The organism is Mesorhizobium sp. P2_E7, from assembly GCF_056403855.1.
Genome location: NZ_JBFUER010000002.1, coordinates 53,169 through 108,838, shown reverse-complemented (window position 1 = coordinate 108,838; position 55,670 = coordinate 53,169). Strand labels below are relative to the sequence as shown.

56 protein-coding genes, 1 tRNA gene and 3 pseudogenes (2 of these 60 cut by a window edge) are annotated in these 55,670 nt (G+C 62.1%); 19 read left to right on the top strand and 41 right to left on the bottom strand.

Annotated features, from left to right (window positions below):
• The 9 genes from AC1DYC_RS17655 to AC1DYC_RS17615 form a co-directional block, all read right to left on the bottom strand.
• Positions 1-2,363, bottom strand: partial view of a glycosyltransferase gene (locus AC1DYC_RS17655; protein WP_477408530.1) — the 5' portion only. 1,867 nt of this gene lie to the left of the window's left edge; only the first 2,363 of its 4,230 coding nucleotides appear in the window; its start codon is at positions 2,361-2,363; its stop codon lies beyond the left edge, outside the window.
• Positions 2,360-2,578, bottom strand: coding sequence for a hypothetical protein (locus tag AC1DYC_RS17650; RefSeq protein ID WP_477408528.1), 219 nt, complete (start codon positions 2,576-2,578; stop codon positions 2,360-2,362). The genes AC1DYC_RS17655 and AC1DYC_RS17650 overlap by 4 nt, the downstream gene beginning before the upstream one ends.
• Positions 2,578-3,303, bottom strand: coding sequence for an ABC transporter ATP-binding protein (locus AC1DYC_RS17645; RefSeq protein WP_477408526.1), 726 nt, complete (start codon positions 3,301-3,303; stop codon positions 2,578-2,580). The genes AC1DYC_RS17650 and AC1DYC_RS17645 overlap by 1 nt, the downstream gene beginning before the upstream one ends.
• Before the next feature lie 38 nt (positions 3,304-3,341).
• A complete protein-coding gene (locus tag AC1DYC_RS17640) occupies positions 3,342-4,076 on the bottom strand; it encodes an ABC transporter permease (protein ID WP_477408996.1) in 735 nt (244 codons plus the stop codon).
• A 123-nt stretch (positions 4,077-4,199) separates the two neighbouring features.
• Positions 4,200-5,129: a dTDP-4-dehydrorhamnose reductase gene (rfbD, locus tag AC1DYC_RS17635; RefSeq protein ID WP_477408524.1), complete on the bottom strand. Its 930-nt coding sequence runs from the start codon at positions 5,127-5,129 to the stop codon at positions 4,200-4,202.
• On the bottom strand, positions 5,126-6,220 hold the full coding sequence (gene rfbB, locus AC1DYC_RS17630) for a dTDP-glucose 4,6-dehydratase (protein ID WP_477408522.1): 1,095 nt from the start codon (positions 6,218-6,220) through the stop codon (positions 5,126-5,128). The genes rfbD and rfbB overlap by 4 nt, the downstream gene beginning before the upstream one ends.
• Positions 6,221-6,245: 25 nt before the next feature.
• Positions 6,246-6,797 (bottom strand): dTDP-4-dehydrorhamnose 3,5-epimerase, encoded by a 552-nt coding sequence (gene rfbC, locus AC1DYC_RS17625; RefSeq protein ID WP_477408520.1) that lies wholly within the window; start codon positions 6,795-6,797, stop codon positions 6,246-6,248.
• Between the two features lies 1 nt (position 6,798).
• Positions 6,799-7,680: a glucose-1-phosphate thymidylyltransferase RfbA gene (rfbA, locus tag AC1DYC_RS17620; RefSeq protein WP_477408518.1), complete on the bottom strand. Its 882-nt coding sequence runs from the start codon at positions 7,678-7,680 to the stop codon at positions 6,799-6,801.
• A 297-nt stretch (positions 7,681-7,977) separates the two neighbouring features.
• A complete protein-coding gene (locus tag AC1DYC_RS17615) occupies positions 7,978-8,571 on the bottom strand; it encodes a biotin transporter BioY (protein WP_477408516.1) in 594 nt (197 codons plus the stop codon).
• Between the two features lie 115 nt (positions 8,572-8,686).
• On the opposite strand from AC1DYC_RS17615, the gene AC1DYC_RS17610 reads away from it, so the two are divergent.
• Positions 8,687-9,595: an MBL fold metallo-hydrolase gene (locus tag AC1DYC_RS17610; protein ID WP_477408514.1), complete on the top strand. Its 909-nt coding sequence runs from the start codon at positions 8,687-8,689 to the stop codon at positions 9,593-9,595.
• Positions 9,596-9,632: 37 nt separating this feature from the next.
• On the opposite strand, the gene AC1DYC_RS17605 is transcribed toward AC1DYC_RS17610, so the two are convergent.
• The 5 genes from AC1DYC_RS17605 to AC1DYC_RS17585 form a co-directional block, all read right to left on the bottom strand.
• The gene (locus AC1DYC_RS17605) at positions 9,633-10,421 is read right to left on the bottom strand and encodes a phosphorylase family protein (RefSeq protein ID WP_477408994.1); all 789 of its coding nucleotides are present in this window, start codon (positions 10,419-10,421) and stop codon (positions 9,633-9,635) included.
• Between the two features lie 146 nt (positions 10,422-10,567).
• Positions 10,568-11,359, bottom strand: coding sequence for an ABC transporter permease (locus AC1DYC_RS17600; RefSeq protein ID WP_477408512.1), 792 nt, complete (start codon positions 11,357-11,359; stop codon positions 10,568-10,570).
• The gene (locus tag AC1DYC_RS17595) at positions 11,352-12,239 is read right to left on the bottom strand and encodes an ABC transporter permease (protein WP_477408510.1); all 888 of its coding nucleotides are present in this window, start codon (positions 12,237-12,239) and stop codon (positions 11,352-11,354) included. The genes AC1DYC_RS17600 and AC1DYC_RS17595 overlap by 8 nt, the downstream gene beginning before the upstream one ends.
• Positions 12,236-13,273, bottom strand: coding sequence for an ABC transporter ATP-binding protein (locus AC1DYC_RS17590; RefSeq protein WP_477408992.1), 1,038 nt, complete (start codon positions 13,271-13,273; stop codon positions 12,236-12,238). The genes AC1DYC_RS17595 and AC1DYC_RS17590 overlap by 4 nt, the downstream gene beginning before the upstream one ends.
• A gap of 36 nt (positions 13,274-13,309) precedes the next feature.
• A complete protein-coding gene (locus AC1DYC_RS17585; protein ID WP_477408508.1) occupies positions 13,310-14,353 on the bottom strand; it encodes an ABC transporter substrate-binding protein in 1,044 nt (347 codons plus the stop codon).
• A gap of 199 nt (positions 14,354-14,552) precedes the next feature.
• Between AC1DYC_RS17585 and AC1DYC_RS17580 the strand changes: the two genes are divergently transcribed.
• On the top strand, positions 14,553-15,566 hold the full coding sequence (locus AC1DYC_RS17580; RefSeq protein ID WP_477408506.1) for a LacI family DNA-binding transcriptional regulator: 1,014 nt from the start codon (positions 14,553-14,555) through the stop codon (positions 15,564-15,566).
• 71 nt (positions 15,567-15,637) lie between these two features.
• Here AC1DYC_RS17580 and AC1DYC_RS17575 read toward each other — a convergent pair.
• Positions 15,638-15,844 (bottom strand): annotated as a pseudogene (locus tag AC1DYC_RS17575) (DUF1499 domain-containing protein); the annotation flags it as partial.
• A 14-nt stretch (positions 15,845-15,858) separates the two neighbouring features.
• On the opposite strand from AC1DYC_RS17575, the pseudogene AC1DYC_RS17570 reads away from it, so the two are divergent.
• Positions 15,859-15,990: pseudogene (locus tag AC1DYC_RS17570) on the top strand (MBL fold metallo-hydrolase); the annotation flags it as partial.
• A gap of 15 nt (positions 15,991-16,005) precedes the next feature.
• Here AC1DYC_RS17570 and AC1DYC_RS17565 read toward each other — a convergent pair.
• From AC1DYC_RS17565 to AC1DYC_RS17555, 3 genes are all read right to left on the bottom strand, one after another.
• Positions 16,006-16,695 (bottom strand): hypothetical protein, encoded by a 690-nt coding sequence (locus AC1DYC_RS17565; protein ID WP_477408504.1) that lies wholly within the window; start codon positions 16,693-16,695, stop codon positions 16,006-16,008.
• A 322-nt stretch (positions 16,696-17,017) separates the two neighbouring features.
• The gene (locus AC1DYC_RS17560; protein WP_477408990.1) at positions 17,018-17,800 is read right to left on the bottom strand and encodes a DUF1499 domain-containing protein; all 783 of its coding nucleotides are present in this window, start codon (positions 17,798-17,800) and stop codon (positions 17,018-17,020) included.
• A 211-nt stretch (positions 17,801-18,011) separates the two neighbouring features.
• The gene (locus tag AC1DYC_RS17555; protein ID WP_477408502.1) at positions 18,012-19,640 is read right to left on the bottom strand and encodes a fatty-acid--CoA ligase; all 1,629 of its coding nucleotides are present in this window, start codon (positions 19,638-19,640) and stop codon (positions 18,012-18,014) included.
• Between the two features lie 210 nt (positions 19,641-19,850).
• On the opposite strand from AC1DYC_RS17555, the gene AC1DYC_RS17550 reads away from it, so the two are divergent.
• Positions 19,851-20,279, top strand: coding sequence for a hypothetical protein (locus AC1DYC_RS17550; protein WP_477408500.1), 429 nt, complete (start codon positions 19,851-19,853; stop codon positions 20,277-20,279).
• A gap of 144 nt (positions 20,280-20,423) precedes the next feature.
• Positions 20,424-20,813: a DUF427 domain-containing protein gene (locus tag AC1DYC_RS17545; protein WP_477408499.1), complete on the top strand. Its 390-nt coding sequence runs from the start codon at positions 20,424-20,426 to the stop codon at positions 20,811-20,813.
• Positions 20,814-20,932: 119 nt separating this feature from the next.
• Here AC1DYC_RS17545 and AC1DYC_RS17540 read toward each other — a convergent pair.
• Positions 20,933-21,013, bottom strand: a pseudogene (locus tag AC1DYC_RS17540) (polysaccharide deacetylase family protein); the annotation flags it as partial.
• A 100-nt stretch (positions 21,014-21,113) separates the two neighbouring features.
• Here AC1DYC_RS17540 and AC1DYC_RS17535 point away from each other — a divergent pair.
• Positions 21,114-22,850 carry an adenylate/guanylate cyclase domain-containing protein gene (locus AC1DYC_RS17535; RefSeq protein ID WP_477408988.1) on the top strand — a complete coding sequence of 579 codons (1,737 nt, stop codon included), beginning with the start codon at positions 21,114-21,116 and terminating at the stop codon, positions 22,848-22,850.
• A 26-nt stretch (positions 22,851-22,876) separates the two neighbouring features.
• Here AC1DYC_RS17535 and AC1DYC_RS17530 read toward each other — a convergent pair whose 3' ends face one another.
• The 3 genes from AC1DYC_RS17530 to ppdK form a co-directional block, all read right to left on the bottom strand.
• On the bottom strand, positions 22,877-23,644 hold the full coding sequence (locus tag AC1DYC_RS17530) for a polysaccharide deacetylase family protein (protein WP_477408497.1): 768 nt from the start codon (positions 23,642-23,644) through the stop codon (positions 22,877-22,879).
• A gap of 90 nt (positions 23,645-23,734) precedes the next feature.
• Positions 23,735-24,835, bottom strand: coding sequence for a glycosyltransferase family 9 protein (locus AC1DYC_RS17525; protein ID WP_477408495.1), 1,101 nt, complete (start codon positions 24,833-24,835; stop codon positions 23,735-23,737).
• A 176-nt stretch (positions 24,836-25,011) separates the two neighbouring features.
• Positions 25,012-27,717, bottom strand: coding sequence for a pyruvate, phosphate dikinase (ppdK, locus tag AC1DYC_RS17520; protein WP_477408493.1), 2,706 nt, complete (start codon positions 27,715-27,717; stop codon positions 25,012-25,014).
• Positions 27,718-27,935: 218 nt separating this feature from the next.
• Between ppdK and AC1DYC_RS17515 the strand changes: the two genes are divergently transcribed.
• From AC1DYC_RS17515 to AC1DYC_RS17505, 3 genes are all read left to right on the top strand, one after another.
• On the top strand, positions 27,936-28,280 hold the full coding sequence (locus tag AC1DYC_RS17515; protein ID WP_477408491.1) for a VOC family protein: 345 nt from the start codon (positions 27,936-27,938) through the stop codon (positions 28,278-28,280).
• A gap of 110 nt (positions 28,281-28,390) precedes the next feature.
• Positions 28,391-28,465: transfer RNA gene (locus tag AC1DYC_RS17510), tRNA-Gln, on the top strand.
• 150 nt (positions 28,466-28,615) lie between these two features.
• Entirely contained in the window at positions 28,616-28,984 is a 369-nt protein-coding gene (locus tag AC1DYC_RS17505; RefSeq protein WP_477408489.1) for a hypothetical protein, read from the top strand.
• A 288-nt stretch (positions 28,985-29,272) separates the two neighbouring features.
• On the opposite strand, the gene AC1DYC_RS17500 is transcribed toward AC1DYC_RS17505, so the two are convergent.
• The 6 genes from AC1DYC_RS17500 to AC1DYC_RS17475 form a co-directional block, all read right to left on the bottom strand.
• Positions 29,273-29,506 carry a hypothetical protein gene (locus AC1DYC_RS17500; RefSeq protein WP_477408487.1) on the bottom strand — a complete coding sequence of 78 codons (234 nt, stop codon included), beginning with the start codon at positions 29,504-29,506 and terminating at the stop codon, positions 29,273-29,275.
• Positions 29,507-30,042: 536 nt separating this feature from the next.
• Complete coding sequence (locus AC1DYC_RS17495; RefSeq protein ID WP_477408485.1) at positions 30,043-30,654, bottom strand: hypothetical protein; 612 nt, start codon at positions 30,652-30,654, stop codon at positions 30,043-30,045.
• A gap of 136 nt (positions 30,655-30,790) precedes the next feature.
• The gene (locus tag AC1DYC_RS17490; RefSeq protein ID WP_477408483.1) at positions 30,791-31,777 is read right to left on the bottom strand and encodes an NAD-dependent epimerase/dehydratase family protein; all 987 of its coding nucleotides are present in this window, start codon (positions 31,775-31,777) and stop codon (positions 30,791-30,793) included.
• 104 nt (positions 31,778-31,881) lie between these two features.
• Positions 31,882-35,340, bottom strand: coding sequence for a chromosome segregation protein SMC (smc, locus tag AC1DYC_RS17485; protein WP_477408481.1), 3,459 nt, complete (start codon positions 35,338-35,340; stop codon positions 31,882-31,884).
• Between the two features lie 69 nt (positions 35,341-35,409).
• Entirely contained in the window at positions 35,410-36,141 is a 732-nt protein-coding gene (locus AC1DYC_RS17480; RefSeq protein WP_477302741.1) for a DsbA family protein, read from the bottom strand.
• Positions 36,142-36,308: 167 nt separating this feature from the next.
• A complete protein-coding gene (locus AC1DYC_RS17475; RefSeq protein ID WP_477408479.1) occupies positions 36,309-36,815 on the bottom strand; it encodes a DUF721 domain-containing protein in 507 nt (168 codons plus the stop codon).
• A gap of 50 nt (positions 36,816-36,865) precedes the next feature.
• Between AC1DYC_RS17475 and mutY the strand changes: the two genes are divergently transcribed.
• Together mutY and AC1DYC_RS17465 are read left to right on the top strand one after the other, a co-directional pair.
• Entirely contained in the window at positions 36,866-37,966 is a 1,101-nt protein-coding gene (gene mutY / locus AC1DYC_RS17470; RefSeq protein WP_477408477.1) for an A/G-specific adenine glycosylase, read from the top strand.
• Between the two features lie 118 nt (positions 37,967-38,084).
• Positions 38,085-38,696 carry an HAD family hydrolase gene (locus AC1DYC_RS17465; RefSeq protein WP_477408475.1) on the top strand — a complete coding sequence of 204 codons (612 nt, stop codon included), beginning with the start codon at positions 38,085-38,087 and terminating at the stop codon, positions 38,694-38,696.
• A 20-nt stretch (positions 38,697-38,716) separates the two neighbouring features.
• Here the strand turns inward: AC1DYC_RS17465 and AC1DYC_RS17460 are convergent, their stop codons facing one another.
• Positions 38,717-39,850, bottom strand: a complete 1,134-nt coding sequence (locus AC1DYC_RS17460) for a DNA methyltransferase (RefSeq protein ID WP_477408473.1) — start codon at positions 39,848-39,850, stop codon at positions 38,717-38,719.
• A gap of 190 nt (positions 39,851-40,040) precedes the next feature.
• Here AC1DYC_RS17460 and AC1DYC_RS17455 point away from each other — a divergent pair, with 190 nt between their 5' ends.
• On the top strand, positions 40,041-40,727 hold the full coding sequence (locus AC1DYC_RS17455; RefSeq protein ID WP_477408471.1) for an HAD family hydrolase: 687 nt from the start codon (positions 40,041-40,043) through the stop codon (positions 40,725-40,727).
• A gap of 108 nt (positions 40,728-40,835) precedes the next feature.
• Here AC1DYC_RS17455 and AC1DYC_RS17450 read toward each other — a convergent pair whose 3' ends face one another.
• From AC1DYC_RS17450 to AC1DYC_RS17420, 7 genes are all read right to left on the bottom strand, one after another.
• A complete protein-coding gene (locus AC1DYC_RS17450) occupies positions 40,836-41,273 on the bottom strand; it encodes a DUF1801 domain-containing protein (protein WP_477408469.1) in 438 nt (145 codons plus the stop codon).
• 12 nt (positions 41,274-41,285) lie between these two features.
• On the bottom strand, positions 41,286-41,750 hold the full coding sequence (locus AC1DYC_RS17445) for a DUF1801 domain-containing protein (protein WP_477408467.1): 465 nt from the start codon (positions 41,748-41,750) through the stop codon (positions 41,286-41,288).
• Between the two features lie 5 nt (positions 41,751-41,755).
• A complete protein-coding gene (locus tag AC1DYC_RS17440) occupies positions 41,756-41,977 on the bottom strand; it encodes a hypothetical protein (protein ID WP_477408465.1) in 222 nt (73 codons plus the stop codon).
• A gap of 26 nt (positions 41,978-42,003) precedes the next feature.
• The gene (locus tag AC1DYC_RS17435) at positions 42,004-42,396 is read right to left on the bottom strand and encodes a VOC family protein (protein ID WP_477408463.1); all 393 of its coding nucleotides are present in this window, start codon (positions 42,394-42,396) and stop codon (positions 42,004-42,006) included.
• A gap of 70 nt (positions 42,397-42,466) precedes the next feature.
• A complete protein-coding gene (locus tag AC1DYC_RS17430; protein WP_477408462.1) occupies positions 42,467-42,892 on the bottom strand; it encodes an SRPBCC family protein in 426 nt (141 codons plus the stop codon).
• Positions 42,889-43,212 carry an ArsR/SmtB family transcription factor gene (locus AC1DYC_RS17425; RefSeq protein ID WP_477408460.1) on the bottom strand — a complete coding sequence of 108 codons (324 nt, stop codon included), beginning with the start codon at positions 43,210-43,212 and terminating at the stop codon, positions 42,889-42,891. The genes AC1DYC_RS17430 and AC1DYC_RS17425 overlap by 4 nt, the downstream gene beginning before the upstream one ends.
• Before the next feature lie 205 nt (positions 43,213-43,417).
• Positions 43,418-44,149: a hypothetical protein gene (locus AC1DYC_RS17420; protein ID WP_477408458.1), complete on the bottom strand. Its 732-nt coding sequence runs from the start codon at positions 44,147-44,149 to the stop codon at positions 43,418-43,420.
• A 128-nt stretch (positions 44,150-44,277) separates the two neighbouring features.
• Here AC1DYC_RS17420 and thrC point away from each other — a divergent pair, with 128 nt between their 5' ends.
• Genes thrC through AC1DYC_RS17400 form a run of 4 tightly spaced genes read left to right on the top strand, consistent with a single transcriptional unit; the run spans position 44,278 to position 50,491 of the window.
• Positions 44,278-45,675 carry a threonine synthase gene (gene thrC / locus AC1DYC_RS17415; protein ID WP_477408456.1) on the top strand — a complete coding sequence of 466 codons (1,398 nt, stop codon included), beginning with the start codon at positions 44,278-44,280 and terminating at the stop codon, positions 45,673-45,675.
• 14 nt (positions 45,676-45,689) lie between these two features.
• Positions 45,690-46,982 (top strand): M16 family metallopeptidase, encoded by a 1,293-nt coding sequence (locus tag AC1DYC_RS17410; RefSeq protein WP_454573809.1) that lies wholly within the window; start codon positions 45,690-45,692, stop codon positions 46,980-46,982.
• A gap of 20 nt (positions 46,983-47,002) precedes the next feature.
• Positions 47,003-47,599 carry a GNAT family N-acetyltransferase gene (locus AC1DYC_RS17405; protein ID WP_192256360.1) on the top strand — a complete coding sequence of 199 codons (597 nt, stop codon included), beginning with the start codon at positions 47,003-47,005 and terminating at the stop codon, positions 47,597-47,599.
• Positions 47,600-47,602: 3 nt separating this feature from the next.
• A complete protein-coding gene (locus tag AC1DYC_RS17400) occupies positions 47,603-50,491 on the top strand; it encodes an EAL domain-containing protein (protein WP_477408454.1) in 2,889 nt (962 codons plus the stop codon).
• Between the two features lie 300 nt (positions 50,492-50,791).
• On the opposite strand, the gene AC1DYC_RS17395 is transcribed toward AC1DYC_RS17400, so the two are convergent.
• The gene (locus AC1DYC_RS17395) at positions 50,792-51,400 is read right to left on the bottom strand and encodes a YqgE/AlgH family protein (protein ID WP_023668405.1); all 609 of its coding nucleotides are present in this window, start codon (positions 51,398-51,400) and stop codon (positions 50,792-50,794) included.
• 214 nt (positions 51,401-51,614) lie between these two features.
• Here AC1DYC_RS17395 and AC1DYC_RS17390 point away from each other — a divergent pair, with 214 nt between their 5' ends.
• From AC1DYC_RS17390 to AC1DYC_RS17380, 3 genes are all read left to right on the top strand, one after another.
• On the top strand, positions 51,615-52,421 hold the full coding sequence (locus tag AC1DYC_RS17390; RefSeq protein WP_477408452.1) for a protein-disulfide reductase DsbD domain-containing protein: 807 nt from the start codon (positions 51,615-51,617) through the stop codon (positions 52,419-52,421).
• A gap of 110 nt (positions 52,422-52,531) precedes the next feature.
• Entirely contained in the window at positions 52,532-53,014 is a 483-nt protein-coding gene (locus tag AC1DYC_RS17385; RefSeq protein WP_477408450.1) for a redoxin family protein, read from the top strand.
• Positions 53,015-53,082: 68 nt separating this feature from the next.
• Positions 53,083-53,562: a DUF2938 domain-containing protein gene (locus AC1DYC_RS17380; protein ID WP_477408448.1), complete on the top strand. Its 480-nt coding sequence runs from the start codon at positions 53,083-53,085 to the stop codon at positions 53,560-53,562.
• A 5-nt stretch (positions 53,563-53,567) separates the two neighbouring features.
• Here the strand turns inward: AC1DYC_RS17380 and AC1DYC_RS17375 are convergent, their stop codons facing one another.
• The 4 genes from AC1DYC_RS17375 to AC1DYC_RS17360 all read right to left on the bottom strand — a co-directional run.
• A complete protein-coding gene (locus AC1DYC_RS17375) occupies positions 53,568-54,227 on the bottom strand; it encodes a hypothetical protein (RefSeq protein WP_477408446.1) in 660 nt (219 codons plus the stop codon).
• A gap of 95 nt (positions 54,228-54,322) precedes the next feature.
• Positions 54,323-54,910, bottom strand: a complete 588-nt coding sequence (locus AC1DYC_RS17370) for a histidine phosphatase family protein (RefSeq protein ID WP_477408444.1) — start codon at positions 54,908-54,910, stop codon at positions 54,323-54,325.
• A gap of 29 nt (positions 54,911-54,939) precedes the next feature.
• Positions 54,940-55,485, bottom strand: coding sequence for a ribonuclease HI (gene rnhA, locus AC1DYC_RS17365; RefSeq protein ID WP_477408442.1), 546 nt, complete (start codon positions 55,483-55,485; stop codon positions 54,940-54,942).
• Positions 55,482-55,670, bottom strand: partial view of a homoserine kinase gene (locus AC1DYC_RS17360; protein WP_477408440.1) — the end only. Its footprint extends 774 nt past the window's final position; the window shows 189 of its 963 coding nt (coding positions 775-963); the start codon falls outside the window, past its right edge — the gene reads right to left on this strand; its stop codon occupies positions 55,482-55,484. Before AC1DYC_RS17360 ends, rnhA begins: the two co-directional genes overlap by 4 nt.

The window sequence follows — 55,670 nt, the reverse complement described above, 5'->3', positions numbered from 1 at the left end:
TCCGTGTTGTCCAGTATCGTCGCAATAGACGATTTGATATTTTCTATATTGTCAGAGGGGACGACGATCGACACAAGATTTTCAGAGACAAGATCCGGAGCTCGATAGACTCTGTTGGCATAAGGCGTTGCCAGCGCCTGACCGCCGTAATTTCGGCGCTGAATCGCATCTTCGAGCGCGTTGATGTTTGAGATTCGAGCATAATCCTTGCCGCCTACGGATGCAGATCCCTCAGTCATTCGCCAGCCGTAGAGCACATGCTCGATATGCACGACTCTCTTGCAGCACTCTGAAGCCCTTAACGCCAGATCATAATCCTGCGAAAAATCATACTCGCTGCGAAACCCGCCAATCTGGTCGACAAGGCTCTTTCGATATGCGGTCAAATGCGCGGTATACATGCAGTTGAACAGGAGATGAGGGCTCCAATCCGGCTTGCTGAAGATTTCTACGGGGTAGTCATTCGCATCGACCTTGCATTCATCCGAATAGACAAAATCAACCAGGGGATCCTCAACCACGACCTCGGCAATTCGAAGAAGCGCATCCTTCGTAAGGATATCGTCATGGTCCAGAAGGGCGATGTACCCGCCAGACGATTGGTTCAGGGCATGATTGGTGGCCCTGGATATTCCCCCATTCTTCAAAAGACTGCTGATTTTCACCCGCTTGTCGAGAGAGGCATACCTCTCCAGAAGGGTCGAGATTTCATCGCTCTGCGAATAGTCATCGACAATCACGAGTTCCCAATTTTGGTATTCTTGAGCGATCACAGACAGGATCGCCCGCTCAAGAAAATGGAGCGGCGGCTTATAGACCGGCATCAGCACGGATATGGTCGGACCGAAAAAACTGGACGCAGAAAATGTGGACAAGGCAAGGCGAGCTGACACCTCTTCCTTCTCCCGGAACAGGTTTTCCGCGATGCGCGCATCCGGAACCCGAAGAAGGGAAACCGCGTCGAGCGTCGTTTGCCTCACCCCTTGCAAGGCAACGCGGCCATAGATGGCTTTTGCCACTTCTAGCCAACTACCTCTGTGGACACGGGCCTGCCGAAGGCGTTGAACAAGTCCGATAGCATTCAATCGTCGGACCAAGGCTGTGCGCGCGGGTTTCCGCTCTAATCTGGCCTTCTCCAACATCTCCGACAATCTCGTAGTGTTTTCGACAGCAGTCGATAATTGGGAATTAATTTTCTTTTTTTCGTCAATATGGCTGCTGATAATTTTATAGCTGCTTATAACTTTTTCTGTATTGGCACGCTCTTCTTCAAGACTAAGATGGTAGCTCGCTATTTCTGTATCTTGCAGCTGAACCTTACTTTCTAGCTGGCTCGCCCTGACCGTTTTCTCCTCAGCGACGCGCTGCAAGTTCTCTCTCGCTTCGGAAAAAATGTGCTCCCGAGCTCGAAACTCCGGAAAAATGGCTTCACCAAAGACCGGCGAAACAGCGTCGAACTCGGCCTTGACGCGATCGAGAACCGCCATGACCTCTGCGTCATTGGCGTTTTCCTGCAGAGACTTGAGTGCCGCGTAGGCATCTTTCACCCAGCCGGCAATACGCTCGTCCGCGAAGAGCGTACTGTCACTCGCGGCATGGTGCTGATGATCTTCCGAGAAGTGGCTCGAGAGCATCGCATGCCACTCCAAATCTGGCAGCGGCCAGTCAATCTTAAGGGCACTCGTGATCCGTTCGATCCCTTTTCGCCAATCGTCAAGCATGCCCTCGTAGGATAAGAAGACGCGTGGTCGACCTCGGGTCGCGTGTTCGGCCTCCAATTCGTGGCGCAGCCAGAGAAGGGAGCTGAAACCCGTCGTCATTCCGTTCCGCTTGGCCAGTGATCCAATCACGGCCAACGGATTGCGCTCGATCAGAACGTAACGAACGTCGATGTGCATTCGCTCAAGAATTTCCGCATAGAGCGGCACGAAGCGCGAAATGCGCGGTTCCTTGAGGACAAAAAGCGGCGCGCTGCCATATTCCTCATCGATCAATCTAGCGATCTCGGCATGATAGAATTGCAGGCGTGCGGTCGCGATATTGTTCGGATCAAACGACCGCCAATCGTCCCAGCGACTTCCACCTTCCGCCAGCATGTTTTCATGGAGTGCCATCAATGGGGCCGACTCCCAAAAACCCTTCTCATTGTCCGGATCCGGCGGCAACATATTCTTCGGCAGCGCCGCACCAAGCAGACTGATCGCCCTGGTCAGCGCACTGGTTCCCGAACGGTGCATGCCGAGAACCATGATGCAGGTGCGCCTGGCGGCCGGCTTGGCCCTGGTACGCTTTTTGGGTGCCGTTTCAACGGCAGTCCGTCGCGTCGCACTATGCATGGTTTCGGATGATGTGCGCTTGTTCATACGGCCAACGCTCGTCTCGTTTTAGCAATCAGGAGAGGATGCACGACGAATTCTGCCGACGACAGAAGCGCATTTGCCGGACAATGCGCCTTGATCGGGTCGTTGTTCATCGCGCTATCCCGTATCAATTCATGCTGTTCCTCTTGCGACAGGCAAGGCTGCCCGCGCAATCGAACACCTAAGCCGGCAAGTGTTGCAATCGGCTGACGACGCATTAGCCAAAAGTCTCCTCGCTCACGATGCGACCTTTTTCAAGCAGCACCACGGAACTGCACATGGACCGGATGAGAGTTTCGGAATGCGATGCGAGGACCACTATGGCAGCATTGTTGAGCCACTGCGCCAATCTCTCCTTGGCCTTCTTTTGAAAGGACGCATCTCCGGTGCCCAGCCCCTCGTCGAGGATGACGATATCGGTCGGATATGCGGTGACAACGGAGAATGAAAGCCGCGTTTGCATGCCCGACGAGTAGGTGCGAACGGGCAGGTCTATGAAATCGCCCAGTTCCGAGAACTCGATGATCGAGTCAGTCTGACGTTCGATTTCTCGGGGGGCTATACCGGTCATGAGACTCTGTAGCCGGATGAACTCCCGGCCCGTGAGTTCTGCAGACAAACCCATGGAGGGCATTATCAGAACGGCCGAATCCCCATTGATGACAGCCGTCCCGCTGGTGGGTTTGAGAATGCCTGCCAAGACGCGCAACAGTGTCGTCTTGCCAGCTCCGTTGTGCCCGCTCAGTCCCAGCCGGGTGCCGGGTTTGAGATCAAGCGACACACCATCGAGAGCCGCGACTTCGAAACGACCAGAGTCGCCGGCCAGCAAACGCCCGCCCGTGGTGAATCGGAGCGCGGCTTGCTTGAGAGAACGATTTGCCGGAGCGGACCAGACCGGAATTCGAACGGTAACGTCCCTGAGATGAATGGATGGCGGTGACATGGGGATTCCAATACGATTGTGTGACGGGGCACCGGAACTCAAAGCCAGTACGGAATTCGATGCTCAGTCCTTCGATAGAGAAGATAGGCAGCGATGCTCCCCGCGCCGGCAATGATGGCGGACACGAGCACGCTCATGTAGTTGGTGCCGTCGCTCATCAGCGGAGTCCGCGCTGCATCGATGATGTAGGCGACAGGATTGTATACCAGGAACGGAGAGCTGGTAGGGAGAACCTTTGCCGTCCAGATAATCGGCGAAAGCATGAACAGAAGCTGCATAACGGCAGCGGTGATCAGCGGAACGTCTCTGTATCGCACAGAAACAATCGCTACGATCGTCGATATCCAGGCGGCATGGGCAGCCAACAGCGCGGTTCCGACGATGAACATCGGTATGTTCAAACCGGAGTTCGGGTAGGCAATAATTAGAGTTATGAATATAATCAACACATTGTGCATCAATATTATTACGTTCTTGGAAACGCATCGAAATATACATGATGCCGGTGATATCTTCGTATTCAAAAGAAGGTCATGAGATCCAATTAAGGTTTCAGACCCCTCAATTATCGTTCCAGATAGAAATTGCCACAAAACTACACTTGTTGCCAAGTGATGTAGGTACTCTCTTATTGGTTGCTTGAACAAAACAGCGTATAGAATCCCGACCGAAAGCGCGAATATCGCCGTGTTCAGTGTAATCCAGAAAGGTCCGAAAGTCGAATTTCGGTAACGAAGCCGTATGTCGAACTGCGCGAGTCGAAGCCAAACCATTGATACACCCGACATCATGATATTTCCTTCAGTGTAACTTGCTCAGGCCTGGTAATTTCGCGACAGGCATCAAGGCGCCGCGATGCGGCGACTCGGCCGGCGTAAAGATAACGACAAGCTGTTTCATCGCTTAGCAGACACAATCGCTACGTCTTTCCATGCAGCCGGCTGGGCTTGCAAAATGCGGCGCACCACAAGCCCGGTCGATTGCCGCCACTCCGGCGCCTCCCATCCGAATGCCGCCGCGAATTTCACGCTCGACAGCCGCGAATTAGCCGGGCGGCGCGCTTTGGTCGGGTAGTCGCGCGCCGCAATATCCCGTACCGCAGCATACGGCCCGCCATGTGACAGGCTTGTCTCCAGAATGTGGCGTGCAAAGCCGCTCCAGTTGACGTCTCCAGCTCCGGCGAGATGGTAGATCCCATAGCCGTCGAAGCTGTCGTCGTCGCGCAACATCGCCGCCGCATGCAGGATCGCATCGGCAATATCAAGCGCAGAAGTCGGATTTCCCCATTGGTCGGCGACGACAGCGATCTCGTCACGGTCGCCCGCCAGCCGCAGCATGGTTTTCACGAAATTCTTGCCGAACGGGCTGTAGACCCAGGCCGTGCGCAGGATCAGGTGGCGCGGATTGAGCGCTGCCACCGCCTGTTCGCCGGCAAGCTTGGAGGCGCCGTAGACGCCGAGCGGCGCGGTGGTGTCGGTCTCGACATAGGCGCCGTCCTTCGAACCGTCGAAGACGTAGTCGGTCGACAAATGGATGACGGGGACGCCGAGCCGAGCCGCTGCCTCGGCGACCTTGCCGGCGCCAACGGCGTTCACCGCAAAGGCCAGTTCGGGCTGATCCTCGGCCTGGTCCACCGCAGTGTAGGCGGCGGCCGATACCACGACATCCGGCCGCGCTGCTGCGATGGCGTCGAACACCGTGTCGGGCTGCGTGAGGTCGAGCGTCGGCCGGCCGACGGCGGCAACTTCGATGCCGTCGCGCGCCATCCCGGCCTCCAGCAGGCTGCTGGCGACCTGACCGTCGCGTCCGGTGACAACCAGCCTCACGCCGCGCCCTTCCTGCCTTCGACATGACCCCGGGACTGGACTTGCCCCAGCCGCTCGCCGGCATAGCGCTGCTCGCGGATCGGCCCCCACCACCATTTGTTGTCGAGGAACCAGTCGACCGTCCTTGCCAGACCACTGTCGAAACTCTCCGCCGGCGCCCAGCCGAGATCCCGGTTGATCTTGGAGGCGTCGATGGCATAGCGGCGGTCATGGCCGGGCCGATCGGTGACGAAGCTGATCAAATCGCGGTAGCTGCGGCCGCCGCTGCGCGGACGCCTGACGTCGAGCAGGTCGCAGATCGTCTCGACGACGCCAAGGTTGGTGCGTTCGGAATTGCCGCCGACATTGTAGCTCTCACCCGGCTGACCCTTGGTGGCGACCAGCTCCAGGGCGCGGGCATGATCCTCAACGAACAGCCAGTCGCGCACATTGGCGCCGGCGCCATAGACCGGCAGCGGCTTCTCGTCGAGTGCGTTGAGAATCACCAGCGGGATCAGCTTTTCGGGAAAGTGATACGGCCCGTAATTGTTCGAGCAGTTGGAGAGCACGACCGGCAGGCCGTACGTCTCGTGCCAGGCCCGCACCAGATGGTCGGACGCCGCCTTCGAGGCGGAATAGGGCGAGGACGGCGCGTAAGGCGTTTCCTCGACGAACATGCCGCCGTCGAAGGGCAGATCGCCGAACACTTCATCGGTCGAGACATGATGGAAGCGGAAACGGGCTTTCCTGTCCTCGCCAAGGCCGCGCCAATATTCGAGCGCCGAATTCAGCACCCGGTAGGTGCCGACGATGTTGGTCTCGATAAAGGCGCCGGGTCCGTCGATCGATCGGTCGACGTGGCTTTCGGCGGCGAGATTCATGACGACGTCGATCTCGTCGCGGTGGAGGATGTCGAGGACCGCCCGCTCGTCACAGATGTCGGCCTGCGCAAATTTGTAGTTGTGCGCATTCTCGATCGTGCGCAGCGAGGCGAGATTGCCGGCATAGGTGAGCTTGTCGAGATTGGTCACATGGTAGGCCGGATTGGCGCACAAATGCCGGCACACCGCCGAGCCGATGAAGCCGGCACCGCCTGTCACCAGAAAATTCATGGCGCTCTCCTCACATCGTCGCGCGTCATGCGAACACCTCGGCATTGGCGAGCGTCGGCGCCTTGAGGTCCTTGGCTGAGAGCTCGAAGGCGCCGGCTGGCGAGGGCCAATCGATGCCGATGTCGGGATCGTCGAAACGGATCGATCGGTCGTGCGCCGGCGAATAGGTGTCGGTGACCTTATACAGAACCTCGGTGTCCGGCACGAGCGTGACGAAGCCGTGCGCGAAACCCTTTGGCACCAGGATCTGGTTGCCTTTCTCGGCCGATATTTCGAGCGCGACCCATTTGCCGAAGCTTTTCGAGCTGCGGCGAATGTCGACCGCGACGTCGAGGATCTTGCCTCGGATCACACGCAGCAACTTGTCCTGCGCGCGTGGGGGCAGCTGATAGTGAAGCCCCCGCACGACACCCACGGCGGCCGAATAGGAGTGATTGTCCTGGACAAAACGCAGGTCGATGCCGGCCTCGGCAAAGCGCTCGGCATTCCAGGTCTCGATGAAATAGCCGCGCGCATCGCCGTGCCGCTTTGGCACGATCTCCAGCACGCCGTCGAGACCGAGCTGCCTGACGTCCACTCTAATTCTCCGTCAGCTCGGTGACACGCCGGCGCAGATAGGCGGCGTATTCGTTCTTGCCCAGGCGCGTGGCGCGCTCAAGCACCTTGTCGGCGGTCAGCCAGCCCTGCTCGAAGGCGATTTCTTCGGGACAGGCGACCTTGATACCCTGGCGGTGCTCAATGGTGCGAACAAAGGAAGAGGCTTCATGCAGGCTGTCATGCGTGCCGGTGTCGAGCCAGGCATAGCCGCGGCCGAGCTGATGCACATGCAGCTGCCCACGCTCGAGGTAGACGTTGTTGACCGCCGTGATCTCGAGCTCGCCGCGCGCCGAGGGCTTGATCGTCGAAGCGATGTCGACGACCTCGTTGTCGTAGAAATAGAGGCCGGTAACCGCCCAGTTGGATTTCGGCTTCTCTGGCTTTTCCTCGATCGTCAAAGCGGTGCCGCTGAGCTTGTCGAACGACACCACGCCATAGCGCTCCGGATCCTCGACATGGTAGGCGAACACCGACGCGCCGCTTTCCCGCTGCGCAGCTGCGCGGCAGAGCTGCGACAGGCCCTCGCCAAAATAGATGTTGTCGCCGAGGATCATCGACACATTGTCCTTGCCGATGAAGTCGCGGCCGATGATGAAGGCTTCGGCAAGCCCGTTGGGCTGCGGCTGTTCGGCATAGGAAAATTCGACCCCGAATTCCGAACCGTCACCTAGCAACTCCCGAAAGATCGGCAAGTCGCGCGGTGTCGAAATGATCAGAATCTCTCGGATCCCCGCGAGCATCAAGACGCTCAGCGGGTAAAAAATCATCGGCTTGTCGTATATCGGCAGGATTTGCTTAGAGATCGCTAATGTTAGGGGATAAAGACGTGTCCCGCTGCCTCCTGCAAGGATGATTCCTTTCAACAAGCTCTCCTTGAATTGCCGAGGCCCCCGCCCTGAAATCAAGTTGCCCGTGCTTAGGTATCGCGCAATGTCTTGTCAATTCAATCTCGGCGCTGGATCTGCACCAGAATTGCTCTGCATCTGCCATCTCGCGGCAGTTTTGACCAACCGACCACAAGCTGTTGCCCGACTGGTCACAAGCTGGCGTTGCAATCGGCGCGGCGATTCGGCAAACCGGCTTCCCGCCATTGTGGTGAACGCGTGACAACAAAAAGCCGGCGGGCTCGCACCCGCCGGCTCATTTGCGTTCAAACGATTTCAGGGCTGCTTGGGCAGCAGCGACCATACCGCCGGCACCAGGCTGGCGGCCAGCGCCACCTTGATCAGATCGCCGACGATGAACGGCAGGACGCCGAACTGCCACGACTTTTCCATCCCGATCAGGGTGGCCAGCCAGGCAAAGCCCATGGCCATCATGACGATTTCGGCGACCAGCATGGCATTGAACAGCTTGATCGGGTGGCGGTCCCAGCCACGATCGGCGGCCCAGCCGACAATGGCCGCCATGACGACGAAGCCGGCGAGATACCCACCGGTGCCGCCGATCATGTAGGCGATGCCGATGCCCTTTTCAGGCGTGCTCTGGAAGACCGGGAAGCCCATGGCGCCTTCGGCCATGTAAAGAAGCAAGGTAGCGACGCCAAGCCGCAGGCCGAATGCAGTGGCGATCAGCAGGACCGCCAGCGTCTGCATCGAGATATCGACCGGCCCGAGCACGACTTTCGTCTTGGCCGACAGGGTCAAAAGCAGCGTTCCGGCGATCGCCAGCAGAAGCTGGGTTGCCAGGCGCAGCGCACCCTCCTGAGGCAAAGCGAGAGAAACAAGCGGACGCATCGTCGTTGCAAGTGCCATGGTCTTCCCCAATCCGGATTGCCGCAGATGGCGGCCTCGCTTTTTCCTATATTGGCTTCCGTGCTATGCGGCAATCGCTTTTGCCGTCCCTCGATCGGAGCTCAACGACACCGCCATGGCGCTCAAATTCGACACCAGCTTCGATCCGGCCTATGGCCAGGGCGTCACCGTTGCGCCGGACGTGCAGCGCGTCACAGCCAAAAACCCCAGCCCGTTCACCTTTCACGGCACAAACAGCTACATTGTCGGGCGCGACACGCTGGCGGTGATCGACCCCGGTCCCGACGACGATGCGCATTTCCAGACATTGCTAAGGGTGATCGCAGACCGGCCGGTCAGCCACATTTTCGTCAGCCACACGCATCGCGACCATTCTCCGCTGGCCGTGCGGCTGAAAGCGCACACTGGGGCCGACGTGCTGGCCGAAGGCCCGCACCGGCCGGCGCGGCCCTTGCGCATCGGCGAGCTCAATCCGCTCGATGCCAGCGCCGACACGGCCTTCGTCCCGGACATCGCGCTGCCCGACGATGCGCTGATCGAGGGCGACGGCTGGGCGATCCGGACCGTGCTGACGCCGGGCCACACCGCCAATCACGCGGCGTTTGCGCTGGAAAACACCGGCATCCTGTTTCCAGCCGACCATGTGATGGCGTGGGCGACATCGATCGTGGCGCCGCCCGACGGGGCGATGGCCGACTACATGGCCTCGCTCGACAGATTGATCGCGCGCGGCGATCGCCTGCTGCTGCCCGGCCATGGCGGCCCGGTGAGCGCGCCGCGCAGCTTCATGCGCGGGCTGAAGACTCACCGCAAGATGCGCGAACGGGCGATCCTGGAGCGGATCCGGGGCGGCGACCGGACGATCCCGGACATGGTCAAGGCGATCTACAGGGACACCGACCCGCGCCTGCACGGCGCCGCCGGCCTGTCGGTGCTTGCCCATCTCGAGGATCTGGTGGCGCGCGGCCTGGTCAGCACCGACGGCGACCCGGCCATCGACGGCATTTTTGTGCCGGTGGGTTAAGACCGCAGCACCTGTTCGCACGACACTGCTGACAAACTCAGAACCGGCTGGAACGTTCTTCCGGTTGAGGCGACTTCAAACCGTGGCAGGAGCATTCCGGATTGACCGGAAGTCGTGCCGCGGTCTCCAGCGCGACCCGCGAGGCTGTCATGGAGAGGCTCGGCAACACGTCCTCCTGCAGCAATTTCTGGCGATTGCGGTCCATATAGTCGTTGAAGCCGGCGGTGACGAACGCCAAGGGCACGAAACATGCGCCGATCTCGCGCGACAAGGTCGCCTCCGGGGCGATCGAATGGTTGAGCACATCCGCCCCCATGCTGCGAAACGCCAGAGCTTCGGCGGGAGTTGTCAGTCGCGGCCCGTAGCAGTGGCCAGCGACCAACTGCTGCTCGATGCCATGGACCCGGCATTCGGCAGGCCAATGGCGCCGGGCCGTCTCGGCCAGCAATGCCGCACATCTTGGACATACGATCTGCTTGCCCGAGCAGTCGAAGCTCTGGCGGCCAGGCAGCAGTGAAAACGGGGTCTGCGACAGTTCGATGATATCGGCGCTCACCACCATGTCTCCGGGCTGGATCGCCTTGTTGACGGCGCCGATGGTCGAGCAGGCGAGCACTTGTCGTACACCCGCCTGCATCAAGACCCAGAACGCGCGGCGATGGCAGGAATGGTCGATATGGTCGCGCGGATTGCCGTGCGAATACATGCACAAGGCACGTTTCGCTTTGCCTTCGGCGGTAATCGACGCATCGAACTCAAGCAGCTTCCAGTTGTCGGAACGACCGAAAGGCGTTTCAAAACTCATGTCGCGCCGCAAGGTGCGCACGCCCTCGAATTCGACATCTTCCGGGAAGGCAAGCCCCCAGTTTGCCGAGCCGGTGATGATCGCCAGCCCGACCTGAGGAATGTCGGATGATTGATCCGCCGGAGCACCGGCTGCGTGATGATTTGTGGGCATGTTTCCAGTCTCGGTCAGGATTTTTGGCGAAGGGTCACAATCAGGACGACGGCCACGACGATGACGGTCCATAATGTCGAGATCGCCGCAATGGTCGGATCGATCTGATCGCGCAGCGACAGGAACATGAGCTTCGGCAGCGTGCTGTTTTGACCGCTGGCGACGAAGATCGAAATCACGGACTCGTCGAGCGACGTCAGGAAGGCCATCAGCGTGGCCGACAGCAGGCTGATCTTAAGTTGCGGGACAATTATGCCGCCAATGGCTCTCGCCCAGTTTGCGCCGAGGCTGCGCGCCGCCTGAACCTGGTTCCAGTCAAAGCGGGCCAGAGCGGGCAACAACACAATGCACGCGACCGGAATGGCCAGCACCGCATGTCCGACCAGCACACCGAACAGCGTTCCGACCAGGCGTTGCGCCGCCAGAACAAAGAACAGACCGATCGCAAGCAGGATGCCCGGCACAATGGACGGGGTGAGCAGAACGCCCTGAATGGCTACGGCGGCCTTTCCGCCGAGCCTGTTCATCGAGATGCAGGCCAGCAGCCCCAGGGGCACTGCGATCATCGCCGTCAATGTCCCGAGGATCAGGCTCGTCCTGAGTGCGGCCATCCAGGTCGCCGAGCCGAAGAAGGCCTCGTACCAGCGCAACGAGTATGCGCGCGGCGGGAACTCGAGAAGATTGGACGCTGAAAAGGAGAGCGGGACGACCACCAGCGTCGGCAGAATCAGGAACGCCATTACGAGCGCGCAAAAGCTCCACAGGAGGATGCGGGCCAGCCTGTTGTCTGGATAGGCTTCAAGCATGGGCTGTACCGACTTTGTGCCCGGCAATCAGCCGCCGTGCAGCCAGGAACATCACACCCACCAACGCCATAAGAACGAGGAGCAGAATACCTAGGACGCTCGCCGATCCCCAATCCTGAAAGGTCGACAGCGTGCGCTCGATCCGGATAGAGAGAGGATTTACCTTGCCGCCGCCAAGCACCGCCGGCGTGATAAAAAATCCGATGGTGTAGATGAAGACGATGATCGAACCCGAGAAGATGCCGCCGGCCGAAAGTGGCAGAATGACGGTGCGGATCGTTTGCCCGAGCGTGGCGCCCATGCTCGCCGACGCGCGGACGAGGTTTGCGTCGATATCGCGCATCGCGGCATAAACGGGCAGCAGGAAGAGCGGCAGCATGTAGTGAACCATGCCGATGAGCGTTCCGGTGAAGTTGTAGACCAGCGGCACTGGCTCGGCTGTCAGGCCTGAACCGGTCAAAGCCGCGTTGATCAGGCCATCGCGCCGCAAGAGCACGAGCCAGCCATAGGTGCGAACCAGAATGGAGGTCCACAAGGGCAGCATGACGAAGGCCATTAGCAAATTGGCCACCCTCGGCCTGGCGCTGGCCAGGGCGAGCGCCAGGGGCGTGCCGAGAAGAATGCAGATCGCCAACGTGCCCAGGGACAGTTCAACCGTCGTGACGAGCGCCGACCATGTCAGTCCGCTCGACAGCACCTTCTCGTAATTGCCGACGGTGTATTCGCCCCCTGTGGTCAGGAAGGATTGCCGGATGATCCAGACGATGGGCAATATCGCCGCCAGCCCGACGATGACAAGCGCGGGCAGTGAAAGCGAGAGGAAGAACCGCCTCTCGCTTCGAGCGTCTGCCGCGAGCGCGGGATCGGCGATGACGGTCACGCTCTCGCTCCCGGTATCGTGTGAACCTTCGCAGCTGGTGCATAGGCGATCACCCGCTGACCGGTGGCAAGCTCGGCGCAGCCACTGGCCAGCGCCGCCGGAATGCAGACAAGAATCTCCTGTCCACCGTCAAGCGCCAGCGTCAAAAGCCAGTTCTCGCCGCGAAACGCCTTGGCGCGCAGCGTTCCCTCAAGCGCCACCCCGTCTCGCCCGACGAGCTTCGCATCGAGATGGAAGCTTTCCGCGCGGATCATCAGAGCTTCGCGTGATGCATCGGCGCCGTCTATTCTGCGCACCGCGCCCGGGGCCACAATGTTGGCCTCACCCATGAACTCCGCGACGAAGCGGGTCGATGGACGATCATAAATCTGCTGTGGCGTATCGATCTGCTGGATGCGGCCGGAATTCATCACCGCAACCCGGTCTGACATAATCAGCGCTTCGCGCTGGTCATGCGTCACATAGATCGTGGTGATCCCCAGATCATCGTGCAGACGCCGGATCTCGTACTGCATGGTTTCGCGCAGATTCCTGTCGAGCGCCGACAGCGGCTCGTCCATCAGCATCACGCGTGGCTCGAAGACGATTGCGCGTGCCAGCGCCACCCGCTGGCGCTGACCGCCGGACAAGGCGGCAATGTTGCGCTCCGCCAAACCTTCGAGCTTCACGCGGGCCAAGGTGTCGAGCGCCCGCTGGCGGGCCTCGCCTTTCCGCGTCTTGCGCAGCACCAACGGATACTCGACATTTGCCAGAACGTTCATGTGGGGAAACAAGGCGTAGTTCTGGAACACTATGCCGATGTCGCGCTTGTTGGGGGCCAGGCGCGTAATATCGCAATCGTCCAACAGGAGCCTGCCGGAATCGGGCCGGACAAACCCGGCCAGAGCCATGAGCAGCGTGGTCTTGCCCGATCCGGATGGCCCGAGCAGCGTGAGGAATTCGCCAGCCCGAATGTCGAGCGAGACATCGTCCAGCGCGACGTACGACCCATAGGTCTTGCGCACGCTGTCGATGGTGATCGGGAGCGACTTCATCATGTGCTGCAGCCTTGGAGCTGATGAATTCGAGACTCAGCGGTTCATCATTTCATCGAAGGCCTTTTGAGCGGCCTCGCCATTCTTGACCCACCAGTCGGCATTCGAGAACACCGAAGTGCCGGCATTTTCAGGAGCGGTCGCCAGGGTCTTCAGACGATCCTCGGGAATAAGGCCACCTTCATAGCCGGCAGGATTGACCGGACCATAGGCGATGAAGTCGGTCAGCTTCGCCACGCGCGCGGGCTGCGTCATCGCCGCGATGAGCTTCATGGCTGCTTCCTTGTTCGGCGCGCCTTTCGGCACCGCAAGGCAGTCGGTGCCAATGACCGAACCCTTGAACGTGTAGTCAACCGTGCCGCCATCGGCTTTCACTGTCTGCGCCCGGCCGTTCCAGGTAACGACCAGATCCGCCTCGCCGTCCTTCAGCAACTGCGCGGACTGCGCTCCCGAGGTCCACCAGACCGAGACATTCGGCTTGATCGCCTCAAGCCGCTTGATTGCGCGCTCCAAACCCTCCGGCGTGCTGAGCACAGGATAGACGTCGGCTGGCGCTACGCCATCGGAGAGCAGTGCGATCTCGATCAAGTCCTGCGCATTGGCGCGCAGGGCGCGACGGCCCGGGAATTTGGCAACATCCCAGAACTCGGCCCAGGTCTTGGGCGACTTCTCGCCATAGGTCTTGGTGTTCCACGACATGACGGTGCCATAGGAGTCGAACGGATAGCAGTAGTCGGACTTCGCGCCGGCGGGCACGGAATTGGGATCGATGATCTTGTAGTCGAGCGGCTCCAGCAGCGACTGTGCAGCGGCCTGCGCGCCTTCCGGCGAGCCGAGATGGATGATGTCGGTGGTGATCGCACCCGAAGTGACCTGCATCTTCAGGGCGGCGAGGCCGTCGCTTTGCGTCTCCTCACGGACATCAAAGCCGAGCTCTTTTGCAGCGGGGGCCCACATGGCCTCCTTTATGGCGTTGCCATAGTCGCCGCCCGCGGTGGTGATGGTGACTGTCTGGGCATAGACGGGCAAGGCAACCGAGACCGCGATCGCTGCCAGGGAAATGCGTAGTAAACGGGACATAGGTTCTCCTCCTCCGGATTCATAAAATGCCGATAAGCACGGCTTTTTTGTTAATCGTAACGTTACGATTGCTGAAAACGACATCAGAGTCAAGCTAGTGCCAGGCAGGCCCGCTCAGGTTCGCCGAGCCTGAATTTGACCCTCAGGTCGAATCCGGTAACGTTGCGACGCCCAGCAAGATCAGCCGGCGCTTTCGCAAATGAAGTCGGGCGATATGGCCAATCTAAAACAGATCGCGGCGGAACTTTCCCTTTCGGTGACCACGGTGTCCCGCGCTCTGAAGGATGGGCCGGAAGTGCTGCCCTCGACCATAGCCAGGGTCAAGGAGGCGGCGAAGCGGCTCGGCTATGTTCCCAATCATCATGGTCGCGCGCTGAAAACCGGACGAACCCTGACGCTGACGGCAGTTCTGCCGATGGAGACACGCGACTACCTGTCGGATCTGTTGAAGCTTCCCTTGATCGAAGGCATGACGCTGGCGGCGCGGCAAGCGGGTTATAGTCTGTCCATCTATTCCACCACGCCCGACGACGATCCCGTCGAGAGTGTGCAGCGGCAGCTTCAGGCGCGCAGCTCAGACGGACTGATCATCACCCGCATGGTGTCGGGTGATCCGCGCGTCAAGCTGCTGCTGGATGAACGCATGCCGTTCGTGGCGTTTGGAAGAACCGACCTGGATACCGCGTATCCTTATGTCGATGTCGACAATGAGCAGATTGCCTACGAGGCGACCCGACGGCTCATGGACAAGGGCTGTCGACGCATTGCCCTGCAACTTCTCGTTCCGGAGGATCAGGCGAGCGCCATGCGTCTTTCCGGATATGGAAGGGCAATGGCCGAGGCCGGTATTGCAATCGACCAATCGCTGATCGGTCATGGCATGTTCACCATGGAATCGAGTGCGGCATGGTTCGATCGCCTGCTGGCGTCGTCAGATCCGCCGACGGGCCTGGCATGTGCCAACGAACTGGGCCTTCTGGGAGCGTTACACGCTCTCGGCAAGCGGGGTCTCGAGCCTGGCCGTGACGTCCACGTCGTCACGCGTGACAGCACGCGGCTTGCACGCTTCCTGCCGGCAAAGATTGAAGTTCATTTTGTGGACATGGCCGGTGTCGGACGCAAACTTATCGAGATTCTGGAGCGCAGGATCATCAATCCGCTCGGGCCGGTGGAGACATTCTTGTTAAAGGGTGAATTCGACCCCGGCGAATAGTCTGTGCGCAGACTCGAGCCGCATTGTTGCGGCGCCAAGCGATTCCGATTGGCCGTCCGGTGCTCTGGATGTCACTCCGCCGGCGCGGCGCCCACCTGCCCCGCGACCTCCTGGTCCAATTCGGCGAGGAACCCAACGATGCGCGCGGCGTTGTCGCCGAGGTCGTAGCGGCCGTAGCGGGAGGCCGAGCGCATGTCGACGACGACCGTGTCGCCATCATTGCTCACCCGGATCGCGACATCGGCGGGCAGGCCAACCACGAAGCTCCGGGCCACGGCAAGGCGATCTACCGGACACCGATCCACGCCTGCATGGCGCCGTCGGCCTGTCGGTGCTTGCCCATCTCGAGGATCTGGTCGCGCGCGGCCTGGTCAGCACCGAGGGAGATCCGGCCATCGACGGCGTTTTTGCGCCGGTGGTGTAGCTTGTTCCAAAAAGTTCAGTCGACTACTTCGCGCACGTCGTCGACGCTCGAAGTGTATTTCTTCAGAAAGGTGATGACCGCGTCACATGCCTTCTGATAATCTGAAAAATACATCGACTTCGGCATCTTTAACTGAACGCCCCAGCCATCAAAATGCATGTATACGTCACATCTTCTCTCGACACTGTCATCCTTGCTACATACACGGATACTCGACTTTTCTTCGCCTAAAAATGCCTCCACATCATCATCACGCAAACACTGATCCGTCGAAGAAAACTTTCTTCGCACCGGTCCATTGTTTAAGGAAATGAAGAAGCCACGGGCAGAACTGTCTTTGGTGCTTGAAAAGATAGAAGGCGAGAAATCGCCATTGCTGGGGTCGATTACCGCGGCTATGTCAACGGAGTGATAGCGATGATTGGGACCTCCCCCCACGCTGCTATTGCCGCCAAGCTCGTTCCAGACAAAAGCCCTTGGCAACTTGAGGTGCCACTCCGCCAGCGAGGCGTTGCCACCTTGCGCTCCAGATACATCGAATTTGAAAGCCAATTCGTAGGGCTCCATACTTCCCGATGCTGAGTTGGGCATCCCAGGGAAGATAGACCTGGACAGTTGGGCGACGCCCCCTGCCAGCCAATAGCCAAGGCCAAGCAACACGGCCAAGCCAAGCGTAGAGGCCAGCAAAGTGGCGGATTTCTTCATGGATAGTTCGCCCCAAGCCCGAACGTGCAAAACCGCAAGGTTACCAAACCGGAGACGCTCCGGCTTTAGTATTCAGCCGTTCATATTAGATATCTCTTACGTATTTCACTCTGCCGATAGTCTATCATTGCTTTTTTATTGCAAACGGCAATAGTCATATTATGGACACTATAAAATATTCCGCCTACCAGCTCTTACATTTTTAGACTTGTTTGCGACCCCCGCTTCGCGGGAATGGACGGTGGCACTGTTGGCTGCCCGCCGGCGCGGTTAGCGCAAGCGGCATCAAGGTTCGTCCCTTAACCAGCGCCTGGCTCCGACCTCATTCAGCCGGCGCAGCACCCACCTGGCCCGCCACTTCCTGATCCAGTTCTGCCAGAAACTCCACAATACGAGCGGCGTTGTCGCCGAGGTCGTAGCGGCCGTAGCGGGAGGCTGAGCGCATGTCGACGACGACCGTGTCGCCGTCGTTGCTGACCCGGATCGCGACGTCGGCGGGCAGGCCGACCACGAAGCTCCTGGCCACGGCCGATATCGTCACCTCGTCCTGACCGTCCGTCACCGGGTACGGCGCGGTAAGCTGCCAGTCGCGACGGTCGAGCACGGTTTCGACGGCGTCGACGACGGTTTCGAACGGCAGATTGTAGCTGTGCCCGGTGACCAACGGATAGGCATCCTGCTGCAGGCGCGCCTCGCCCGGCGTCGGCGGCGCGAGCACGTTCATATCCCTGGTGCGGTCGCTGGTATCGAGAACAGGCGGATTGTCGAGATCCGTCGAGATGTCCCGGAGCGGCGGCGTGGTCGCCGCCCAATAGGCGGCGATGCCGTAGGGCGTCAGCGCCAGCAGCGCCAGCAAGGCGCCGACCGAGAGGTCGCGGCCGCCGCGGTCGCCGAAATGCCACAACCTGGACAGAGCGAGGCCGGCAAACAGCAAAGCGAACGCGGCAAGCAGGGCGACGATCGCCAGCACCCACAGGAAGGCCGGCGTTTCGACCAGTTCGAAATGATGGCCGGCCAGCACGGTCAACAGCAGCACCAGGGCAAAAGCGCCCGTGCGCCGCGACCAGCCGGCCGCCTTCGATGTCTGCCGCTCGTTAACGTCCATTGTCTTCGGCACTGCCCCAACCCGCACAGAGGCTTAGAACGGTTCAACGGTTGATGGAACCGTTGAACCGTTCCAGCTCTTCTTTTTGCGCGCAATTCCGGACGGAAAACCGCTGCGCACTTTTCCTGGAACTGCTCTAGAGCAAAGGATGCCCAAATTGAACATCCCCTGCTCCAACGTTTTTAAAGGTCAAGGATACGCACGGTTCCGATCAATCCGTCGGCAGGCGGTAGTCGCTGAACTGCTTGCGCAAGGTGATCTTCTGGATCTTGCCGGTGGCGGTGTGCGGGATTTCGCCGACAAAGGCAACGTCGTCGGGCATCCACCACTTCGCCACCTTGCCGTCCATGAACGCCAGTATGTCGGCCTTGCTCGGTTCCTTGCCCGGCTTGGCGACCACGATCAGCAAGGGCCGTTCGCCCCATTTCGAATGATGGACGCCGATAGCGGCTGCCTCGGCGACATCGGGATGGCCGACAGCGAGGTTTTCCAGGTCGATGGTCGAGATCCACTCGCCGCCCGACTTGATCACATCCTTGGCCCGATCGGTGATCTGCATATAGCCGCCGGGATCGATATGGGCGACGTCGCCGGTATCGAACCAGCCGTCCTTGTCGAACTGCTCGGGGCCGACGCCGCCATAATAGGCACGGGCGATGGCCGGACCGCGCACCTTCAGCCGGCCGAAGGTCTTGCCGTCCCAGGGCAGTTCCTTGTCGTCGTCATCCGTCACCTTCATTTCGACGCCGAAGGGCGGGTAGCCCTGCTTGCCCTGGACATCGAGCCGGGCCTCGCCCTCGAGCCCCAGATATTGCGGCTTCATGGTGCACAGTGTGCCGAGCGGCGACATTTCGGTCATGCCCCAGGCATGGATGACCTCGACGCCGTAATTGTCCTGGAATTTCCTGGTGATGGCGCGCGGACAGGACGAGCCGCCGATGACGACCTTCTTGAGATGGGGAAGTTTCTTGCCGGTCTCCTCCAGATGCTGCAGCAGCATCATCCACACGGTCGGCACGGCGGCGCTGAAGGTCACCTTCTCGGTGTCGAGCAGTTCGCAGATCGAGGCGCCGTCCATCTTGCAGCCGGGCATGACCAGCTTGGCGCCGATCATCGGCGCGCTTTGGCCAAGGCCCCAGGCATTGGCATGGAACATCGGCACGACGGGGAGGATCGTGTCTCGCGCGGAGATTCCCATGGCGTCGGGCATGGCGGCGATCATGGCATGCAGCACGTTCGAACGATGGCTGTAGAGCACGCCCTTGGGATCGCCCGTCGTGCCGGAGGTGTAGCACATGCCGGCGGCGGTGTTTTCAGGGAACGTCTTCCAGGCGAAGTCGCCATCGGCCTCGTTCAGCCAGTCCTCATAGGCGACCACATTGGGCAGCGTCGTCTCAGGCAGATGCGCTTTTTCGGTCAGCACGATCACCTTTTTCAGTGATTTGACGGCGCCGGCGATCTTTTCCAAGAGCGGCATGAAGGTGAGGTCGACGAAGATCGCCTTGTCCTCGGCATTGTTCATGATCCAGACGATCTGCTCGGGAAACAGCCGCGGGTTCAGTGTGTGATAGATGGCGCCGATGCCCATGATGCCGTACCAGGCCTCGATGTGGCGCGCCGTGTTCCAGGCCAGGGTCGCGATGCGGTCGCCGAGCACAAAGCCGTCGCGTTCGAGCCTTTGGGCAACCTTGAGGGCGCGGCGATGGATCTCGGCGTAGGTGGTGCGAACGATCGGACCTTCGATCGAGCGTGACACGATCTCGCGTGTCCCGTGCTGCCGCTCGGCATTGTCGATCAGCTTGTGGCAGAGCAGCGGCCATTCCTGCATCAGTCCGAGCATCTGGTTCCTCCCATTGGTTCCTCGTTCTCCCGCTTTTTTGTTCCATTGTGAGACGAACGGACAGATTGTCCAGTCATCAAGTCTCCAACCGTTAACGGCTGAAGCAAGCAGTGATCGAATCACTAGGAAAACCGCCACAATCCGGCCATCCTCGGCGTTAACGTTCGTTAACGGGGCAAGGGGTGCGATAGGCGACTGAAAGAGGTTCGCATGGACGCGCAGCTCGACACGCAGGTGGAAGACAGGCCGTTGGACGACAACCAGGCCGAAGACGTGCTGCTGGACGATATCCAACTCGACGACAAAGAGCTGGAAGACACGTTGGCCGCAAGCCTGGCCGATCTGGTGCCGGAGGCCAAAAAGGTTTCCGAAGACGAATTTGTCGAGGTGGTCGGCGGCGCCCTCGAGGCGGTCGGCGGCACGCTGCTGTTCAAAATGTGCGTCCAGAACGAAGGCGAAGGCCAGCATGTCGCGGCCGCATCGATCGGCGATGGCGGCAATCGCCAGTTCCTGCTGCTCACCTTGCCGACAGGCGGCGGCGCGCTGAAGGTCGAGACCACGTCAAGAAGCACCAATCCGGTGGCCGGCATTGCCGCTGCCTATGCCGGCCTGATGGACGTCTTCAAGACCGCGGCCTGACGTTCGCATATTTGTGATCGTTTCGACGACCGACCAGGCACACTTGCCTGTCACGATGGCCTTGCGCGACAGGTTCTCCGAACACACTTGAGGGATATGGGAAGCAATCCCCCGTGCTCCCAACCGGACAAGGAGAACCCCCGCATGGACCAGATCGCCAACCCCGCACCCGGCTTCCAGAGCAATCCAGCCAAGGTCATCACCGTCGAGCCCTATCGCGGTACCGTCGTCGTGCGTGCCGGCGATACGGTTATCGCCTCATCGACGCGGGCGAAGCTTCTGTCCGAACCGCCCTACCCCCAGCATTTCTACATCCCCTTCGAAGATATCGATTTCACCCAGCTCGGCAAAACCGCTCTGTCGACGCACTGCCCCTACAAGGGCGACGCCAGCTACTGGAGCGCGCTGCCGGCCGGCGAGACCGGCAAGGACGCGATGTGGGCCTATGAGCGGCCTTTCGACGAAATGGCCGAGATCCGCGATCACGGCGCGTTCTACGCCAACAGGGTGACGATCGAAGCCACGCCTGCCTGACAGGCCGGACGCGGCTTGGTATGGACGAACGGCTCTGTTCGCATCGCTGAAGGGCAGCCAAACGCCCATCGCGATGCGCAGCCAGGCGACGATGGGCACCGGCCTGCGCAGCAGCCCATCGTACCCTTGTTGCCGACACCATCGGCATCATCAAGTCTGACGAAGGTAAGGCCCTTGGCCTTGAGCGCCAGTATACCTTGCGTGGGCACGCCCGGCGGCGTCTGCTATCAAACTCTCAGCGGGTTCCGTGGTGGTCTTCAGCGTAGGAACAAAGCACTAGAGTTGCCCATCATGAATCACATGGCCTCCCTGTCACGCGCACGTCTGCAGAAGACGGCGCGCGGCGTCGGGCTGCGCCAGATCCGCCTGATCTCGGGCACGATCATGTTCGCCTATCTGATCAGCCATTTCCTCAACCACGCGCTCGGCAACATCTCGATGGAGGCGCTGGCGACCGGCATCCACTACCACACAATGCTCTGGCATTTTCTGCCGGTCGCGATCCTGTTCTACAGCGCCTGTCTGGTGCATACCGCGCTCGGCGTCTGGGCGCTGTACCAGCGTCGGGAATTCAGCTGGAAGGCGATCGAGCCGCTGCAGCTGGTGCTTGGCCTCAGCATCCCTATGCTGATCGTCGCCCATGTCGTCGGCGTCAGGCTCGGCCAATCCTTATACGGGCATGAGAAGTACTACCCGCAGGAGTTCTATCTGTTCTTCATTGCCTCGCAGTACCGCATCTGGGTCATGCTCACGGTGCTGGTGGTGGCGTGGGTGCACGGCTGTATCGGCCTGTATTTCTGGCTGCGGCTGCGGCCTTTCTTCAAACGCGCCTCGCCGTTCCTGCTTGCCGCAGCCGTACTGGTCCCGACGCTGGCGATGCTCGGCATCTACCAGGGCGGCCGTACCACGGTGTCCAATTACCGGGATCCCAACTGGCGCCGTCAGGAATTGTCGACGCAGAAGCTCGGCACGGAGGCGCAGGGAAACATGCTCGACCGTGTCACCAGCGGCCTGATGATCGGCTATCTCGGCCTGCTCGGCCTTGTCCTGGTCGCACGCGGCGCGCGCGCCCTGCTGGAGGTTCGCGGCGGCATGATCACATTGTCCTATGGCAACGGCCGCACCGTCCGGGTGCCGAGGGGATTGAGCGTGCTGGAGGCCAGCCTGCGCAACAACGTGCCGCACGCCAGCGTCTGCGGCGGCCGCGCGCGCTGCTCGACCTGCCGCATCCGCATCATCGGCGACCACACCGCCCTGCCTGACCCGTCGCCGCGCGAGACTTTCGTGCTGCGCCGGCTCGGCAGCGCCGATCCGTCGATCCGACTGGCCTGCCAGTTGCGGCCGGCCACCGATCTGACCTTCTTTCAGTTGTTCCTGCCGCACATGATGTCAGCGCATGCGTCCGGCAAGGCGCCTGCGCGAATAGGCGAGGAGCGTTATCTGGTCAGTCTGTTCGTCGACATGCGCGGCTCGACCCGGCTTGCAGAGAAACGGTTGCCGTTCGATACCGTGTTCATCGTCAATCGCTTCCTCGGCGCGGTCTCCCAGGCGGTGCTGGAATCCGGCGGACGGCCGAACCAGTTCCTCGGCGACGGCATGCTGGCATTGTTCGGGCTCACCACCGGCCGGACGGAGGCTTGCCGGCAGGCGCTGCGGGCGGCGGCTCTGATTGCAGCCAATGTCGATGAGCTGAACCGGTTCCTCGGCCACGATCTGCACGAGCCGATCCGCTTCGGCATCGGCATCCATGGCGGCGAGGTGATCGTCGGCGAGATCGGCTATTCCGACCACATGGTGTTCACCGCGCTCGGCGATGCCGTGAACGTTGCGGCCAGGCTGCAAGACATGACGAAGAGCCTCGAATGCGAAGCCGTGATCTCGGACGAGGTACGCGCGACCGCTGAAGTGGCCGAGGATGCCCTGCCGGCGCAGGAGGTCGCGATCCGCGGCCGCAACGAGCCGATGACGGTGCGCACCGTCATGTCGACGCGCGTGTTGTCGGCACTCGTCAACAACAAGCGTGCCGTCGTGGCCTGACCGGCCCAACGCCGCTTCTGGAAGCGTTAATCTGTAGTTCCGTCATTGCCGACGCCATCGGCGTCGTCGAGGCGCACGAAGGTGAGGCCCTTGGCCTTGAGCGCCAGCAGACCTTGCACGACGCCCTCGCCGGCGGCGTGGGTCGGCTGGTTGATGTGGGCGATGATGACATCGCCGTCCTTGGCGGCGCCAATGCGACGGGCGGTTTCCTTGGCGCCGAGCAACGAGCCGCCATCGCCGTTTATCGAAAACCCGGCGATCTTGAAGCCGAGCTTGCGGATCATGGCGATGGCCGACGGGCTGTATTCGGCGGTGGCGCCGCGGAACCATTTCGGCGCCGGCTCGCCGGTCCGCGCAAGAGCAGCCGCGCCCGACTCGACTTCGGCCTGCACCGCTTCAGGGCTGCCGGCGCTGCGGATGCCGTAGATTTTCCGCGGCGTGTCGACGGCCGGGATGTGGTGGCCGCCATGATTTTCCAGTTCGAACAGATCAGGATGCGCGCGCATGATCTCGACGGCAGCGGCGTTGCGCTTCAGCCAGATGCCGGTGACGAAGATCGTCGCCGGAATCCGGTTCTCCACCAGAGCCGAGAGTATCCGCGTATCGGTCTGCCCGCCGCAGGCGTCGAGTGTGAGCGCAACGCGGCCCACATTGCCGCCATCAGCCTTGAGGCGCAGCGTCGGCTCGACAAGCGGCGCGGCATGGGCAGAAGACACGGCCCAGACCGACAGAGCGATGGCGCAAAGCAGCTTTTGCAAGGGATGCCTGTTTTGGTTCAGAATCGGCGCTGTCATAGCCGCATCCCAAGACTCGCAACAAGGCGGAAATCGGGATATCGGCCATGCAAAAAGCTGATATCCCGACAATGTGACCGCCGCGCACCATCAGACGGCGTGTTCCAGCTCCACTTGCGTCCGCGACAGGACTTCGCGCACGGCGGCGACGACCGGTTCGACCTCGAGGCGCCAGACGCAGCAGGCCTTGCTGGGATCGAGCGGATTGCACAGGCTGCCCGCCACGCAGTTGCACGGCATGGACGGCTGCAAAGCGAGGCTGGGCACGCCCACCGGCCCCCAGATGGCCGGGCTGGTCAGGCCATATAGGCCGACAACCGGCGTTCCGGCAGCGGCTGCCATGTGCATGGGGCCGCTCTCATTGCCGACAAACATGCGCGCCTGCTGCAACACCGCCAGCAGCGTTTCCAGCGACAGCGCGCCGACGAGATTGACGATCGGCGCGCCACTGGCGAGGATCTGCTCGGCCGGCTTGCGCTCGTCCGGACCGCCGACGAGCACAAAATCCAGTCCGGTTTCGCGCGCAATCGTGTCGATCACAGCGGCAAAGCGTTCATGCTGCCAGCGCCGGCCGTGAAAGCTCGCACCGGCATGCACGGCGATGAAACCATTCGGCCGCAAGCGGTGTTTGTCCAGCAATGCCTGGGCCCTCGCCGTCTCCAGCGGCAAGGGCCGGATCGATGGCGTGCGCACGCGCAGACCGACGCCAAGCGGCTCGAGCGGCGAAAGATAGCGATAGAGATAGTGCTGCTCGCCAAATCCGAACGGCCGGGCAAACAGGTTGGCCGGCTGACGCTCATGCCAGCGCAGCGGCCTTTCCGGTGGATTGTAGCCGACACGGGTCCTGGCATTGAGGAACCTGACGATGATGCGCGAGGTCTTTGAATCGGTGAGGTCGATGGTCAGGTCGAAGCGAAACCGGCCCAGCTTGCTGATCATCGAATAGAGTTCGCGCCCACGCTCCAGCGGGGTGCCGCGCATGGCCGCGCGGCGGAAGGTCACGACCTCCGAGGCGATGCCGTGCGCGGTCACGAAACTGGCGAGGCGGGCCTCGCAGAGGAAGACGATCCTGACGCCGGGATATTCGAGCTGCAGGTTCCTGGCGAGCGTGGAGGATAAAACAATATCGCCGATGAACTTGGTCTGGATAATCAGGATCGAGCGGAAGGGTCTGGGCGAAATCTGCAACATCTGTTTCTCGGCACCGGGCGGGTTGGGGGACCGTGAAATTGGGCAGAAACGATGTCGGGATTGCGTGCTGAGACGCGCACATCAGCGTGAATTTGCTTACAAAATCGTAAGCTTAGCGCCAAACGGCCACCCCCAGGGGTGGCCGTTTGCGCGACGCGGAAACAACTATGTCGAAATCAGGATGCCGCGGCGCTCTTTTTGGGGCGCGGCGCCGCCATCTTGGCAATCTGCACCGCGGCCTGCGCGGCAGCCAATCTTGCGATCGGCACGCGATAGGGCGAGCACGAGACATAGTCGAGCCCGATCTCTTCGCAAAAGCGGATCGAGGCCGGATCGCCGCCATGCTCGCCGCAAATGCCAAGCTTGATGTCGGGCCGCGTCGCCCTGCCCTTTTCAGCCGCCATGCGCACCAGTTCGCCGACGCCCTCAATGTCGAGCGAGACGAACGGATCCTGCTCGATGATGCCCTTCTGACGGTAGGTCTCCAGGAACGAGGCCGCGTCGTCGCGCGAGATGCCGAAGGTGGTCTGGGTGAGGTCGTTGGTGCCGAAGGAGAAGAATTCGGCCGACTCGGCAATGACGTGCGCCCGGATCGCCGCGCGGGGCAGTTCGATCATCGTGCCGGTCAAATATTCGATCTTGACGCCGGTCTCCTCCATCACGCTCTTGGCGACGGCATCGATGCGCGCCTTGACGTAATCGAGCTCCTTCACCAGGCCGACCAGCGGCACCATGATTTCGGGAACCACCAGCGCGCCGGCCTTCTTGCCGGCCTCGACGGCGGCCTCGAAAATGGCGCGCGCCTGCATCTCGGCGATCTCGGGATAGGAGACGGCGAGACGGCAGCCGCGATGGCCGAGCATCGGATTGAACTCGTGCAAGGCCTCGGTGCGCTGCCTGAGTTTTTCCGGCGAGACATTCATGGCGGCGGCGACTTCCGCCACTTCCGCTTCGGTCTTGGGCAGGAATTCGTGCAACGGCGGATCGAGCAGGCGGATCGTCACCGGCAGGCCGGCCATGATCTCGAACAGTTCGAGGAAATCCGAGCGCTGCATCGGCAACAGTTTGGCCAGCGCCGTGCGGCGGTCCTTCTCTGTATCGGCCAGGATCATCTCGCGCATGGCGACGATGCGCTCGCCGTCAAAGAACATGTGCTCGGTACGGCACAGACCAATGCCTTCGGCGCCGAAGGAGCGCGCCATGCGCGCATCGAGCGGCGTCTCGGCGTTGGTGCGCACCTTCATGCGGCGCGCCGCATCGGCCCATTCCATGATGGCGGCGAAATCGCCGGAGAGTTCGGGCTGCAGCATCGACACGGCGCCCTTCAGCACCTGGCCGTTGCTGCCGTCGATGGTGATGATGTCGCCTTTGCGGAAGGTCTGGCCCATCGACATCAAGGTGCCGGCCTTGTAGTCGACGCGCAGCGAGCCTGCGCCCGACACGCAAGGCTTGCCCATGCCGCGCGCCACCACGGCGGCGTGGCTGGTCATGCCGCCGCGCGTCGTCAGAATGCCTTCCGAAGCGTGCATGCCGTGAATGTCTTCAGGGCTGGTTTCGATGCGCACCAGGATCGCCTTGCGCCCTTGCGTATTCAGTTCTTCCGCATCGGCGGAGGAGAAAACAATCTCGCCGGTCGCAGCACCCGGAGAAGCCGGCAGGCCGACGCCGATGACGTCGCGCGGCGCCTTCGGATCGATGGTCGGATGCAACAACTGGTCGAGCGAGGCCGGATCGATGCGAGCGACCGCCTCTTCGGTGGTGATCAGCTTGTCACGCGCCATTTCGACAGCAATCTTGAGCGCCGCCTTGGCGGTGCGTTTGCCGGAACGCGTCTGCAGCATCCACAATTTGCCGCGCTCGATGGTGAATTCGAGGTCCTGCATGTCGCGGTAGTGCTGCTCCAGGCGGTCGGAGATGTCGACGAAGGAGCGGAACGCGTCCGGCATCAGCTTCTGCAGCGACGGCTTGTCGGAGCCGGCGGCGATGCGCGCCGCCTCGGTGATGTTCTGCGGTGTGCGGATGCCGGCCACGACATCCTCACCCTGCGCGTTCACCAGGAACTCGCCATAGAGCATCTTTTCGCCGGTCGAGGGATTGCGAGTGAAGGCGACGCCGGTGGCCGAGGTGTCGCCCATATTGCCGAACACCATGGCCTGGACATTGACCGCCGTGCCCCAGCTTTCGGGAATGTCGTGCAGGCGCCGGTAGGTGATGGCGCGGTTGTTCATCCAGCTGGAGAAGACGGCGCCGATCGCGCCCCAGAGCTGCTCGTGCGGGTCCTGCGGGAACGGCTTGTCGAGTTCCTCCTCGACCTTGGCCTTGTAGAGCGCAATGACGCCCTGCCATTCCTCAGCCGTCAGTTCGGTGTCGAGTTCGTAGCCGAGGCTCGCCTTCTGGTCCTCGAGGATTTCCTCGAACACTTCGTGGTCGAGGCCCATGACGACATCGGAATACATCTGGATGAAGCGGCGGTAGCTGTCATAGGCAAAGCGGGCATCGCCGGAATCGGTGGCCAGCGCTTCCACCGTCTCGTCGTTGAGGCCGAGATTGAGTACGGTGTCCATCATGCCCGGCATCGAGGCTCGGGCGCCTGAGCGGACCGAGACCAGCAGCAATTTCGACGGATCGCCGAAGCGGCGCCCGGTAAGCCGGCCGATATGGTCGAGCGCTTCGGTGACGTCGGCCTTCAACGCGGCCGGATAGCTGTTGCCGTTGGCGTAATAGGCGTTGCAGACTTCGGTGGTGAGGGTGAAGCCCGGCGGCACCGGCAGGCCAAGACTGCACATCTCGGCCAGATTGGCGCCCTTGCCGCCGAGAAGATTGCGGTCGCCCGCGCGTCCCTCCGCGGCGCCATCGCCGAAGGTGTAGACCCATTTGGTCATGCTCGCCCTCCAAGTCCTGGAAGATAGACAACACCGGAGCCAAAAGCCCGGTTCCCCCGCGTTACGACCCGAGCGTTATTATGCTGCAGTGCGAAAGGCAAGGCGTGGTCAGCCAAGCCCGGCCACTACAATCGATTAAGCAAAAGCTGCGTCAAAAAGACTTGCCGACCAGTCGCCCACGATATAGAACATATCGAGAACAAGTTGGGAGTAGCGTGATGAAACTCAACGGAAAACTCGACTATCTCGAATTGCCTGCGACCGGCGGGACGCTGGACAGCGTCAAGGCTTTCTACAGCGCGGCCTTCTCGTGGTCGTTCACCGACTACGGGCCGACCTATTCGGCCTTTGGCGAAGGGCTCGACGGCGGTTTCCAGGCCGATAGCGTGGAGGCGACGGCCAAACCGCTGCCGGTGCTTTATTCGCAAGACCTGGAAGCAACCCTCGACGCCGTCGAAAATGCCGGCGGCACGATCGTCAAGCCTATCTTCTCGTTTCCGGGCGGCAGGCGGTTCCACTTCAACGATCCGGCCGGCAATGAGCTGGCGGTCTGGGGCGAATAGCGGGCACCCGTGCCAGGCGGTGGATCAGTTTTGCACAGGGACCAACTCGGCATTGAGCTTTCGTGCCGCTCGTCCTATAAGGCCGCGCGCAGCGGGCAAAGCCCGCCTGCTGGGGCGTCGCCAAGTGGTAAGGCATCGGTTTTTGGTACCGACATTCCCAGGTTCGAATCCTGGCGCCCCAGCCAATTTACATGCCTTTTGAAATCAATGATTTGCGGACGCCATGAATAGCTGCCGTCAGCGGCTATCCGGCCCCCCACGCGACCCGACTCCATCCACAGAGCCGGGCCGTGCGAAGACGATCAGTAGTCGCTGTCGTCCTGGATGATGACGGGATGATGATGCCGATGATGGCGACGCTCGATCGAGCCCGTGACGATAACGGTATCCGGGCGATGATGTCTACGACCGTGGTCATAGAAGGCAACCGTGCCGTGCTTACGGTGATGAAGCCGTTGACCCTGGTCATTGATGATTACTGTATCCGGGCGATGATGTCTGCGGCCGTGGTCGTAGAAGGCAACGGTGCCGTGTTTGCGGTGATGAAGGCGTTGACCCTGGTCATTGATGATCTTGACGACCTTGTGGTTATGTCGATGGTGGGTGGTAACGATTACGTCAGCCGAGGCTACCGCCGGCATCGCCATGAACAGCGCCAAAGCGCTCACGATCATTGTTTTCATTGCAATATTTCCATCTGCTAATTATCCCTTCGCGGGGATAACCGCGTCCCATCCCTTTGGTTCCGAGTGGCGTCGTCAGTTCCCGCGGCGCGAACACGGCATGTCGAAAGAGGGAATTTCGACACCAAGGTCTTGTTGGCAGGACGCTCTTCAAAGCCGACCGAGGAGTTGCGCAACCCGACAAAGCAGCGCTGCGCACGACCCTCTGTATCGCAGTTCGATCACCTGATCTTTGGTGTGAGGCATCTGCCTTGCGAGGAAGCCCGTCGGCCTTTCAGGATTTCCGAGAAGACGACCAATCAGGCCGTCTCAGATCCCGTAAACAAGTGCAATGTAGATCACCGGTGCCAAGATCAGCAAAATCCCCATCGCGATAAGCACGGCGATTGCCAGGCGCTCTGTTCGCCTGACAAGGTCAGCGACCTTGTCGTCGTCAGCCGCCGGCATGAGGTCAAGGACCGAAGAAACTTCCGTAGGACTGTCGTTGTCATTTGCGGGTCGGGTGGTTGCGCGGTCAGGCACTGATCTCTGGACAAAGGTCACTATTAGCCTCGTTCTTGAAACGTCACGCCGCTTGGCGGTGTCACAACAATCGGGAGCCCGCTACTCTCTTGGGAATGGCGGGCACCCGATTGACCGCCGATGAAGGGACTCATACTCGGCAGCCCGGTTGCAATGTATTGAGAGGGCATAGGTTGCCCCCCTTCGACCTATAGCTCTGACGACAGGACTTCAGTCATACGCTGCTCGGACCTTGGTCGTACCTCCGACGAAGGGATGGCGGCCATTTGTGTCGACGCAGAAAAACGCGGGAACATTAGTAGGCTCTGACGAGTTCACTCCCAGCAACAAATTTTCGGGAGAGACATCGTGAACAACATAATTTGGCTCGTCGGAGCGGTCGTCATCGTGATTGCGATACTGAGCTTCTTTGGCCTCCGATAAACGGGCGTCTGCCGAATGCCGACAAACACGAACTCGTTTCGCGCAACTTTCTTTGGATAATGAGTTGAGTTGAGGGCGCCATGCGTCCCATCATTTTCAAGCGGCCGAAGGTTGCGCGTTGATCCGCACAACAATCAGTTCGTCTTGCGGCCAAAGACACGGGCGACGCGGCCGAACGGGCCGGGATCTGCTTCAGTCGGTTTGGCTGGCGATGCTTGCATCGTCGTCGTCTCGCGCGCGGGATGATTTCTCGGGTTGGAGACCATTGCCATCACCGCCTTGTTGGCGTCGAACTTCGATGCCGGCCGGGCGTTGCCCATTCTCTGACGGGTCAGATCCGAGCATGTGGGCTTGCCGTTCGCATCGAGAACCTCGCCCATGGTCAGTTTCTTGGTAAAGGCAAAAAGTTCCCAGACGGCATAGCGGACGGCGTCCGCACCATAATTGCCGCTGGCGCCCTTGGCATGGAACTCCATCAATTTGGGGATAAGAAAATTCGCCTTGCCCGCATCTGCTTCGCCTTCATAAGGCAACGTGCTCCAGTCCGATTTTATGAACGACGATCTGAAGTCGGCAGTCTCTCGCCAGAGAGCAACGGCGGTCGCCGGGTCGACAAAGGCCGCGACGTAGTTGCCTTTCAGATTGTGGGCGATCCGCTGCCCGTCCAGTAGGTCCTTGCATTCCGGAACGAGCCAGACAGCCTTCGGGAAGATCGACTGCATCTCAAAATCGTAGTTCAGCTCCACCGCAAGCCTCCCACGCCCGCCTTGACGTGGCGTCAATCTCCCAGCTTGCGCTTAAATTTCCCTCTCTTCGGCCGCGAAATCGCACCGAATGGGCGGCGGGCAACTTGATGGTCCTGCGACCTGCCATTCCCGGCAATCAGCTCTTTGCCGACTTCGCCATCCATTCCGACCGGTACCAGTCGACGAATTTTTTCAAGCCGTCCTCGATCGAAACGCTGGGCCTGAAGCCGAAATCGCGTTCCAGCGCCGTCATGTCGGCATAAGTCTGCTCGACGTCGCTGGTCTGCATCGGCTCGCTCTGGCGGATCGCCTTTACGCCGAGCAGCTTTTCCAGCGTGTCGATGAAGTCGGCGAGCCGCACCGGGCTGTTGTTGCCGACATTGTAGAGCCGGCTGGGTGGAACCTCAGTCAAGGGCGGCTTGTCGAGCACGGCGACGACCGCTCTCACCACATCGTCGACATAAGTGAAATCGCGCCACATTTCGCCATTGTTGAACACGCGGATCGGCCTGCCCTCGAGCATCGCCTGGGTGAACAGCCAATAGGCCATGTCGGGCCTGCCCCACGGGCCGTAGACGGTGAAGAAGCGCAGGCCGGTCTGCGGCAGGCCGAAGAGATGAGCATAGGTGTGGCTCATCAGTTCATCGGCCTTTTTGGTGGCGGCGTAGAGCGAGACCGGCCTGTCGACCTGGTCGGTCTCTGCAAACGGCACCTTGCGGTTGCCGCCATAGACCGAACTCGACGAGGCATAGACCAGATGCTCGAAGCCGACTGTTGCGCGGCAGAATTCAAGCACTTCGAGGTGACCTGCAACGTTGGAGCGGACATAGAGCCGGGGATTGTCCAGCGAATGGCGCACGCCCGCCTGTGCCGCCAGATGAACGACCCTGACGATGCCTTGTCCGGCCAGCGCATCGGCCAGCGCGCCGGGTTCGGCGATGTCGAGCTGGTGAAAAGAAAAACCCTTGTGAGGCTGGAGACGGGCGAGCCGTCCCTGCTTCAGCGCCAGGTCGTAATAGTCGTTCATATTGTCGACGCCGACGACGGCTTCGCCGCGGTTCAGCAAATGATGGCAGACATGGCTTCCGATGAACCCCGCGGCTCCAGTGACGAGTACAGGCAACAACGTTCTCCATAGGCACGATCAGGTCGGCCCACTGATCCGACCATTTTCAGTTGCTGCTATAGTCGAAAGCCTGAATTGAGGCCACAGGCCACGCTGACGAGTCAGCTCGCCTCGCGCATCGCCTCGGCGGCTTGCAGGTCGACTGAGACCAGCTGGCTGACGCCCTGCTCGGCCATGGTCACGCCGAACAGGCGATTCATGCGCGCCATGGTGATCGGATTGTGGGTGATGATGACGAAGCGCGTCTCGGTGGTGGCGGCCATTTCGTCCATCAGGTTGCAGAAGCGCTCGACATTGTGATCGTCAAGCGGCGCGTCGACTTCGTCGAGCACGCAGATCGGCGCCGGATTGGTCAGGAACACGGCAAAGATCAGCGACATCGCCGTCAGCGCCTGCTCGCCGCCGGAAAGCAGCGTCATGGTCTGCGGCTTCTTGCCGGGCGGACGCGCCAGGATTTCGAGCCCGGCTTCGAGCGGATCGTCGGATTCGATCAGCTGCAGCTCGGCCGTGCCGCCGCCGAACAGATGCGAGAACAGCCGCTGGAAATGGCCATTGACGACATCGAAAGCGGCGAGCAGCCGTTCGCGGCCCTCGCGGTTCAGGCTCTGGATCGCTTGCCTGAGCTTGCGGATCGCCTCGATGATGTCCTCACGCTCGGAGACGATGGTCTCCAACCGGTCGGACAATTCCTTCTGTTCTTCCTCGGCGCGCAGATTGACGGCGCCCAGCCGTTCACGCTCGACCTTCAGCCGGTCGAGCTGGCGCTCGATGTCGGCCATTTCCGGCATCGGGCTGTCGGCCTCCAGTCCGGTGTGGCGGATGACCAGATGCGGCGGCGTGTTCAGGGTTTCCTGGATGCGCGACTCGACCTCGAGCCGGCGTTCGTCGGCTGCGGTCAGCCGCTCTTCGGCGCGGACGCGGGTTTCGCGGGCATCGGCCAGCGACTGGATCGCCGCGGTGGCGGCCTTGTCCAGTTCGGCCTGCTTGTTCTCGGCCTCCTGCAACCGGTCGGCGGCCGCCTTGCGCAAAGTCTCCGCCTCGGTCAGCTGCGACAGCAGCGCGCGGCGCCTGGCGTCGATCTCGTCGGGGGCGTCGGCCAGCGTTTCGCGCTCGGCCTCGGCTTCAGCCCTACGCTCGCCAAGCGAAGCGATCTGGGTCGAAGCATTTTCCGCACGCTGCAGCCAGCTGCGGCGTTCGGCGCCGATCGCATCGAGCCGGCGCGTGCGCGCCTCGGCTTCGCGGCGGAGGCCCTCATGGACGGCGCGCGCGTCGGCAAGGGTTGCACGGTCCCTGCCGACATTGGCGGCGGATTGTTCGAGCTGCAATTGCAGGTCGCCGAGGTCGGGTGCGTCCTGCAGCATCATTTCCGCCTCGGCGAAAGCGGCAGCTGTCTCTTCGTGGCTGTCGACGATACGCGCGCGCGCCTCGTCCAGGGCAGCGCGACGGCTTGCCAGTTCGCCGCCGGCCTTTTCGGCCTCGGCCAGCGCGTTGCGGGCGGCGTCCAGCCCGTGCTGGGCATCGCGCCCGGCCTGGCGGGCGTTGCGCTCGGCTTCGCTAGCCTGGCGCAGCGCCTGCTCGGCCTGGGCAAGGGCGGCTTCCGCCTCACGCACGATCTGCGTCGCCTGCACAGCTTCGGCATCGAGTTCGGCCAGCCGGTTCTTCTGCGCCAGCCGTTGCGCGGCCGCCGTCGGCGCATCGGCGCTGGCGGTCAGGCCGTCCCAGCGCCACAGCGCGCCGTCTCGGCTGACCAGCCGCTGGCCGGGCGCAAGCAGCGCCTGCAGGCGGCGGCCATCGGCGGCGTCGACGATACCGATCTGGGCCAGCCTGCGGGCAAGCTGTGAAGGCGCGCTGACCACGCTGGCGAGGCTCTTGATGCCTTCGGGCAGAGCCGCATCGCCGGGCTGAACCTGGCTTTCGCCCCAATGCACCGGCGCGCTGCGGTCGAGCGGCACGTCGAGATCCTCGCCAAGGGCAGCACCAAGCGCGGTCTCGTAGCCGCGTTCGACGCTGAGCTGTTCCAGCACCGATGGGAAAAGATCGCCGCTGGCGGCGTTTAGGATCTTGGCCAGCGTGCGCGCTTCGGTCTCGATCCCGGCGAGTTCTGACCGGGCGTCCTGCAGCGGCGGGCGGGCGGCACTCTCACTGGCGCGCGCCTCGGCGACCGCCTGTTCGGCAGTGATGGCGTTGGCCTCGGTTTCCTCCAGCCGGGCAAGCGCGTCCTCGACCAGCGCACGCTTCTCGGCAGGGTCGGGCAAGCCCGCGACCTTCGACAGGATTTCCGACAGCTCGCGGTCGACATCGGCCAGCTGGCGGGCAAAACGGTCACGGCGTTCGGCGGTCTCGCGCAGCGTGCGCTCGATCTGGTTGCGCGACGCCGCGGCCTCAGCCCGTTCGGCGGTCAGTGCGGCGAGTTTTGCTTCACTCTGGGCAAGTGTGGCATCGGCCTGCTCGAAAGCGGCGCGCGTGGTGGCTTCGCGTTCGGCAGCACCGGCATTTTCGGAATTGAGCGTCGCCTCTTCCTCGCGCAGGCGCTCGAGAATATCCGCATTGTCGCGCACCATGCGCTCTTCGCGGGCAATGTCGCCGTCGAGTTGCTGCAGCCGGCGCTCGAGCTCGGCCTGGCGGGCGCGGATGCGGCCAGCCTCCTCCTCGATCTGCGATTTCGCGATCGACAGGCGCTGGAAGGCCGCGGCCGCCGCGGCCTCTGCGTCACGCAGATCAGGCAGCCGGTGCGCGGCGATGCCTTGCTCGCGGGCGGCGGCCATTTGCGCCGAGGCGCGGTCGCCGACCAGAGCGGTGGCAACGGCAAGTGCCGAGCGCGCCTCGCCTTCCTGGGTCTTGGCCAGCGTCCAGCGCAGATGCAGGAGCGTCGCCTCGGCCTTGCGGATATCGGCTGACAGGTTCTTGAAGCGCGAGGCCTGGCGCGCCTGGCGCTTCAGGCTTTCGATCTGGCTCTCCAGTTCGCCGACGACGTCGTCCAGCCGCTCCAGATTCTGTTCGGCGGCCTTCAACCGCAGCTCGGCCTCGTGACGGCGCGTGTGCAGGCCGGAAATGCCGGCAGCTTCTTCGAGCAGGGCGCGGCGCGCCTGGGGCTTCGCCTGGATCAGCTCGCCGATGCGGCCCTGGCCGACCATCGAGGGCGAGCGTGCGCCGGTCGACTGGTCGGCGAACAGAAGCTGCACGTCCTTGGCGCGGGCTTCCTTGCCGTTGATGCGGTAGAGCGAGCCGGCCTCGCGCTCGATGCGGCGCGACACCTGCAATTCATCGGCGTCGTTGAAAGCGGCGGGTGCGGTGCGGTCGCTGTTGTCGAGGAACAGCGTGACTTCGGCGGTGTTGCGCGCGGGCCGCGTCCCCGACCCGGAAAAGATCACGTCGTCCATGCCGGACGCACGCATGTTCTTGTACGAGCTTTCGCCCATCACCCAGCGCATCGCCTCGACAAGGTTCGACTTGCCGCAACCGTTCGGCCCGACAATACCGGTCAGGCCGCGTTCGATGACGAACTCGCCGGGTTCGACGAAGGACTTGAAGCCGAGGAGACGGAGGCGCGAAAACTTCATTCGCGCCTGCCTACAGGTCGCAGAGGTGCGCAGTCGCCAAAGCGCAGTCGCTCCGGCGCCGGCTGGACGTCAGAGCAGAGGGTCGATGATGGCCGATATTTCCTCAATCGACATCGCACCTTTGTAGGTCTTTCCGTTGATGAAGAAGGTCGGCGTCGAGTCGACCTTGAATTCATCGGCGCCGCGCTTCTGGACCGATCTCACATCGTCCAGAAGTTTCTGGTCCGTCAAGCAGGCCTCGAAGGACTCCTGTGTAAAACCGGCGAGCTTGGAGATCTGCAGCAGCGCATCCTTGGTATTGTTGACGCCGACCCAGTTGGCCTGCTGCTTGAACAGCACGTCGACCATCGGGAAATAATTATCCTTTGAACAGCGCGCCAGCATGAAACCGGCCTCGGCGCTCGGATCGAACGGGAATTCGCGCAGTATGTAGCGGGCCTTGCCGGTGTCGATGTACTTGGTCTTCAACTCTGGGAAGGTGGTCGCGGCGAAATGCGCGCAATGCGGGCAGGTCATCGAGGCATATTCGACGATGGTGACCTTGGCGTCGTCCTTGCCGAGCTGCTTGTCGGGTAGAGCGCCGGGCTTCAGCAATTCCGCCATGTTGACGTCGCCCGTCGAGTCCGGCGCCTTGGCGGCGGCCGGCGTGGCAGGCGTCGCAGCCGGCACGGCAGGCGTTGCAGGCTTGACGTCCGCCGCCTTGGCATCCTCGCCGGAATCGCTGCATGCGGCGAGCAGTGCCACTGCCGGAATGGCTGCCAGCGACGACAGGAGGTTTCTGCGGGACAAGCTACGGTTCATGCGAATCACCTGACTATGGTTGGATTTTGCAATGCAAAGGCTAGAAAAGGCGAGAGTTGGCGGGAATTAAGGCATCGCCGTCCCCATTCCAATCGCCTAACTCTATATGCATCATCACGAATGCGCGAGATTGGTGACGGGTTCATGACCGGCTGATTACCGGTTGATTACCCCGGCCGCTTCCTTTCGCCAAGAATGGTGGCGCCCAGCCGCTCCAACGAGGCGCGCAGGCCTTCGTCCTCGATCTTGCCGACGGTATCGGACAATTTGGCCTTCTCGACAGGTGTCAGAGGCCTGGGAACCGGTTTCGGACGGGCTTTCTCCGATAGCACCGGCTTCTGCACGATCCGGATCCGGCCGATCGCGTTGAAGCCAAGGAAAGCGTTGACGCGGTTGATGATTTCGCCGGTCTCGTGCTGCAGATGCAGTGCCGCCATGCCTTCGCAGGCGATAACCAGCGTCGCCGGCTCGAACGGGTCGTCCTCATGCATGCGGCGCGGCCACTGGATTTTTTCCGGGCGCGAATGGCCGGCAAGCCGCGGCCCGGCAATCTCTTCCCACGACTGCACCAGCCCGATCGAGATGCCGGCCCGCTTGCGCAGCACGGGATCGAGGATCTGGGTGGCGAGATCGCTCACCGGAACGGGATTGCCGTAAGGCGTTCTCCCTGCCATGTACGTTCTCCAGCCACGCTCCCCACCAGCCTAGAGCCAGCCCGCGATCAATGGCACTGCACGAACAGACCCGCAAGGCCGCATCCGGAGAGATCGCTTCACGCCTGCTCGGATGGTACGACGCGCACCACCGCGAGCTGCCGTGGCGCATTGCGCCGCGCGCTGCGGCCGGCGGCGCACGGGCGGATCCTTATCGGATCTGGCTGTCGGAGGTGATGCTGCAACAGACCACGGTCGAAGCGGTAAAATCCTATTTTCGCGCTTTCGTCGAAAAATGGCCTGATGTGGAGGCACTTGCCGCGGCACCAACCGAGGATGTGATGAAGGCCTGGGCCGGGCTTGGCTATTATTCGCGCGCCCGCAATCTCAAGGCCTGCGCCGATCTCGTTGCGCAACGCGGCGGCCGCTTTCCCGACAACGAAGCGGGTTTGCGGGAACTGCCGGGCATCGGCGCCTATACGGCGGCGGCGATCGCGGCCATCGCCTTCGACCGGCCGGCAGCCGTCGTCGACGGCAATGTCGAACGTGTCATCACGCGGCTCTATTCCATCGCAACGCCGCTCAGCGAGGCAAAGCCTGAAATCCGTGCGCTGGTCGAAAAACTGGTGCCGCAGACAAGGCCCGGCGACTTCGCCCAGGCGATGATGGATCTAGGCGCCACGATCTGCACGCCAAAGCGGCCGCGCTGCATGCTGTGCCCGGTGCGCGAGAATTGCAGCGCCATTCTGTCCGGCGATCCCGAACGTTTTCCGTTCCGCCTGCCGAAGGCCGACAAGCCGCTGAGGCGGGGCGCCGCCTTCGTCGCCGAACGCAGCGACGGCGCCATACTGTTGCGTAAGCGGCCGGACAAAGGCCTGCTCGGCGGCATGACCGAAGTGCCGACCACCGGCTGGACCGCGCGGATCGATGGCGCGACGACTGCGGACGCCGCACCCTTCCCCGCCGACTGGCGGCGCGCCGGTGAGATCGCGCATGTCTTCACCCATTTCGCGCTCGAGCTCGAAGTCTTTCACGCGCAGGTGAAAAGTGATGCGCCGGAAGGACATTTCTGGTCGCTGGCCCATGACATTTCGGGGGAAGCGCTACCGACCGTCATGAAAAAGGTCATCGAAGCGGCGATACCGGGCGCGACCAAAGCGCGTCGTGTGTGATTGATCAGACCGCGACGCGCTTTGGGTTGTTTGTTTTGTGCATGTCGTTTTCCCAAAACCGCTGCACACTTTTGGGCGACATGCACCTAAAAGCACCGCCCGCATTGAAGGGATAAAGATGACTGAAATCCGCCACATCGTGTTCGACATCGGCCGCGTGCTGATCCACTACGACCCGAACATTCCGTTCAGCCGTCTGATCCCGGATGCCGAGGAGCGCAAGTGGTTCTTCGACAATGTCTGCACGCATGACTGGAACATCGAGCAGGACCGTGGCCGGACGTGGGAAGAGGCGGAAGCGCTGCTGATCGCCGAGCATCCCGATCATGCCGAAAACATTCGCAATTTTCGCCGCCACTGGCACGAGATGGTGCCGCATGCCTATGAGGACAGCGTCGCCATCATGCTCGGCCTGATCGAGAGCGGCCACGACGTGACCATGCTGACCAACTTCGCCGCCGACACGCTTGCCGAAGCGAGGCTGCGCTTCGACTTTCTCAGCCGCCCGCGCGGCGTCACCGTGTCGGCCGATATCCGTGAGATCAAGCCCGACCGCGCCATCTACGACCATCACGTCGCCGCATTCGGCCTCGAACCGTCGGCGACGCTGTTCATCGACGACAGCCAGAAGAACGTCGACGGCGCCAAGGCGGCCGGCTGGCAGGCGGTGCTGTTCACCGACGCAAAAACGCTCAAGGCGGACCTTGAGCGTTTTGGGATAAAAGTCTGAGGCGGTAGCGGGGAGGCCGATCAGGCCCCTGCCCGCTCCATGCCGAGCCTGGCGATGCGGCGCAATTCGTCGATCGGGGTCAGGCCGCCCGAGCGCTCATAGTGCCAGAAGGTCCAGCCGTTGCAGGCGTCCAGACCCTGCACTTCGGCGCCGATCTTGTGGATCGAGCCGGCGCTGTCGCCGATCGCCACGGTGCCGTCGGCGCGCACCTTGGCGGCCCAGCGCTTCTTGGAATCATAGAGTGTCGCACCGGGCTGCATCAGCCCGGTGTCGAGAAGGCTGACAAAGGCGACACGCGGCTCGGCGCGCTTGCCTGTCAGCACGGTGAGATCGGCGGTTTCAAGCGGCCGCACCGCGTCGATGCGCTCATTGGCGGCGTCGATATAGGCCTGCTCGCGCTCTATGCCGACGAAGTGGCGGCCAAGGCGCTTGGCGACGGCGCCGGTGGTGCCGGAGCCGAAGAACGGGTCGAGGACGATATCGCCAGGCTTGGTCGAAGCCATCATGATGCGGGCAAGCAGTGCTTCCGGCTTCTGCGTCGGATGCAATTTGTCGCCATTGTCGTTCTTCAGCCGCTCGCCGCCCGTGCAGATCGGAAACAGCCAGTCGGAACGCATCTGGATGTCGTCGTTGGAGGCTTTCATCGCCTCGTAGTTGAAGGTGTAGCCCTTGCCCTTCTGGTCGCGCGAGGCCCAGATCATGGTCTCATGCGCGTTCTGGAAGCGGCGGCCGCGGAAATTCGGCATCGGGTTCGTCTTGCGCCAGACGACATCATTGAGGATCCAGAAGCCGAGATCCTGCATCTTGGCGCCGACCCGGAAAATGTTGTGATAGGAGCCGATGACCCAGATGGTGCCATTGGGCTTCAGGACGCGGCGCGCCGCCAGCAGCCAGGCGCGGGTAAAGGCGTCATAGGCCTCGAAGCTCTCGAACTGGTCCCAGTCGTCGTCGACGGCATCGACCTTGGACTGGTCTGGCCGGTGCAGGTCGCCGTCGAGCTGCAGATTGTAGGGCGGATCGGCGAAGATGACGTCGATGGATCTTTCCGGCAGCCGGTCGAGCGCGGCGACGCAATCGCCCTTGAGGATCGTGTCCAGCCACTCGGATTGCTGGGGAGCGTGAGAAAGGTCGTCGAGAAGACGCACGGCAGACATGTTTACACCCAAAGCACGCGTTACTGTTTACTCCCCGTTATGGTTACCGATCAGCGTAAATATTCGGTGAAGGGCGTAACCAGCCCGGCTGCCCTGATGTCGTTAATTTGCGCAGCCCGGCCTGTTGGTGTATGCCGCGCCGCCTGAGCCCTGTCGGGCCACCCACCATCCTCCCTCGTTCCGGATTGCCATGCCCCAGCCAGATCTTGTCATCTTCGATTGCGACGGCGTGCTCGTCGATTCCGAAATCATCGCCGCCCGTGTCGAGGCCGAACTGCTGACACTCGCCGGCTTCGAAATATCGGCCGAGGAGATCGCCGAAAGCTATGCCGGGCTGACCTTCAAGGACATCATGATGCGGGTCGAGGAGAAGTCCGCCATCCCGTTCCAGGCCTCGATGATCGACCGCGCCGAAGAGCTGGTCGACCGCAAATTGCGCAGCGACGTGCGCGCCATCGACGGCGCGCGCGAGGCGGTGGCTGCGGTCACCGCGCCGCGCTGCGTGTGCTCGAATTCACGCTCCGAGAGGATCGAATTCATGCTGGAGAAGGTAGGCCTGCTGCCGTTCTTCGCCGGCCGGATTTTTTCAGCGCTGGAGATACCAAGCAAGAAGACCAAGCCCGCCCCGGACGTTTTCTTGTTTGCGGCGGAGAAACTCAACGCCGATCCGGCCAACACCTTCGTCATCGAGGATTCGGTGCACGGCGTCGCCGGCGCCAGGGCTGCCGGCATGCGCGTGATCGGCTTCACCGGCGCCGCGCACAGCTATCCCGGCCACGCCGACGCGCTGACCGAGGCCGGCGCAGAAACGGTTATCCGCCGCTGGGCCGAACTGAAAAGCGTGATTGCCGCGCTATCCGAGTGGTCGGACGCCTAAAGCGTTTCACCGTTTCACGGAAACGGCGAACCCCTCTAGGCCTTTGTTTTTACGCAATTCCGGACGGAAAACCGCTTCACACTTTTCCTGGAATTGCTCTAAACTAACTCAATCCTTGGCTTTGATCGCCTTGGCTCGAGCCGGCTTCTTCTTCGCCTTGTTATAGGCAATCGCCGCGCGGACGAGCTCTTTCAGTGCATCCGCATCGATCTCCTCGCCTTCGGAAACATCGATCGCCCGCCACACCTTGCCGTTGAGGCCGTTGTTGAACAGCTTGTCAGGGTCCGGCAAGCTGGCGCCGTGCGAAAAGGTCAGCTTCACCTTGTCCTTGTGGGCGTTGCCGACGGCGATCATGCCGTCGCGCGACCATACCGGGCTGCCCATCCACTTCCACTCCTCGATGATCTCAGGATCGGCGTCGAGGATGGTCTTGCGCAGGCTGGCGAGCGTCTTGCCTCGCCAATCGTCCAGTTCGCGGATCCTGGCATCGATCCGCTCGGAGGCTGAAGGTCCTGCCTCCGACTTGTTCGCACCGCTGGTCTTCATGGTCTCCTCCGTTCACATCTTCTCGCCAGGCAATTTGCTGGCCTGCTTCACCCAGCTGGCAAACCTGGTCTCGTCGATCTCTTCGCCTTCATGAATGTCGAGATAGCGCACGTCCTTCTGCTTCGAGCCACCGGGAGGAACGGGATCCAGCGAGGCGCCGCGGAAGAAGGCGACTTTGACGTATCTGGTGAAGCAATGCAGGCTGAGGAACCAGCCTTCGCCCTCGATGCCATAGAACGGCGAGTTCCACTTCACCGCCTTGTAGACACCGGGAACGGCGCCAACGATGAGCGCGTCGAGGCGGCGCCCGACATCGCTTTTCCAGCCCGGCATGGCCGCGATATAGGCCTGCACGGGGGCATCCCCATAGGCCTTGGCGATTTGCGGGTTGCCGCCTGAAAGCAGGACCGGCTTGGCCGGCGCTGGTTTGGCTGGGGCCGGCTTCGCGGCCTTCGATTTTCCGGGCGCCTTGGCCATCGTCCCTACCCTTGCGCGCGTTGCTCACCGACCGATTTCGCGAGATAGGGCAGCACGAACATATAGAGCCCGCTGAACAGCAGCAGGAAGAGCGGCAGCAGCGGCGAGTAGACCACCCATGCCGGAGGCTGGCCGAATGCCATTGTGATGAAATTGGCTGCCACGGTCAGCGTGAAGATGATCGACAGCCAACGGTGGGTTTGCCTTATCCACTTGCTCCAGTTCATTGCCACCTCCTCTTGAAAATGTGCGCTTACCAGCGTGCCAGCTGGGTGATCTGGATGAGATTGCCGCAGCTGTCGTTGAGCTGGGCGATGGTCGAGCCGGTCACGTCGGTCGGCGCCATGGCGAACGCACCGCCGCGCCCCTTGATGCGCTCATAGTCGCCCTTGATGTCATCGGTGAACAGCATGAGCGCCGGCTGGCCCTGCTTGAAGATGGCCTGCTGGTAGGTTTTGGCGGCCGGATTGTCGTTGAGCGCGAGTTGCAGTTCGGTTCCCTCGGGTTCATCGGGCGAGGTTACGGTCAGCCAGCGAAAAGGCCCATTGCTGAAGTCGGCCTTCACGGCAAAACCCAGCACGTCGGTGTAAAAACGCAGCGCGTTGTCCTGGTTGTCCACGTAGACGCTGGTCAGCTTGATCTTCATCGATTTTCTCCTTTTTTTTCGTTCGGTGGCCCCGCAATCGGGGCATGGCGCTGAATTGGGCCGGCAGGCCTCAATCTGGCTTCGCCAGAAGCTGCTCCAGCCTGGTGAGGAATTGCTGCCACCCGGCCCTGGCGCCGCCATAGGCCTGTTTCTGATCGGGGTGGAAGCCCGACTGCTCGACGCGCAGATGGGTTCCCGTGCTGGTGGGCGTGAGCGTGAACGTCACCACGCTCTTCAGATTGTAGGCTGCATCCTCATGCGCAAAATCCCAGCTGTAGGACAGCGTCCTGTTCTGCTCGATGGCCAGCACCTCGCAATCGAGCACGCCGCCCCAGTCGCCGCGAAGATTGAAGCTGTGGCCGATGACAGGCTTGAAATCGTTCTTCATGAGCCACTCCTCCATCAGATGCGGCTGCGTCAACGCGCGCCAGATCTTTTCCGCCGGCCAGGATATTTCACGTTCCACGACGACGGTGCGCAGTTCCGGCTTGCTCACTGGTCCATCCTTTTCAGCAGATCCTCGAGATCGTCGAAGCGGCTCTCCCAAAACCCCGTCATCTGAACCGTCCAGTCCGTCAGCGGACCAAGTGCTGCGGGCAGCGCGCTGTAGTGGGTCTGTCGTCCGGCGTGGCGGTCGAGCACCAGGCCGGCCTGCTTCAGGACGCCGAGATGCTTCGACACCGCCGGCTGCGAGACCCCGGACTGCGCCGTCAGCGCCCCCACAGTCTGCTCACCCTGGCGGCACAGGCGCTCGAAAATGGCCCGCCGGGTCGGGTCGGCAAGGGTTCTGAAAAGAGTATCGTGGGCGTACGGCATCGGGATCAATAACCTGCGAGCTATTGATTGACGTATAACCGCCGGGATATGGATCAGTCAAGTGCGCTAGATGGCATGGATCACGATTTAAAGCGCAAACGGCAGCTGCCTGCAGGCGCGTTCCTGCAGGGTCATGGTCAGATCATTTCGATCTTTCAAAGAGTTGGCAGCCAGCGTCGCAGCTGCGACGCCCCCTAGGCGATGCCTAGTTCGTCGCCGGAGCGCGCTTCTTTTTCTTGCCGGACTTCTTGTCCGCAGCCGCCGGCGCGGTGTCGTCATAGCCGGCAAAGGCCTGGTAGTCCTTGGCGGACGGCTCGGGCACAACGACGTTGGAATCGGTGAAGACGAACTGGGTGGCGGTCGAGGGATCGCTGACCTGGATCTGATAGGGATGGATCTGCGAATAAAGCACGTCGGTGCCATGCATGACTGCGATGCGGATCGGCATGGTGATGGTGCCGGGGGTGAACATCGGTCCCGGCACGATCTTGCCGGCAACGCCAATCTTCATCGTCAGCTGGCCGTTGGCGCGGCTGCAATCGCGGCTCACCTCGCTGATGGAGGCCTGGTAGATGATCTTGGTCGGATCCTTGTTCGGATCGACGATGGTGCCATCCGGCGCCGTCTGCGCGGCGGCAGCGGCCTCGGCATCCTGCGCGGCGTCAGCCTTTTTCTTTTTCGGTTGCGACGCGCCCTTGGCGTAGGTGTTGAAATAGGCGGTGCCGTCACGCAACGTCACTTTCGGGCAATAGGCCTGCAACTGGCTGGCGAGCACCTTGGGGTCCTGCGGCGGTATTGGCGCATTCGGATCGGTCTTCTTGCCTATTCCGAGGTTGAGGATGCCATTGTCGCTCGATTGGCAGCCGGCGGCGGCAAGCATAAAGCCGGCGAGCGCCAGACCCGCGACAAAGCGACGGTTGAACGAATAGAACGCCATGAAACTGCACTTCCCTCTCGCAAAGCTGGTGACGTATAGCAACGGCGCGGCAAAAATGCGACTGAGCCAGCGCAGAAATTAACCACTCTGTGGTGAACGGAAACGCCAAGCGGCAACGGGTCTGTGACATGCAATATGTGAGTACTCGCGGGGAAGCACCCGCGCTGGGATTTTCGGACGCGGTGCTGGCCGGACTGGCACGCGACGGTGGGCTCTATGTGCCGCGCGAGTGGCCGCAGTTTTCGGCAGCCGATATCCGCGCCATGCGCGGCCTGCCTTATCCCGACCTCGCCATCCGCGTGCTGACGCCGTTCCTTGGCGGCGAGATCGCGGCACCCGTGTTTGAGCGCCTGGTGCGCGAAGCCTACGCCACCTTCCGCCACCAGGCCGTCTGCCCGCTGGTACAGACCGGCCCCAACACTTTCATCCTCGAGCTCTTCCACGGTCCGACACTGGCTTTCAAGGACGTCGCAATGCAGCTGCTGGCCCGGCTGATGGACCATGTGCTAGCAGAGCGCGGCCAGCGCGCCACGATCGTCGGCGCCACTTCGGGCGACACCGGCGGTGCGGCCATCGACGCCTTTGCCGGCCGCGACCGCACCGATATCTTCGTGCTGTTCCCGCATGGCCGCGTCTCGCCTGTGCAGCAGCGGCAGATGACGACATCGACCGCAGCCAATGTCCAGGCGCTGGCCATCGAAGGCAATTTCGACGACTGCCAGGGGTTGTTGAAGGACATGTTTAATGACCATGCCTTCCGCGATGGCGTCTCGCTGTCGGGCGTCAATTCGATCAACTGGGCCCGCATCATGGCCCAGATCGTCTATTATTTTTCCTCGGCGCTTTCGCTCGGCGCGCCGGACCGGCCCGTTTCCTTCACCGTGCCGACCGGCAATTTCGGCGACATCTTTGCCGGTTACGCCGCCAAGAAGATGGGCCTGCCGATCGAGCGGCTGATCGTCGCCACCAACGATAACGACATATTGGCGCGCACTTTCGCGACCGGCGAATACCGCACCAAGGGCGTGTTTGCGACGACATCGCCATCGATGGACATCCAGGTGTCGTCGAATTTCGAGCGGCTGCTGTTCGAGGCCTCCGATCGTAATGCAGCGACCGTGCGGCGCTACATGGCCGGGCTGAAACAGTCCGGAGCCTTCACCATCGAAACGGCTGAAATGGCCAGGATGCGGGCCGAATTCGACGCCGGCCGCGCCGGTATGGATGAGGTCGCGGCCACCATCCGCTCGACGCTGGAAACCAGCAACTATCTGCTCGACCCGCATACGGCGGCGGCCATGCATGTCGCCGCCGGCAAGGCTGACGGCGCCGTGCCGATGGTGGTGCTGGGTACGGCGCACCCGGCCAAGTTCCCGGCGGCTGTCGAAGCCGCCTGCGGCGTGTCGCCAGCCCTGCCTGCCTGGCTGGGCTCCTTGATGTCAGCCGACGAAAAATACACGGTACTTCCATCCGACCTGAAAATGGTGGAAGATTACGTGAGCCGCCACTCAAGGGCAGCGCGTTAGGGAGTACTTGCCATATGGGTGTTGAGGTAAGCCGTCTGTCGAACGGCCTGACAGTCGCCACCGAAACCCTTCCAAGCCTCGAATCCGTTGCCCTTGGTGCCTGGGTCAAGTCGGGCGCTCGCAATGAGCGTGACGAAGAGCACGGAATGGCCCATCTGCTCGAGCATATGGCCTTCAAGGGCACGAAAAGGCGCACGGCCTTCGAAATCGCCTCGGAAATCGAGGATGTCGGCGGCGAGATCAACGCCGCCACCAGCGTCGAGACGACATCCTACTATGCCAGGGTGCTGTCCGACGACGTTCCGCTGGCGGTCGATATTCTTGCCGACATCCTGCAGGAGTCCGAGTTCGACCCGCAGGAGCTGGAGCGCGAGCAGCATGTGATCCTGCAGGAGATCGGCGCCGCGCACGACACGCCCGACGACATCGTCTTCGACCGTTTCACCGAGACGGCGTTCCGCCACCAGACGATCGGCCGCTCGATCCTCGGCACGCCGGAAACCGTCAAATCCTTCACCTCCAAACAGCTGCACGATTTCATCGAACGCCAATATGGCGCCGAGCGCATGGTGATCGTCGCGGCCGGCGACATCAAACACGACAATTTCGTGCGCGAAGTCGAAAAGCAGCTCGGCGGCTTCCGCAGCAAGGCCGACAGCACGATGCCGCAATATGCGCAGTATGTCGGCGGCGATTTCCGCGAGGATCGCGACCTGATGGATGCGCAGATCGTGCTCGGCTTCGAAGGCCGCGCCTATCATGTGCGCGACTTCTATGCCTCGCAGGTGCTGTCGATGATCCTCGGCGGCGGCATGTCATCGCGGCTGTTCCAGGAAGTGCGCGAAAAGCGCGGCCTGTGCTATTCCGTCTATGCCTTCCACTGGGGCTTTTCCGACACCGGCATTTTCGGCGTGCACGCCGCGACCGGGCAGAGCGACATCGCCGAACTGGTGCCCGTCATCATCGACGAGCTGCAGAAGGCAGGCGAAAACATCCTGCAGGAGGAACTCGATCGGGCGCGTGCGCAATACCGCGCCGGACTGATCATGTCGGCGGAAAGCCCCGCAAGCCGCGCCTCGCAGATCGCCAGGCAGCTGCTTCTGTTCGGCCGGCCGATCGCCAAGGAGGAGTTGATGGAACGACTGTCGGCGCTGACCATCGAGCGGCTGACCGACCTGTCGTCACGGCTGTTTTCGACCAAGCCGACGCTGACTGCCGTCGGCCCCGTGGGTACGCTCGCGCCCTATGAGGCGATCCTCGATTCGCTTGCGGGCACGCACACCACGGCCCGCAAGCTCGCCGTCTAAGTCCCCTCAAGGCGCGCCCCGTGTTCGCGCTCCCTTTCTTTCGCCGTGACCTGCCGGCACTGAAGGGCGACCGGGTCACGCTGCGCGTGCCCTACACCAACGACTATCGCGAATGGTCGGCGCTGCGCGGCGAAAGCCGCGGCTTCCTCGAACCGTGGGAGCCGCGCTGGACGCCCGATGAGCTCGACCGCACCGCCTGGCGGCTGCGCATCGGCCGCTACCGCGAAGACTATGCACAGGGAACCGCCATCGCCTTCTTCATCTTCGAGAAGGCAAGCGGCAAGCTCGCCGGCGGCATTACGCTGGGCAACATCCGCCACGGCGTCTCGCAAAGCGGCCATGTCGGCTACTGGATCGGCGAGCGGTTTGGCGGCCGCGGCCTGATGACCGACGCGGTCAAGGTGGTCTGCCGCTTCGCCTTTGATACGCTGAGGTTGCACCGGATCGAAGCTGCCTGTATTCCCGACAACGCACGGTCGATCCGAGTGCTTGAAAAAGCCGGATTCCGGCGCGAAGGACTTTTGCGATCCTACCTCAGGATCAACGGCATCTGGCAGGACCACTACCTCTACGCCCGGATCGCGGACGATCCGCCGGGCGCTGGAACGAAGGACTGATTTTTGACGAATTTCCTGCGAAACGGGTCGCTGTTGGCCTTTGTTCTGGCGGCTGTCGTCACGCTCTGCGCGGCGCTTCCGGCCTTCGCCGTCGAACCGATCAAGATTGCCCGCGACGATGTCGCGCTCGACCTGTCGCGCGCCGTCTTGATCTACCGCGACCAGGGCGAGAACTTCCAGGTGTCGACCGCGCCCGGCCCTGACGGCATCGTGCGGCGCATCGAGGTCGAGGCCAATGACGCGCGCTCGACCGGTGACTGGGCGGTGTTTGCGCTCGCCAACACCACCGACCAGCAGCTCGATCGCCTGATCGTGGCGCCGCACTTCCGGCTGGTGAATTCCGGCATCTTCTGGCCCGATCTCGGCGCCACCCGCATCGCCGCGATCACACCCAGCGAGGGCTTCGCGCTGGACCGCCAGTCGAGCCCCGACGCCGACGTGTTCCGGGTGACGCTGAACCCGGGAACGGTGATCACCTTCATCGCCGAACTTGCCTCGCCCAAGCTGCCGCAGGTCTATCTGTGGGAGCCGGAAGCCTACAAGGACTCAGTCAATTCCTACACGCTGTTCCGCGGCATCGTCATCGGCATCGCCGGCCTTTTGGCGCTGTTCCTGACCATCCTTTTCGTCGTCAAGGGAACCTCGATGTTCCCGGCGACCGCGGCCCTCGCCTGGGCGGTGCTGGCCTATATTTGCGTCGATTTCGGCTTTTTAAACAAGATCATAGAGATATCGCCCGGCAATGAGCAGATGTGGCGAGCGGGAACGGAGGTGGCGCTTGCGGCGACCTTCGTTGTGTTCCTGTTCGCCTATCTCAATCTCAACCGATGGCACGGCCATTTCAGCTATGGCGCGGTGGTCTGGATCCTCGGCCTGCTGCTGATCGCCGGGGTGGCCATCGTCGATCCGGCCGTCGCCGCCGGCATTGCCCGGTTGTCCTTCGCCGCCACCGCGCTCACCGGGCTTGGCCTCATCATCCTGCTCGGTATTCGTGGTTACGACCGCGCCATCATGCTGGTGCCGAGTTGGGTGATGGTGCTGCTCTGGCTATGCGGATCGTGGATGGCGATCACCGGCATGCTCGACAACGACATCGCCCAGCCGGCCTTGGGCGGCGGGCTGATCCTGATCATCCTTTTGATCGGCTTCACCGTCATGCAGCATGCCTTTGCCGGCGGCGCGCTGCATCAGGGCCTGTTCTCCGACCTCGAGCGCCAGGCGCTGGCGGTGGCCGGCTCCGGCGACACGGTGTGGGACTGGGACGTGCTGCGCGACCGCGTCGTCACCAAGCCCGATGTCAGCATCCAGCTTGGCCTTGCGCCCAACAGCCTGGGGGGTGCGGCCCGCAACTGGCTGCCGGTGCTGCATGCCGACGATCGTGACACGTTCCGCACCACGCTCGACGTGGTGCTCGAGCACCGGCGCGGCCGGGTGTCGCAGAATTTCCGCCTGCGCGGCGCCGACGGGCACTACCACTGGTTCTCGCTGAGAGCACGGCCGGTGATCGGTTCGGACGGCGAAGTGATTCGCTGCGTCGGCACCATGGTCGACGTCACCGAGCAGAAAAAGTCCGAGGAACGGCTGCTGCACGACGCCGTTCACGATAATCTGACCGGCCTGCCCAACCGCGAACTTCTGATGAACCGGCTGGAAGCGATCATCTCGATTGCGCGCACCGAAGAGAAGGTGCGGCCCACCGTCTTCGTCATCGACATCGACCGCTTCAAGCAGGTCAATGACGGGCTTGGCATCTCGGCCGGCGACACCATCCTGCTCACCATTGCACGCCGCCTGCACCGGCTGCTGAAGCCGAAGGATTCGCTGTCGCGCTTTGCCGGCGACCAGTTCGCCCTGATGCTGCTGTCCGAGCAGGACCCTTCCCGCATCGCGGCGGTCGCCGACGCCATCAAGCACGCGATCAACAACCCGATCACCTTCGCCAAGCGCGAGATCGTTCTGACCGCCTCGATCGGCCTGATCACCTGGACTTCGGCGCAGACTTCGGCCGAGGACATGGTCAAGGACGCTGAGCTTGCCATGCACCAGGCCAAGCGCTTCGGCGGCGACAGGATCGAGCCGTTCCGGCCTGCCTTCCGCACCGTCGGCACCGACCGGCTGCAATTCGAATCCGATCTGCGCCGCGCCATCGAGCGACGCGAATTCACCCTCGCCTACCAGCCGATCGTGCGGCTGGAGGATGGCAGCATCGCCGGCTTCGAAGCGCTGCTGCGTTGGGACCACCCGCGCCGCGGCATGATTCCACCGGGCGATTTCATCCCGGTCGCCGAAAGCTGCGGCCTGATCGTGCAGCTTGGCCTGTTTGCCATGCAGCAGGCGGCCGAGGACCTCGCCGGCTGGCAAAAGCAGATCGGCGACACGCCGCTGTCGGTATCGGTCAATCTGTCCAGCCGCCAGCTGATCCGCCGCGACCTGGTCAGCGATGTCCGCTCGGTCATCGCGCGCGCCAATCTCAAGCCGCGCTGCTTCCGGCTCGAACTCACCGAATCGCTGGTCATGGACAATCCCGAGCAGACCTCGCATGTGCTGACCAAGCTGAAGCAGCTCGGCATCGGCCTGTCGCTCGACGATTTCGGCACCGGCTATTCGTCGCTCGCCTATCTGACGCGCTTCCCCTTCGACACCATCAAGATCGACAAGAGTTTCGTCGACGACGCGACGCCGAAGCGTGCGGTGCTGCTCAAATCCATGGTCAACATGGCGCATGAGCTCGGCCTGTCAGTGGTGGCCGAAGGCATTTCCGACGAAAGCGACGCGCTGGAACTGCGCCAGATGGGTTGCGAATACGTGCAGAGCTTCATGTTCGGCGCACCGATGCCCGGCGACCAGGTGCTGAAGGCTCTGAAAGAGCAGTATCCGATGACGCAAGCTTGACGCGGAGTCAGGCGCGTCGTCCAAAGCGCGAACCTCGGCGATTGGCCGAGACGCTTATCGCTTCGTCATCCTAGGGCGAAGCAAGGAGCGCAGCGACGCGGCGCAGGCCCTAGGATCCATGCCGTGACGTTAAGGCGTTGAAAACGGTGCAGAATTCTGCACCTCTGCGCCCTTCGATCGAGGGCACGGAATGGATCCTAGGGTCTCCGCGACGGAGCTTCGCTCCTGCTTCGCCCTAGGATGACGAAGGTGGGGGCGGCTTAAGCTAATTGCGAATGTTTGCGCGCGACTGTTCGCGAGTTACGCGTGCCCCGCCGCCAGGCTGAGATGCGCCAGGTCGATGCCGATACTGGCCAGGATGCGGTCGTACTTGCGTTCGATGTCGGCGTCGAACAGAAGCTCCGGCGTGGCCGGGCAGGTCAGCCAGCCATTTTCGGCAATCTCGGTTTCCAGCTGGCCGGCGCCCCAGCCGGAATAGCCGAGCGCCATCAGCGCGCGTCGCGGCCCACGACCGGACGAGATGGCGCGCAAGATGTCGACGGTGGCGGTCAGGCAGATGTCGTCGGAGACGGTGAGCGAGGATTCCACCCGGTAGTCGCCGGAGTGCAGGACGAAGCCGCGGCTGCGGTCGACCGGGCCGCCATTGCGCACGACGAAGTCGCGCGCCTGCGCCGGCAGCCTAATCGCCTCCTGCTCGTTCATGATGCCGAGCTGCACCAGAAGATCGGGAAACAGCATCTGCTGCGTCTGGTTGATGATCAGGCCCATCGCGCCTTCATCGCTGTGCGCGCAGATGTAGATGACGGAGCGCGTGAAACGGTCGTCCTTCATGCCGGGCATGGCAATCAGGAACTGGTCGTCGAGAAAGCCGCGTCCGCCGGCCGTCTTCTTGTGGCGCAACAAGTCCATGGAGGGAGCGTAACGCGTTTCCGGGACGCCGAAAAGATGCGCCGCGCGCGATTCGCCCAAAGCCCAATAGCTGGCGCAAACGATTCTCCAGCTCGTATCGAACCTGGCGGAATGCTTGAACTCGACTGTTCCTCGCCCAAAGGTCACGCAAATATGATACGCAGAGCGCCATGAAAACATTGCGCGGCCATGAACGGACGATCAAATCACCGCCATGCAAAGCTTGAAAATCCTGCTGCTCGGCGCCGCCATCGGATGCGGAGCAGCCCTTCCCGCCGCGGCTTCCTCTTCGGACTGGTACAACAGCGAAGGCGGCAAGGTGCGGCTGGTGACATCAGGCAAGGCCGACGAGGCCGGGCGCATCCATGGCGTGCTCGACATTGCGCTCAAGCCCGGCTGGAAGACCTATTGGCGCGATCCGGGCGATGCCGGCGTGCCGCCGCAGATCGACGTCTCGGCCAGCACCAACATCACCGATGCGGCGTTTTCCTTCCCGCCGCCGCAGCGCCATGACGACGGCTACGGCAAATGGGCCGGCTACAACCATCCGGTTTCGCTGCCGGTGACATTCACCCTGTCGTCACCTAGGGATGCGGCCGTCATCGATGCCGACATCTTTCTCGGCATCTGCGAGACGATCTGCATCCCGGTCCAGACGCGGCTGAGCGTCGATCCCGCCGCCGATCCCGACAATGCCGAGGATGCGGCGCTGGTGAAGGCGGCCCTTGCCACCTTACCCGCCCCTGCCAAGGCCGATTTCGGCATCAAGGTCCTGCCCGGCGACCACGAGACGCTGGTCGTCGAGGCGACCTTTCCCGGCGATCCGGAGGCTGCGGATTTCTTTGTCGCCGGCGAACGCGACTACATGTTCGGGGCGCCGGCGCGCAGCGAAAAGGACGGCCGGCTGGTGTTTACCATACCGATCCTCGACCGGCCGTCAGCGACACCGACCGATGGCGGGTTGTATTACACCCTGACAAGTGCGCAAGGCGCGGTCGAGGGCGTTCTGCCCTTCCCTTGATCCGAGTCCCGATCCGGGCTTTCCCTTGATCCAGGCCTTGTCGGCGGTTGCGGGAGATGCCTGATTTCGCTATCGCAAGTAACCTTCCCTGCTTTTCACACGAGGACATCATGACGATTGCCGTTGGTGACAAACTACCCGATGCGACCTTCAAGGAAATGACCGCCGACGGGGCCAAGGTGATCACTTCGGCCGAGATCTTTGCCGGCAAGAAGGTCGTTTTGTTCGGCGTTCCCGGCGCCTTTACGCCGACCTGCAGCAACAACCATCTGCCGGGCTATCTCGAGAACCATGACGCCATCCTGGCGCGCGGCGTCGACACCATCGCCGTCGTCTCGGTCAACGACGTCCATGTCATGGGCGCCTGGGCCAATTTCACCGGCGGTCAAGGCAAGATCCTCTATCTCGCCGACGGCAATGGCGATTTCGCCAAGTCGATCGGCCTCGATGGCGATTACTCCAGCGGCGGCATGGGATTGCGCTCGAAGCGCTTTTCGATGATCGTCGACAATGGCAAGGTCACCGCGCTCAATGTCGAGACCAAGCCCGGTGTCGACACTTCCGGTGCGGCACACATTCTGAGCCAGCTCTAATCCCGGATTGCCATTACCTGACGATCGCGCCCGCCTGGCGCGATGGCCTGCTTTGGGGGACCTCGACGATGTTTGACATCATCTGGCGCAGTGTTGCGATCGGCATCGGCGCCACGGTGCTGATGGACCTGTGGGCGATGTTCCTGCATCTGGCGCTCAGTCAGCCGCGGCCGAACTGGGGGCCGCCCGGCCGCTGGGTCTGGCATCTTAGGGAAGGCAAGGTCTTCCACGACGACATTGCCCACGCCGCACCCTATGCGCACGAGACGGCGCTGGGCTGGGCCTTCCACTATTTCACCGGCATCGTCTACGGCGTCATCCTGGTGGCGCTGGTGGGCAGAGCGTGGCTGGACGCACCGACCTTCCTGCCGGCCTTCATCCTCGGCATGGTCACCATCGGCGCCGGCTGGTTCCTGCTGGCACCCGGCATGGGCGCCGGCTGGGCCGCTTCAAAGCGCCCCAATCCGATGCAGATCCGCGCCTTCAACGTGATGTCGCACACCGTGTTCGCGCTTGGCCTCTACGGCACCGCCCTGCTGATCCGCTGAGGATTCTATTCGCTGACAACGCGCGGCTTGATCGCGGCGACGGTGTCGATGATCTCCTGACGCAGCGCGTCTTTCTCAGCCTCGAACTGCTCGCGCGTGATGCTGCGACCGCCGGTGGCGGTGACGCCGAATTCCTCCAGCGCGAATTCATGGCGCGCCTTCCATCGGACCACATGCCCAGTCATGGCCTGGGAGAGCGCCGGCACAGATCCCGGATGAGCCGGCAGGCCGCACGATTGCGTCGTCCGCGCATCCGCCGCCAGCATGACTACGTTCCAGTCGTCGAGGCCTATAAGATCCATCTGGGCATAGAGGAACGCGCCATGCTCGCCGTCCCAGATCGACTGGTCGATAACGAGGAAGGGCGTGGCGCGGCAATAGCCGTGGCGTGCCGTCATCTCGGCGTTGAAGGTCTCGGTGCGAACCTGAAGCCGGTACCTGGCCGCTGCGAAAAGAGCGATGTAGTCATCCGCCGTGCGCATGATGTTGCGCTGATCGTCCGGCGCGAAGCCGGCCTCCCGCAGGAAGGAACCGATCTTCGGATCGTCCCAAAGTTCCTTCGAGAAAACGCGCGTCACGCCATCGGCATCCGGCGTCGGGCGCATCATTTTCTTGAGATCGGCAAAGCTGTGCTGCTGCTTGCCGAAAGTCCTGCGTCCGAACATCGCCGCGCCTCATCGCCAAGATCGATCGCGCCGTTCTATCACCCAGGGATGAAATCGACTTTAAGCCAAAGCCTAGAATTGCTGGCTTCCGGCTATCAATTGCCGTGGCGTGGCTTGTCGATCGGCCACCAGCCGTGGACGACGCGGCGCGCGCCGATATCATAGGCGAAATAATTGCCGCCGCCGGCCGGCTGATCCGCCGCGCGGCTGATCTCGCGATTGCTGAGCGAGAGCAGTAGCAGCGTTCCGACGCCGCCATGGCCGACGAAGGCAATGTCGCCGGTTTCAGCGGCGCCGAGCACCGTTTCGAACTCGCTCACAATGCGCTGCTGGGCATCGATGGCCCGTTCCCAGCCGCGAATGCTTTTGTGCGGGTTGGCGAAGAACTGGTCGGCGACCGCCTCAAACTCCGGCGGCGGCAGGAAGCCGGTTGCCGACCGGTCGTTCTCATGCATGCGTTCGCGCACCTCGACCGCAAGGCCGAGATGCCTGGCGAGGATCTCGGCGGTTTCGACGGCCTTGCGCTCGGCCGACGAGACGATACGGCGGATCGAGCCGACCCATGGCTGCTCGAGCAAAGCCAACGCCCTCGCCCGTCCGATCTCGGACAGCCCCCATTCCGGCACGGGAACGTTGGCGTCGATCTGAACCTGCGGATGGGTGATGTAATATGCAATCGGCACGGGTGAGGTCTTCCTGCCGGTAGCCGAATTCAATAGCTCTGGGTCGAACGCCGTGCCCTTGGCGCCGCCGGCTGCTTCTCGGATGCTGCCGGCTTCAGCGCCGCCGCAGGCTTCGGTGCCGCAGGCGTGGCCGAGCCCTTCTTGAACGGCGCCATGCCTTCCCTTGCGAGTTCGTCGGCGCGTTCGTTCTCGGTGTGGCCGGCATGGCCCTTGACCCAGTTCCAGGTCACCTTGTGACGCCGGTTGGCCTCGTCCAGCGCCTGCCACAATTCACCGTTCTTGACCGGCTTCTTGTCGGCAGTCTTCCAGCCGTTTTTCTTCCAGCCGTGGATCCACTTGGAAATGCCGTCCATGACATATTTGCTGTCGGTGTGAAGCTCGACCGTGCACGGCTCCTTCAGCGCGTTCAGCGCCGAAATGGCGGCAAGCAGCTCCATGCGATTGTTGGTCGTCTCGGCCTCGCCGCCCGACAATTCCTTGGTCTTGCCGTTGAAGCGCAGGATGGCGCCCCAGCCGCCGGGCCCGGGATTGCCCGAGCAGGCGCCGTCGGTGAAGATTTCAACCTGCTTGGTCATGTCAGTCCATATTCCGAAGGGGACCTGATGGCGCGATGGAAGCGCATGCGGCGGATATATTCGGTCGGATCGCGCTTCATGACCAGCCCGCCATCGGGAACGGTCAGCCAGTCATAGAGACGGGTCAGCATGAAGCGCAGCGCCGAGCCGCGCGCCAGCATCGGCAGCGCCGCCTTCTCGGCATC

Excerpts from the sequence above, each read along its gene's own strand:
- AC1DYC_RS17650 (WP_477408528.1), bottom strand. The coding sequence starts at position 2,578 with ATGCGTCGTCAGCCGATTGCAACACTTGCCGGCTTAGGTGTTCGATTG.
- AC1DYC_RS17465 (WP_477408475.1), top strand. The coding sequence starts at position 38,085 with ATGACTGAAATCCGCCACATCGTGTTCGACATCGGCCGCGTGCTGATC.
- AC1DYC_RS17610 (WP_477408514.1), top strand. The coding sequence starts at position 8,687 with ATGGCGCTCAAATTCGACACCAGCTTCGATCCGGCCTATGGCCAGGGC.
- AC1DYC_RS17445 (WP_477408467.1), bottom strand. The coding sequence starts at position 41,750 with ATGGCCAAGGCGCCCGGAAAATCGAAGGCCGCGAAGCCGGCCCCAGCC.
- AC1DYC_RS17615 (WP_477408516.1), bottom strand. The coding sequence starts at position 8,571 with ATGGCACTTGCAACGACGATGCGTCCGCTTGTTTCTCTCGCTTTGCCT.
- AC1DYC_RS17580 (WP_477408506.1), top strand. The coding sequence starts at position 14,553 with ATGAAGTCGGGCGATATGGCCAATCTAAAACAGATCGCGGCGGAACTT.
- AC1DYC_RS17530 (WP_477408497.1), bottom strand. The coding sequence starts at position 23,644 with ATGACAGCGCCGATTCTGAACCAAAACAGGCATCCCTTGCAAAAGCTG.
- rnhA (WP_477408442.1), bottom strand. The coding sequence starts at position 55,485 with ATGACCAAGCAGGTTGAAATCTTCACCGACGGCGCCTGCTCGGGCAAT.
- AC1DYC_RS17525 (WP_477408495.1), bottom strand. The coding sequence starts at position 24,835 with ATGTTGCAGATTTCGCCCAGACCCTTCCGCTCGATCCTGATTATCCAG.
- AC1DYC_RS17640 (WP_477408996.1), bottom strand. The coding sequence starts at position 4,076 with ATGGTTTGGCTTCGACTCGCGCAGTTCGACATACGGCTTCGTTACCGA.
- thrC (WP_477408456.1), top strand. The coding sequence starts at position 44,278 with ATGCAATATGTGAGTACTCGCGGGGAAGCACCCGCGCTGGGATTTTCG.
- AC1DYC_RS17375 (WP_477408446.1), bottom strand. The coding sequence starts at position 54,227 with ATGTTCGGACGCAGGACTTTCGGCAAGCAGCAGCACAGCTTTGCCGAT.
- AC1DYC_RS17545 (WP_477408499.1), top strand. The coding sequence starts at position 20,424 with ATGGACCAGATCGCCAACCCCGCACCCGGCTTCCAGAGCAATCCAGCC.
- AC1DYC_RS17550 (WP_477408500.1), top strand. The coding sequence starts at position 19,851 with ATGGACGCGCAGCTCGACACGCAGGTGGAAGACAGGCCGTTGGACGAC.
- AC1DYC_RS17475 (WP_477408479.1), bottom strand. The coding sequence starts at position 36,815 with ATGGCAGGGAGAACGCCTTACGGCAATCCCGTTCCGGTGAGCGATCTC.
- AC1DYC_RS17565 (WP_477408504.1), bottom strand. The coding sequence starts at position 16,695 with ATGAAGAAATCCGCCACTTTGCTGGCCTCTACGCTTGGCTTGGCCGTG.
- AC1DYC_RS17585 (WP_477408508.1), bottom strand. The coding sequence starts at position 14,353 with ATGTCCCGTTTACTACGCATTTCCCTGGCAGCGATCGCGGTCTCGGTT.
- AC1DYC_RS17600 (WP_477408512.1), bottom strand. The coding sequence starts at position 11,359 with ATGCTTGAAGCCTATCCAGACAACAGGCTGGCCCGCATCCTCCTGTGG.
- AC1DYC_RS17390 (WP_477408452.1), top strand. The coding sequence starts at position 51,615 with ATGCAAAGCTTGAAAATCCTGCTGCTCGGCGCCGCCATCGGATGCGGA.
- smc (WP_477408481.1), bottom strand. The coding sequence starts at position 35,340 with ATGAAGTTTTCGCGCCTCCGTCTCCTCGGCTTCAAGTCCTTCGTCGAA.
- AC1DYC_RS17395 (WP_023668405.1), bottom strand. The coding sequence starts at position 51,400 with ATGGACTTGTTGCGCCACAAGAAGACGGCCGGCGGACGCGGCTTTCTC.
- AC1DYC_RS17455 (WP_477408471.1), top strand. The coding sequence starts at position 40,041 with ATGCCCCAGCCAGATCTTGTCATCTTCGATTGCGACGGCGTGCTCGTC.
- AC1DYC_RS17440 (WP_477408465.1), bottom strand. The coding sequence starts at position 41,977 with ATGAACTGGAGCAAGTGGATAAGGCAAACCCACCGTTGGCTGTCGATC.
- AC1DYC_RS17385 (WP_477408450.1), top strand. The coding sequence starts at position 52,532 with ATGACGATTGCCGTTGGTGACAAACTACCCGATGCGACCTTCAAGGAA.
- AC1DYC_RS17590 (WP_477408992.1), bottom strand. The coding sequence starts at position 13,273 with ATGAAGTCGCTCCCGATCACCATCGACAGCGTGCGCAAGACCTATGGG.
- AC1DYC_RS17535 (WP_477408988.1), top strand. The coding sequence starts at position 21,114 with ATGGCCTCCCTGTCACGCGCACGTCTGCAGAAGACGGCGCGCGGCGTC.
- AC1DYC_RS17480 (WP_477302741.1), bottom strand. The coding sequence starts at position 36,141 with ATGAACCGTAGCTTGTCCCGCAGAAACCTCCTGTCGTCGCTGGCAGCC.
- ppdK (WP_477408493.1), bottom strand. The coding sequence starts at position 27,717 with ATGACCAAATGGGTCTACACCTTCGGCGATGGCGCCGCGGAGGGACGC.
- AC1DYC_RS17380 (WP_477408448.1), top strand. The coding sequence starts at position 53,083 with ATGTTTGACATCATCTGGCGCAGTGTTGCGATCGGCATCGGCGCCACG.
- AC1DYC_RS17560 (WP_477408990.1), bottom strand. The coding sequence starts at position 17,800 with ATGGACGTTAACGAGCGGCAGACATCGAAGGCGGCCGGCTGGTCGCGG.
- rfbB (WP_477408522.1), bottom strand. The coding sequence starts at position 6,220 with ATGAATTTTCTGGTGACAGGCGGTGCCGGCTTCATCGGCTCGGCGGTG.
- AC1DYC_RS17420 (WP_477408458.1), bottom strand. The coding sequence starts at position 44,149 with ATGGCGTTCTATTCGTTCAACCGTCGCTTTGTCGCGGGTCTGGCGCTC.
- AC1DYC_RS17410 (WP_454573809.1), top strand. The coding sequence starts at position 45,690 with ATGGGTGTTGAGGTAAGCCGTCTGTCGAACGGCCTGACAGTCGCCACC.
- AC1DYC_RS17460 (WP_477408473.1), bottom strand. The coding sequence starts at position 39,850 with ATGTCTGCCGTGCGTCTTCTCGACGACCTTTCTCACGCTCCCCAGCAA.
- AC1DYC_RS17425 (WP_477408460.1), bottom strand. The coding sequence starts at position 43,212 with ATGCCGTACGCCCACGATACTCTTTTCAGAACCCTTGCCGACCCGACC.
- AC1DYC_RS17450 (WP_477408469.1), bottom strand. The coding sequence starts at position 41,273 with ATGAAGACCAGCGGTGCGAACAAGTCGGAGGCAGGACCTTCAGCCTCC.
- AC1DYC_RS17515 (WP_477408491.1), top strand. The coding sequence starts at position 27,936 with ATGAAACTCAACGGAAAACTCGACTATCTCGAATTGCCTGCGACCGGC.
- AC1DYC_RS17505 (WP_477408489.1), top strand. The coding sequence starts at position 28,616 with ATGATGATGCCGATGATGGCGACGCTCGATCGAGCCCGTGACGATAAC.
- AC1DYC_RS17555 (WP_477408502.1), bottom strand. The coding sequence starts at position 19,640 with ATGCTCGGACTGATGCAGGAATGGCCGCTGCTCTGCCACAAGCTGATC.
- AC1DYC_RS17435 (WP_477408463.1), bottom strand. The coding sequence starts at position 42,396 with ATGAAGATCAAGCTGACCAGCGTCTACGTGGACAACCAGGACAACGCG.
- AC1DYC_RS17645 (WP_477408526.1), bottom strand. The coding sequence starts at position 3,303 with ATGTCACCGCCATCCATTCATCTCAGGGACGTTACCGTTCGAATTCCG.
- mutY (WP_477408477.1), top strand. The coding sequence starts at position 36,866 with ATGGCACTGCACGAACAGACCCGCAAGGCCGCATCCGGAGAGATCGCT.